Origin of the sequence: Streptomyces sp. NPDC050485, from assembly GCF_044458185.1 — a bacterium.
Taxonomy (GTDB): Bacteria; Actinomycetota; Actinomycetes; order Streptomycetales; family Streptomycetaceae; genus Streptomyces.
Genome location: NZ_JBITHR010000001.1, coordinates 341,340 through 397,694, shown reverse-complemented (window position 1 = coordinate 397,694; position 56,355 = coordinate 341,340). Strand labels below are relative to the sequence as shown.

49 protein-coding genes and 2 tRNA genes (1 of these 51 cut by a window edge) are annotated in these 56,355 nt (G+C 70.4%); 28 read left to right on the top strand and 23 right to left on the bottom strand.

The window, feature by feature from the left end:
- Positions 1–159 precede the first annotated feature (159 nt).
- On the bottom strand, positions 160–378 hold the full coding sequence (locus ACIBK6_RS01775; RefSeq protein ID WP_399047853.1) for a DUF397 domain-containing protein: 219 nt from the start codon (positions 376–378) through the stop codon (positions 160–162).
- Between the two features lie 14 nt (positions 379–392).
- On the opposite strand from ACIBK6_RS01775, the gene ACIBK6_RS01770 reads away from it, so the two are divergent.
- Entirely contained in the window at positions 393–542 is a 150-nt protein-coding gene (locus tag ACIBK6_RS01770) for a hypothetical protein (protein ID WP_399047852.1), read from the top strand.
- Positions 543–681: 139 nt separating this feature from the next.
- On the opposite strand, the gene ACIBK6_RS01765 is transcribed toward ACIBK6_RS01770, so the two are convergent.
- Positions 682–1,743 (bottom strand): mechanosensitive ion channel family protein, encoded by a 1,062-nt coding sequence (locus ACIBK6_RS01765; protein ID WP_399047851.1) that lies wholly within the window; start codon positions 1,741–1,743, stop codon positions 682–684.
- Between the two features lie 252 nt (positions 1,744–1,995).
- Here ACIBK6_RS01765 and ACIBK6_RS01760 point away from each other — a divergent pair, with 252 nt between their 5' ends.
- A complete protein-coding gene (locus ACIBK6_RS01760; protein ID WP_053727372.1) occupies positions 1,996–2,532 on the top strand; it encodes an HNH endonuclease in 537 nt (178 codons plus the stop codon).
- A gap of 7 nt (positions 2,533–2,539) precedes the next feature.
- On the opposite strand, the gene ACIBK6_RS01755 is transcribed toward ACIBK6_RS01760, so the two are convergent.
- Positions 2,540–5,449: a beta-N-acetylglucosaminidase domain-containing protein gene (locus tag ACIBK6_RS01755; protein WP_399048446.1), complete on the bottom strand. Its 2,910-nt coding sequence runs from the start codon at positions 5,447–5,449 to the stop codon at positions 2,540–2,542.
- 198 nt (positions 5,450–5,647) lie between these two features.
- Between ACIBK6_RS01755 and ACIBK6_RS01750 the strand changes: the two genes are divergently transcribed.
- From ACIBK6_RS01750 to ACIBK6_RS01735, 4 genes are all read left to right on the top strand, one after another.
- A complete protein-coding gene (locus ACIBK6_RS01750) occupies positions 5,648–5,791 on the top strand; it encodes a hypothetical protein (RefSeq protein ID WP_399047849.1) in 144 nt (47 codons plus the stop codon).
- 4 nt (positions 5,792–5,795) lie between these two features.
- Positions 5,796–7,901, top strand: a complete 2,106-nt coding sequence (malQ, locus tag ACIBK6_RS01745) for a 4-alpha-glucanotransferase (protein WP_399047848.1) — start codon at positions 5,796–5,798, stop codon at positions 7,899–7,901.
- A gap of 20 nt (positions 7,902–7,921) precedes the next feature.
- Entirely contained in the window at positions 7,922–8,164 is a 243-nt protein-coding gene (locus ACIBK6_RS01740) for a hypothetical protein (protein WP_399047846.1), read from the top strand.
- 329 nt (positions 8,165–8,493) lie between these two features.
- On the top strand, positions 8,494–9,417 hold the full coding sequence (locus ACIBK6_RS01735) for a DMT family transporter (RefSeq protein WP_399047844.1): 924 nt from the start codon (positions 8,494–8,496) through the stop codon (positions 9,415–9,417).
- 85 nt (positions 9,418–9,502) lie between these two features.
- On the opposite strand, the gene ACIBK6_RS01730 is transcribed toward ACIBK6_RS01735, so the two are convergent.
- Positions 9,503–10,702 carry an RNA-guided endonuclease InsQ/TnpB family protein gene (locus ACIBK6_RS01730; RefSeq protein ID WP_399047843.1) on the bottom strand — a complete coding sequence of 400 codons (1,200 nt, stop codon included), beginning with the start codon at positions 10,700–10,702 and terminating at the stop codon, positions 9,503–9,505.
- A 149-nt stretch (positions 10,703–10,851) separates the two neighbouring features.
- On the opposite strand from ACIBK6_RS01730, the gene ACIBK6_RS01725 reads away from it, so the two are divergent.
- Positions 10,852–11,763 carry a LysR family transcriptional regulator gene (locus tag ACIBK6_RS01725; protein ID WP_399047841.1) on the top strand — a complete coding sequence of 304 codons (912 nt, stop codon included), beginning with the start codon at positions 10,852–10,854 and terminating at the stop codon, positions 11,761–11,763.
- On the opposite strand, the gene ACIBK6_RS01720 is transcribed toward ACIBK6_RS01725, so the two are convergent.
- A complete protein-coding gene (locus ACIBK6_RS01720; protein ID WP_399047840.1) occupies positions 11,760–12,686 on the bottom strand; it encodes an aldo/keto reductase in 927 nt (308 codons plus the stop codon). The two genes, ACIBK6_RS01725 and ACIBK6_RS01720, sit on opposite strands and share 4 nt — an antisense overlap.
- 135 nt (positions 12,687–12,821) lie before the next feature.
- On the opposite strand from ACIBK6_RS01720, the gene alc reads away from it, so the two are divergent.
- Entirely contained in the window at positions 12,822–13,973 is a 1,152-nt protein-coding gene (alc, locus tag ACIBK6_RS01715; protein ID WP_399047838.1) for an allantoicase, read from the top strand.
- A gap of 73 nt (positions 13,974–14,046) precedes the next feature.
- Here alc and ACIBK6_RS01710 read toward each other — a convergent pair whose 3' ends face one another.
- Both ACIBK6_RS01710 and ACIBK6_RS01705 read right to left on the bottom strand, forming a co-directional pair.
- Positions 14,047–14,247 carry a DUF397 domain-containing protein gene (locus tag ACIBK6_RS01710; RefSeq protein WP_399047837.1) on the bottom strand — a complete coding sequence of 67 codons (201 nt, stop codon included), beginning with the start codon at positions 14,245–14,247 and terminating at the stop codon, positions 14,047–14,049.
- A gap of 4 nt (positions 14,248–14,251) precedes the next feature.
- Positions 14,252–15,052 (bottom strand): helix-turn-helix domain-containing protein, encoded by an 801-nt coding sequence (locus tag ACIBK6_RS01705; RefSeq protein ID WP_399047835.1) that lies wholly within the window; start codon positions 15,050–15,052, stop codon positions 14,252–14,254.
- 214 nt (positions 15,053–15,266) lie between these two features.
- Between ACIBK6_RS01705 and ACIBK6_RS01700 the strand changes: the two genes are divergently transcribed.
- The gene (locus ACIBK6_RS01700) at positions 15,267–16,142 is read left to right on the top strand and encodes a glycosyltransferase family 2 protein (RefSeq protein WP_399047833.1); all 876 of its coding nucleotides are present in this window, start codon (positions 15,267–15,269) and stop codon (positions 16,140–16,142) included.
- Here ACIBK6_RS01700 and ACIBK6_RS01695 read toward each other — a convergent pair.
- Both ACIBK6_RS01695 and pepN (ACIBK6_RS01690) read right to left on the bottom strand, forming a co-directional pair.
- Complete coding sequence (locus tag ACIBK6_RS01695) at positions 16,135–16,695, bottom strand: GNAT family N-acetyltransferase (RefSeq protein ID WP_399047832.1); 561 nt, start codon at positions 16,693–16,695, stop codon at positions 16,135–16,137. The two genes, ACIBK6_RS01700 and ACIBK6_RS01695, sit on opposite strands and share 8 nt — an antisense overlap.
- Positions 16,696–16,843: 148 nt before the next feature.
- Positions 16,844–19,450, bottom strand: a complete 2,607-nt coding sequence (gene pepN / locus ACIBK6_RS01690; protein ID WP_399047830.1) for an aminopeptidase N — start codon at positions 19,448–19,450, stop codon at positions 16,844–16,846.
- A gap of 100 nt (positions 19,451–19,550) precedes the next feature.
- On the opposite strand from pepN (ACIBK6_RS01690), the gene ACIBK6_RS01685 reads away from it, so the two are divergent.
- Both ACIBK6_RS01685 and ACIBK6_RS01680 read left to right on the top strand, forming a co-directional pair.
- Positions 19,551–19,781, top strand: a complete 231-nt coding sequence (locus ACIBK6_RS01685) for a ribbon-helix-helix domain-containing protein (RefSeq protein ID WP_399047828.1) — start codon at positions 19,551–19,553, stop codon at positions 19,779–19,781.
- On the top strand, positions 19,768–20,115 hold the full coding sequence (locus tag ACIBK6_RS01680; protein ID WP_399047826.1) for a type II toxin-antitoxin system PemK/MazF family toxin: 348 nt from the start codon (positions 19,768–19,770) through the stop codon (positions 20,113–20,115). The genes ACIBK6_RS01685 and ACIBK6_RS01680 overlap by 14 nt, the downstream gene beginning before the upstream one ends.
- Before the next feature lie 156 nt (positions 20,116–20,271).
- On the opposite strand, the gene ACIBK6_RS01675 is transcribed toward ACIBK6_RS01680, so the two are convergent.
- Together ACIBK6_RS01675 and ACIBK6_RS01670 are read right to left on the bottom strand one after the other, a co-directional pair.
- Positions 20,272–21,288 carry an aspartate-semialdehyde dehydrogenase gene (locus ACIBK6_RS01675; protein WP_399047824.1) on the bottom strand — a complete coding sequence of 339 codons (1,017 nt, stop codon included), beginning with the start codon at positions 21,286–21,288 and terminating at the stop codon, positions 20,272–20,274.
- Positions 21,289–21,501: 213 nt separating this feature from the next.
- Complete coding sequence (locus tag ACIBK6_RS01670; RefSeq protein ID WP_399047823.1) at positions 21,502–24,837, bottom strand: S8 family serine peptidase; 3,336 nt, start codon at positions 24,835–24,837, stop codon at positions 21,502–21,504.
- A gap of 280 nt (positions 24,838–25,117) precedes the next feature.
- Here ACIBK6_RS01670 and ACIBK6_RS01665 point away from each other — a divergent pair, with 280 nt between their 5' ends.
- Positions 25,118–25,675 (top strand): CGNR zinc finger domain-containing protein, encoded by a 558-nt coding sequence (locus ACIBK6_RS01665; RefSeq protein ID WP_399047822.1) that lies wholly within the window; start codon positions 25,118–25,120, stop codon positions 25,673–25,675.
- Positions 25,676–25,742: 67 nt separating this feature from the next.
- Entirely contained in the window at positions 25,743–26,213 is a 471-nt protein-coding gene (locus ACIBK6_RS01660) for an NUDIX hydrolase (RefSeq protein WP_399047819.1), read from the top strand.
- A gap of 84 nt (positions 26,214–26,297) precedes the next feature.
- Here the strand turns inward: ACIBK6_RS01660 and ACIBK6_RS01655 are convergent, their stop codons facing one another.
- Positions 26,298–27,341 carry a hypothetical protein gene (locus ACIBK6_RS01655; protein WP_399047818.1) on the bottom strand — a complete coding sequence of 348 codons (1,044 nt, stop codon included), beginning with the start codon at positions 27,339–27,341 and terminating at the stop codon, positions 26,298–26,300.
- Positions 27,342–27,477: 136 nt separating this feature from the next.
- Positions 27,478–30,048 carry an aminopeptidase N gene (pepN, locus tag ACIBK6_RS01650; protein WP_399047817.1) on the bottom strand — a complete coding sequence of 857 codons (2,571 nt, stop codon included), beginning with the start codon at positions 30,046–30,048 and terminating at the stop codon, positions 27,478–27,480.
- 160 nt (positions 30,049–30,208) lie between these two features.
- Here pepN (ACIBK6_RS01650) and ACIBK6_RS01645 point away from each other — a divergent pair, with 160 nt between their 5' ends.
- Complete coding sequence (locus ACIBK6_RS01645) at positions 30,209–30,859, top strand: DsbA family protein (protein ID WP_399047815.1); 651 nt, start codon at positions 30,209–30,211, stop codon at positions 30,857–30,859.
- 123 nt (positions 30,860–30,982) lie between these two features.
- Here ACIBK6_RS01645 and ACIBK6_RS01640 read toward each other — a convergent pair whose 3' ends face one another.
- From ACIBK6_RS01640 to ACIBK6_RS01630, 3 genes are all read right to left on the bottom strand, one after another.
- Entirely contained in the window at positions 30,983–31,624 is a 642-nt protein-coding gene (locus tag ACIBK6_RS01640) for a superoxide dismutase (RefSeq protein WP_399047813.1), read from the bottom strand.
- 170 nt (positions 31,625–31,794) lie between these two features.
- Positions 31,795–33,204 (bottom strand): amino acid permease, encoded by a 1,410-nt coding sequence (locus tag ACIBK6_RS01635; RefSeq protein ID WP_399047812.1) that lies wholly within the window; start codon positions 33,202–33,204, stop codon positions 31,795–31,797.
- 151 nt (positions 33,205–33,355) lie between these two features.
- Entirely contained in the window at positions 33,356–34,723 is a 1,368-nt protein-coding gene (locus ACIBK6_RS01630) for an amino acid permease (protein ID WP_399047811.1), read from the bottom strand.
- Between the two features lie 259 nt (positions 34,724–34,982).
- Between ACIBK6_RS01630 and ACIBK6_RS01625 the strand changes: the two genes are divergently transcribed.
- Positions 34,983–35,570: a biotin transporter BioY gene (locus tag ACIBK6_RS01625; RefSeq protein ID WP_399047810.1), complete on the top strand. Its 588-nt coding sequence runs from the start codon at positions 34,983–34,985 to the stop codon at positions 35,568–35,570.
- A gap of 34 nt (positions 35,571–35,604) precedes the next feature.
- Here the strand turns inward: ACIBK6_RS01625 and ACIBK6_RS01620 are convergent, their stop codons facing one another.
- Both ACIBK6_RS01620 and ACIBK6_RS01615 read right to left on the bottom strand, forming a co-directional pair.
- On the bottom strand, positions 35,605–36,957 hold the full coding sequence (locus tag ACIBK6_RS01620; protein ID WP_399047809.1) for an FAD-binding oxidoreductase: 1,353 nt from the start codon (positions 36,955–36,957) through the stop codon (positions 35,605–35,607).
- A gap of 61 nt (positions 36,958–37,018) precedes the next feature.
- Positions 37,019–37,789 carry an LPXTG cell wall anchor domain-containing protein gene (locus tag ACIBK6_RS01615; protein ID WP_399047808.1) on the bottom strand — a complete coding sequence of 257 codons (771 nt, stop codon included), beginning with the start codon at positions 37,787–37,789 and terminating at the stop codon, positions 37,019–37,021.
- A gap of 135 nt (positions 37,790–37,924) precedes the next feature.
- Between ACIBK6_RS01615 and ACIBK6_RS01610 the strand changes: the two genes are divergently transcribed.
- Positions 37,925–39,508 (top strand): protein kinase, encoded by a 1,584-nt coding sequence (locus tag ACIBK6_RS01610; RefSeq protein WP_399047806.1) that lies wholly within the window; start codon positions 37,925–37,927, stop codon positions 39,506–39,508.
- Here the strand turns inward: ACIBK6_RS01610 and ACIBK6_RS01605 are convergent.
- Positions 39,472–40,947 (bottom strand): amino acid permease, encoded by a 1,476-nt coding sequence (locus tag ACIBK6_RS01605; RefSeq protein ID WP_399047805.1) that lies wholly within the window; start codon positions 40,945–40,947, stop codon positions 39,472–39,474. The two genes, ACIBK6_RS01610 and ACIBK6_RS01605, sit on opposite strands and share 37 nt — an antisense overlap.
- 182 nt (positions 40,948–41,129) lie before the next feature.
- Between ACIBK6_RS01605 and ACIBK6_RS01600 the strand changes: the two genes are divergently transcribed.
- Together ACIBK6_RS01600 and ACIBK6_RS01595 are read left to right on the top strand one after the other, a co-directional pair.
- A complete protein-coding gene (locus ACIBK6_RS01600; protein ID WP_399047803.1) occupies positions 41,130–41,618 on the top strand; it encodes a ribose-5-phosphate isomerase in 489 nt (162 codons plus the stop codon).
- A gap of 9 nt (positions 41,619–41,627) precedes the next feature.
- Positions 41,628–42,437, top strand: coding sequence for an Fpg/Nei family DNA glycosylase (locus tag ACIBK6_RS01595; RefSeq protein ID WP_399047801.1), 810 nt, complete (start codon positions 41,628–41,630; stop codon positions 42,435–42,437).
- A gap of 58 nt (positions 42,438–42,495) precedes the next feature.
- Here ACIBK6_RS01595 and ACIBK6_RS01590 read toward each other — a convergent pair whose 3' ends face one another.
- Entirely contained in the window at positions 42,496–43,725 is a 1,230-nt protein-coding gene (locus tag ACIBK6_RS01590; RefSeq protein WP_399047799.1) for a GNAT family N-acetyltransferase, read from the bottom strand.
- Between the two features lie 118 nt (positions 43,726–43,843).
- Here ACIBK6_RS01590 and ACIBK6_RS01585 point away from each other — a divergent pair, with 118 nt between their 5' ends.
- The 3 genes from ACIBK6_RS01585 (at position 43,844) to ACIBK6_RS01575 (ending at position 45,875) form a co-directional block, all read left to right on the top strand.
- Positions 43,844–44,989 (top strand): PP2C family protein-serine/threonine phosphatase, encoded by a 1,146-nt coding sequence (locus ACIBK6_RS01585; protein ID WP_399047798.1) that lies wholly within the window; start codon positions 43,844–43,846, stop codon positions 44,987–44,989.
- A gap of 87 nt (positions 44,990–45,076) precedes the next feature.
- Positions 45,077–45,550 (top strand): HD domain-containing protein, encoded by a 474-nt coding sequence (locus ACIBK6_RS01580; RefSeq protein WP_399047796.1) that lies wholly within the window; start codon positions 45,077–45,079, stop codon positions 45,548–45,550.
- A gap of 130 nt (positions 45,551–45,680) precedes the next feature.
- Positions 45,681–45,875 (top strand): hypothetical protein, encoded by a 195-nt coding sequence (locus ACIBK6_RS01575; protein ID WP_399047795.1) that lies wholly within the window; start codon positions 45,681–45,683, stop codon positions 45,873–45,875.
- Between the two features lie 97 nt (positions 45,876–45,972).
- Here ACIBK6_RS01575 and ACIBK6_RS01570 read toward each other — a convergent pair.
- Positions 45,973–46,043: transfer RNA gene (locus tag ACIBK6_RS01570), tRNA-Gly, on the bottom strand.
- Between the two features lie 152 nt (positions 46,044–46,195).
- Here ACIBK6_RS01570 and ACIBK6_RS01565 point away from each other — a divergent pair.
- The 5 genes from ACIBK6_RS01565 (at position 46,196) to clpX (ending at position 50,909) form a co-directional block, all read left to right on the top strand.
- A tRNA-Pro gene (locus ACIBK6_RS01565) sits at positions 46,196–46,272 on the top strand.
- Between the two features lie 179 nt (positions 46,273–46,451).
- Positions 46,452–47,849: a trigger factor gene (gene tig, locus ACIBK6_RS01560; protein ID WP_399047793.1), complete on the top strand. Its 1,398-nt coding sequence runs from the start codon at positions 46,452–46,454 to the stop codon at positions 47,847–47,849.
- A 254-nt stretch (positions 47,850–48,103) separates the two neighbouring features.
- Complete coding sequence (locus tag ACIBK6_RS01555; RefSeq protein ID WP_399048444.1) at positions 48,104–48,712, top strand: ATP-dependent Clp protease proteolytic subunit; 609 nt, start codon at positions 48,104–48,106, stop codon at positions 48,710–48,712.
- A 59-nt stretch (positions 48,713–48,771) separates the two neighbouring features.
- Complete coding sequence (locus ACIBK6_RS01550; RefSeq protein ID WP_399047792.1) at positions 48,772–49,440, top strand: ATP-dependent Clp protease proteolytic subunit; 669 nt, start codon at positions 48,772–48,774, stop codon at positions 49,438–49,440.
- A 176-nt stretch (positions 49,441–49,616) separates the two neighbouring features.
- The gene (clpX, locus tag ACIBK6_RS01545; RefSeq protein WP_161254410.1) at positions 49,617–50,909 is read left to right on the top strand and encodes an ATP-dependent Clp protease ATP-binding subunit ClpX; all 1,293 of its coding nucleotides are present in this window, start codon (positions 49,617–49,619) and stop codon (positions 50,907–50,909) included.
- A 71-nt stretch (positions 50,910–50,980) separates the two neighbouring features.
- On the opposite strand, the gene ACIBK6_RS01540 is transcribed toward clpX, so the two are convergent.
- Positions 50,981–51,970: a hypothetical protein gene (locus tag ACIBK6_RS01540; protein WP_399047790.1), complete on the bottom strand. Its 990-nt coding sequence runs from the start codon at positions 51,968–51,970 to the stop codon at positions 50,981–50,983.
- Positions 51,971–52,057: 87 nt separating this feature from the next.
- Entirely contained in the window at positions 52,058–52,654 is a 597-nt protein-coding gene (tnpA, locus tag ACIBK6_RS01535) for an IS200/IS605 family transposase (protein WP_399047789.1), read from the bottom strand.
- A gap of 86 nt (positions 52,655–52,740) precedes the next feature.
- Between tnpA and ACIBK6_RS01530 the strand changes: the two genes are divergently transcribed.
- Together ACIBK6_RS01530 and ACIBK6_RS01525 are read left to right on the top strand one after the other, a co-directional pair.
- Positions 52,741–54,159, top strand: coding sequence for an RNA-guided endonuclease InsQ/TnpB family protein (locus ACIBK6_RS01530; RefSeq protein ID WP_399047787.1), 1,419 nt, complete (start codon positions 52,741–52,743; stop codon positions 54,157–54,159).
- Positions 54,156–56,355: the 5' portion of a valine--tRNA ligase gene (locus ACIBK6_RS01525; RefSeq protein ID WP_399047785.1), read on the top strand. Its footprint extends 425 nt past the window's final position; only the first 2,200 of its 2,625 coding nucleotides appear in the window; the start codon lies at positions 54,156–54,158; the stop codon falls past the right edge of the window. Before ACIBK6_RS01530 ends, ACIBK6_RS01525 begins: the two co-directional genes overlap by 4 nt.

The following is a 56,355-nucleotide window of genomic DNA, read 5'->3' as shown; positions in this document are numbered from 1 at the left end:
GAATCCCCCTGCCCTTCGGCGCCGCTTCTCCACACCACTGTTAGGAAAGTTTCCTATCTGATGAGAGGAACGTAGGGCGCCTGTCGGCAGCACGTCAATGGCCAGGGGCCCGACGGCTACCAAAGCGTTACCTGGCGGTGCCGGGACGGGGCTGGTGGTTCACTGCCCTGCGGCCCGCCCGAGCCCGGCGGTGAAGGCCGCCCAGGCGGAGGGGGTGAGGCGCAGGACCGGTCCTTCGGGGGACTTGGAGCACTTGGAGGGAGCGCGCCGTACAGAGAGGACGACGGGACGGTCATTCCCAGGCCCGAGCTCACCCTCCCCGCTCTCCGGCAGGCCGTCGCCCCGTCCCGGCTGCCCGAGTTCTTCGAGGAGCTTCACGGTGGGGTGTCATCGTGGAGATCGAACGACATCCGGAGACGGCCCGGCGCCTGCACGCTGCCGAGCGGGCCGTGGACAGCCCGGACCCCGACGCGCGGGCCGCCGCGGTTCTGGAAGCGGGCGAGATCGTACGCGCCGCGCATCGTGAGGTGGTCGGTGGCTGAGTGGCACTGGGAGCCAAGGACAACCCTGCTAGGGGCGCGGGGAACTGCGCGAGCAACCACGCACGGTCCGAGGCCGAAGGAGGGGTTAGGGGCGCGGGGGAACTGCGCGAGCGGCCCCCCCGGCGTACCCCTGCTCCGGCTACTTCGACAGATTCGGGTTCGGGATCGGGGCCGTGGCCAGGGACTGGGGGGAGGCAGGGTTGGCCAGGGCGGAGGGTGCGGCCGTCGCGGCCGAGGCGTCCGCGGCGGGCGGCTCCTCCGCGAGCGGCAGGCCGCCCACGATGCGGATGCCCGCCGCGTCCAGGGCCACCTTGATCCGCCAGCGCAGCTCGCGCTCCACGCTCAGCGCCTTGCCCGGCATGGTCTTCGCCGACACGCGCACCACCATCGAATCGAGCAGCACCTCGTCCAGGCCCAGGATCTCCACCGGACCCCACAGCCGCTCGTTCCACGGCTCTTCCTTCGCCATGGACTCGCCCGCCTCGTTGATCACCGTCCGCAGCCGCTCCAGGTCCTCGCTCGCGCGGACCCGGACATCGACCCCGGCGGTCGCCCAGCCCTGGGACAGGTTTCCGATGCGCTTGATCTCACCGTTGCGCACGTACCAGATCTCGCCGTCCGAGCCGCGCAGCTTCGTCACCCGCAGCCCGACCTCGATCACCTCGCCGGAGGCGACCCCCGCGTCGATCGAGTCGCCGACGCCGTACTGGTCCTCCAGGATCATGAACACGCCGGACAGGAAGTCGGTGACCAGGTTGCGCGCGCCGAAACCGATCGCCACGCCCGCCACACCCGCCGAGGCGAGCAGCGGGGCCAGGTCGATGTTCAGGACGCCGAGGACCATCAGGGCGGCCGTGCCCAGGATGAGGAACGACGCCACCGAGCGCAGCACCGAGCCGATGGCCTCCGAGCGCTGGCGGCGGCGCTCCGCGTTGACGAGCAGACCGCCGAGCGCGGTGCCCTGCACGGCCTGGGCGCTGCGGTTCATCCGCTCTATGAGCTTGGTCAGGGCCCGACGGACCAGGACCCGCAGGACCGAGGCGATGACGAGGATCAGGAGGATGCGGACTCCGACGTACAGCCACGTCGACCAGTTCTGCTCCACCCAGCCGGCGGCCTGGGTGGCCGACTTCTGGGCGTCTTGGAGCGTCGCGGGTGTGGGCGGCGGCGATCCGTCGGCCAGGACGGCGGACCAGTTCACGGCAGGAACCTCCAGCGTTGCGGTGCCGGCGAAGACGGCGGCAGACCCACCACACTAACGGGGCAAGAGCTGTGCTCCGTTGACGTGTTCGGGGGAGAGGGCCCGCCAGCCTGGGAAAGAAGGGGGGTGTGGTCGAAAACACTTCGAGCCCGTTACCTGGACGTGGTGGCGCTTCGACCAGCCATGAGGAGAGACTGGAGAGCAGATCGTCCCGGCGCGAGCCACGCGCCGCCGGCGTAATAGGAGGCACCCGTGCCGCACGTCCTGGTCCTCAATGCGTCGTACGAGCCCCTCGGCGTCGTACCGCTCCGCCGCGCGCTCGTCCTCGTCCTCGAAAACAAGGCCGTCAGCCTGGAGGAATCCGGCGCCTTCATGCATAGCGCGACCCGTGCCGTCGCGGCGCCCAGCGTCGTGCGGCTCAAGAGATTCGTACGGGTCCCCTACCGGGGGCCCGTTCCGCTGACCCGCCGTGCCCTGTTCGCGAGGGACGGCGGGCGCTGCATGTACTGCGGTGGCGTCGCAACCAGCGTCGACCACGTCATCCCGCGCAGCCGCGGCGGCCAGCACGCCTGGGAGAACGTCGTCGCCGCGTGCCGCCGCTGCAACCACGTCAAGGCGGACCGCCACCTCATGGAGCTCGGCTGGCGGCTGCGCCACCAGCCCGCCCCGCCCACCGGCCTCGCCTGGCGGATCATCGGCACCGGCCACCGCGATCCGCGCTGGCTGCCCTACCTCCAGCCCTTCGGCGCGGACGACGCCCTGGCCCGCATCGACGGCATCTCCGCGTAGGCCCGGCTCAGCCGTCCCCGGCGACGGCGTACGCCTCCACCGACCACAGCGCGTAGCCCGACCCGGCCGCCCGTTTCATCCCCTGGACCCGGATGAAGCGGGCGTCCTTCTGGTCCATGTGAAGCGCCTCACGGCCGCCCTTGGACCCGCCCACGGTCGCCGCCGTACGCCAGCTGCGCCCGTCGGCCGACACCTGCACCGCATACGCCGCGCCGCCCGGGCTCTGCCACTGGAGCACCACCAGGCCGACCCGGGCGGGCCCGGCGAGCTCGGCCTGCCACCAGGCGCCGTCGTCGGGGGCCGAGACCCAGCGGGTCGCCGGGTCGCCGTCGGCCGCCGCGCGGGCCGGGAAGGCGGGGTCCGCGTCGCCGGACGAGGTCGCCATCGAGCCCGCGATCAGGTCGGGGCCGCCGGTGCGCGGGTAGGCCCGCACGGTCAGCGCGGTCTGCTGCCCCGCGAAGGACAGCGGCACCTGGTACTCGCCCGCAGGGGTGCCCTTGGCCACGCTCACCTCGACCGGCACGTCGGCGCTGGTGCCCCGGGCCACCGTCGTGTCCTGCGGCAGGCGCACCGTGATGCCCTGCGGCGGCTTCGCGGTCAGCGCGCCCCGCACGTCCTCGGGCCCCATCGCGGCCACCGACGCCGTCACGCTCTGCGCCGCGCCGCCGATCTCCGCGTCCGTGTCGGTGCGGGCCAGCGCCAGATGGGCCTGCGGATCGTCGGCGTACCAGGGCACCAGGCGCCGCACGGCGGCCGAGCCGCCGGACACCCGCACCGCGTCGGCCCGCACGCCCCCGGTGTCGAGCTGGGTCCAGCCGGCGGCGGCCAGCGGGGCCAGCGGGCGCCAGCCCTCGCCCGGGATGTGCGCCTGCACTTCGCCGGTGGTGCCCGGCAGCGCCAGCACGGTCAGCGCCTGGACGGGCCGGGTGCGGCCGAGGCGGACGGTGTACGCGTCGGGCGACGCGGTGACATCACCGGCCGGACGGTCGGCGCCCGTCCAGGCGTCGCCGTCGCGCGCCACCCGGTCGAGGAACGCGCCGAGGACGTCCTTGCCGACGGTGACCGGGGCGGCCGCGATCGCCTCGCGCACCGGAGCCAGGGCGAGTGAGGCCCGCCAGGCGCCCGCGCCGTCGCCCGCCGACTGGGCCTGGAGCAGATCGACAGCGAGCTCGCCCGCCTGCCCGTAGCGGGCCAACTGGTCGGTCCACGGCCGCACTTCACCGCTCACGGGCGCGTCGGCGAGCCGCTGCGGGGCCTCGCGCATCACGGTGAAGGCGGCCCGCAGCTCCTTCGCGGCCCGGTCGCGGGCCGCCTTGTCCGGGCCCGTACGCGATGCCCAGAAGGCGTCCATCAGCGGACGCAGATACGCCGACTCGGGGCTGCCGAGCACCGAGGAGGAGTCGTTGCCCGCGAGCGCGGCGAGCGCCTCGCGGGCCTTCGGGTCGCCGCCCGCGAGGTCGTCGACGGCGGCCCGCCAGGACTCCTGGGGCTGGTAGCCGCGCGGGTTCCACGCGTAGTCGGCGGCCGTGAACAGCGGGATGCGGGACGCCGCCGGCTGCTCCATGGCGTTGGCGAGCAGGGCCGCCGAACCGGCCGCGACGGCGGGTTCGCGGCCGGTGTAGGGGCCGAGGAAGATCCGGCCCGGCGCGTAGTCGTTGACCGGGTAGTTGTCCATCGTGACGAGCGGATGCCCGAACGCGGCCCGGGCGTCCGCCAGTTCGGCGCCGGTGATGGTGCGCGGCACGACGCCCACCCCGGTCCAGGCGACCTGGACGCGCGGATCGAGGGCGGCCGCGAGCGCGCCGCGGTACTTGGTGGCGCCGTTCTGGTAGTACTCGGTCGGCATCAGCGACAGCGGCTCGGCGCCCGGGTGGGCCCGGGCGAGGTGCGCGGCGACCGCGTTGGCGACCCGGGCGTGCGCCTTGGCGGCGGCCTTCGGGCCCGAGCCGAACGTTTCAGCGTCCGCGTCGCAGTTCCACTCGCTGTAGGAGACGTCCTGGAACTGGAGCTGGAAGGCGCGCACCCCGAGCGCCCACATCGCGTCCAACTTGCGGTTCAGCTTCGCCACGTCGGCGTCCGACGACAGGCACAGCTCCTGGCCGGGCGCCACCGCCCACGCCAGCGTCACATGGTTGCGGGCCGCCCGGTCGGCGAGCGCCCGGAAGCCGGCCCGCTGGTCGGCCGGGTACGGATCGCGCCAGCGGGCTTGGCGGTACGGGTCGTCGCCCGCCGCGTACAGGTAACGGTTCTGCTTGGTGCGGCCCATGAAGTCCAGCTGGTCCAGGCGCTGTTCAAGACTCCAGGACTGGCCGTAGAAGCCCTCGGTGGTGCCGCGCACGGCCGTCCCCGGCCAGTCGCGTACCACCACGCCGGGAATCCGCCCGTCCCCGCGCCCGTCCCGGCCCACCAGCTGGCGCAGCGTCTGCACCGCGTGGAAGAGGCCGTCGTCGCCGGTCCCGTCGAGTGCCACGGTGTCCCGCCCGTCGACCTGCCCGACGCCGACGCGGTAGCCGCCGGCCGGCAGATCGCCCTGCGCCGGCACCCGCAGCGCCCGCAGGGCATCGGCGGCACCGGCCCCGCCGAGCCTGAACACCGGCCCGCTGCCCGGCAGTTGGCGGTGCACGGTACGCACCCCGGCCGCCTTCAGGATGTCCTCGGCCCCCTGCACGGCGTACGGGTCGGCGCCCGGGTCCGCGATCAGCACGGCCTCGCCGCCGAAGGAGACCGGATGGCCCGCGGGCTTCAGCGACTGCGGCCGCGGCCACACCTCGGGCAGCTGCCCCGCCTCCTGAGCCGGATCGGGGGCGGTGGCGGCGGGACCCGCCGGGGCCGCGAGGGCGCCGGGTGCCGCACCGAGCAGTCCGCCGATCACGGCGACCGCGATGGCCGTCGCCCTCTTCCTGCGACCGAGCTGCACGGCCCACCTCTCACCCGACACTGCGTGAGCCACGAGCCCACCACCCGGCTGCCGAGGGTGTCAATGCGAGTGGTCGATGTGTCTGATATGCCTGGCGAGATGGATGTGGTAGGAGCTTGTGCGCGGCGGAACGTCTGGCGGGCCGTCCGCTGGGTAGGGCACCTCTGTCCCTGCCGCCCACCGAAACCGGAGGCCCCCGTGGTCGCCCCCGCCCCCGAGCAGCCGCTGACCAGCGAGCCCCCCATGGCCGACGCCGAGCCGCTGATCAGCGAACCCCCGATGGCCGAAGCGGCCCCGCTGACCAGCGAGCCGACGCCGGTGGCCGCGGCCGCGGGGTTCTGACGCCATGACCCTGGCCCGGCTCGCCGCCCACCACGGCGTGGCCACCTCGTACTCCCCGTCGGCGGGCGTCACCGTCGAGGTGCCGGACGCCACGGTGGTCGCCGTCCTGGCCGCGCTCGGCGTCGACGCCTCGACGCCGGACGAGGTGTGCCGAGCGCTCGCCGCCGCCGAAGCGGCCGAGGCGGACCGGCTGCTGCCTCCGACGCTGGTGCGCTGGGGCCGGGGCCCGGTGCCGGGCCTGTCCGACGGGCTGACCGTCATCGGCACACCGGTCGACCAACTCCCGCTCGGCGTCCACCAGTTGGAGGCGCGCGACCGGGACGGGCGCACCGCGTACGCGACGCTGATCGTCGCGCCGGACGGCGTGCCGCAGCCGCGGGCCCGCGTCCACGGCTTCCTCGTCCAGCTCTACTCGCTGCTGTCCGCCCGCTCCTGGGGCATGGGCGACCTCGGCGACCTCGCGGAGCTCGCGGGCTGGTCGGGCCGCACGCTCGGCTCCGGATTCGTGCAGGTCAACCCGCTGCACGCGGCCGTCGTCGGCACCCCGACCGACCCGTCCCCCTACCGCCCCTCCTCGCGCCGCTTCCCCGACCCCGTGCACCTGCGGATCGAGGACATCCCCGAGTACGCGTACGCCACCGAGCGGGCCGGGCTTGAGGAGCTGGTCGCGCGCGCCTCGGCGCTGCGCCAATCGGTGCTCGCCAAAGGCGAGTTGATCGACCGGGACGCGGTGTGGGAGCTCAAGCGCGCGGCCCTCGAAATCCTGCACCGGGTGCCGCTCGGGCCCGGCCGCCGGGCCGCGTACTGCGACTTCCTCGCCGGGCAGGGCCAGGCCCTGGAGGACCACGCCACCTGGTGCGCGCTCGCCGAGCGGTACGGCCCGCACTGGCGCGGCTGGCCCCAGGGGCTGCGCGACCCGAGGTCCGCCGAGACCGCGCGGGCCCGCCGCGAACTCATCGAACGCGTCGACTTCCACTCCTGGCTCGCCTGGCTCACCGACACCCAGCTCGCCGCGGCCCAGCACACCGCCCGTGAGGCGGGCATGCCCGTCGGCCTCGTACACGATCTCGCGGTCGGGGCGCATCCCGAGGGCTCCGACGCCTGGGCGCAGCAGGACGCCTTCGCGCCCGGCATGTCGATCGGGGCGCCGCCGGACGCCTTCAACGCCCGCGGCCAGGACTGGGGCCTGCCGCCATGGCGCCCCGACGTGCTCGCCGCCTCCGGTTACGCCCCCTACCGCGGCCTGCTGCGCGGACTGCTGCGCCATGCGGGCGCGCTGCGCATCGACCACGTGATGGGCCTGTTCCGGCTGTGGTGGGTGCCCGAGGGGCGGCCGCCCACCGACGGGACGTACGTCCACTACGACGCGGAGGCCATGCTCGCCGTCCTCGCCCTGGAGGCGCACCGCGCGGGCGCCGTGGTCATAGGGGAGGACCTCGGCACGGTCGAGCCGGGCGTACGCGAGGCGCTCGCCGAGCGGGGTGTGCTCGGCACGTCGGTGCTCTGGTTCGAACGCGACTGGGCCGGCACCGGGCGGCCACTGGCCCCCGAGGACTGGCGGGCCGGCTGCGTCGCCACCGCCACCACCCACGACCTGCCGTCCACCGCGGCCCGCCTCACCGGCGAGCACGTCCAGCTCCGCCACCGCCTCGGCCTGCTCACCAGCCCCCTCGAAGCGGAGCAAAACGCCGCCCGCGCCGAGGTGGCGGAGTGGCTCGGCCACCTCGAACGGCTCGGGCTGCTCCCCGACGCCCCCGGCGACGAGGAGGCCGAGATCCGGGCCGTCTACCGGTTCCTGCTGCGCACCCGGGCCCGGATGGTCGGCGTCTGGCTGCCCGACGCGGTCGGCGACCGCAGGCCGCAGAACCTGCCGGGCACCTGGGACCAGTACCCCAACTGGCGCCTGCCGGTGGCCGGGCCCGACGGGCAGCCGCTCAGCCTGGAGGACATCGTCGCCTCGCCCCGGCTGCACGCCCTGATGCGGGTCTTCCCGCGTACGGATCCGGCCGCCGATTCCGGTACGGATCCCGGTGCCGGGCAGGGTGCGGGACCGGGTGCGGACCCGGGTGCGGATCCTCCTACGGCACCCCCGGGCGCGCGGCCCGCTTAGGGGTTCGCTAACTTTGCACCGTGGACAAGAAGAACGCCCTGCGCGCCGGCGCCGTAGCAGCCGGTACGACGCTGATGATGCTGCTCATGTCGTCCCCCGCGCTTGCGCTCACGCGCGATGACGGTGACGACCCGGGGCCCGGCCTGAGTGTGATCCAGACGATCGGTCTGTTCGTGGTCACGCCCATCGCGCTGTTCGCGGTGATCGCCGGCCTGGTGATGGTCCTGGACAAGTCCCGGAAGGCTCCGGCCGAGAAGGCCTGAGCTTTTCCCTCCGACCCGCCCGCCCGTTCCGCCCCGCGAGGGCCGAGCGACCGGGCGGGTTACAGGCGTTCCCGGGGGCTCCGCCCCCTGCCCGCCGTTCGGCCCCTTTAGGGGCGCGGGGAACTGCGCGACCAGCCACGCACGGTCCGCAGTCAACCGACCACACACCAGCCGCCGGCGCGCAGCCGGACTCTCCTCCCGGCAGCCGCCTCCCCCAATCGTTCAGCTCCACTGAAGATAACGAGCTAAAACTTTCGATGGACGTGACTGGTTCGGCGGTGCGACGGTAGGGGCACATCCCAGCCCCACCGCCCCGAAACGGAGTCATCGTGACCGTCCTGGACCGAGTCCGCAGCACACCGCGCGCCACCGCGGCCAAGAGGGCGGGGCAGGCCTCCGGGCTCGGTCTCGTCCTCGCGGCCGTCGCGACGGTCGTCTGGTCCGGGAGCTTCGTCGCCTCCCGGGCCCTGCACGACTCGGTGCCGCCCGTCCAGGCCGCCTTCTGGCGCTGGCTCATCGCCATCGTCGCCGTCGCCCCCTTCGCCGCCCGCGAGACCTGGCACCAACGTGCCCTGATCCGGCGCCACTTGGGCTTCCTGACGGTCGCCTCGCTGCTCGGCATCACCGTCTACAACACCCTCGTCAACCAGGCCGGCACCTCCACCACGGCCGGCAACATGGGCATGATCATGGCCGCCTCGCCCGTCCTGATGGCCGTCCACGAACGCCTCACCGGCGGTCGGCTCGGTGCCCGCCGCACCCTCGGACTCCTCATCGCCTGCGCCGGAGTGCTGCTCCTGGTCAGCAGGGGCTCACTCGATCCCGCCCTCGCCCCCGGCGACTTCTGGATGGTCGCGGCCGCCGTCAGCTTCGCCTCGTACAGCGTGCTGCTGCGGCGCCGCCCGGCCGAACTCGGCGGGCTCGCCTTCCTGTTCACCACCTTCGTGCTCGGCGCGCTCATGCTGGCTCCCGCGTACGGAGTGAGCCTCGCGGTCCAGGGCGGCTTCGCCGCGACGCCCGCGACCGTCGGCCCCCTCGTCTACGTCGGGGTGCTGTCCTCCGCCGTCGCCTTCTTCGCCTGGAACAAGGCGATCGCCCTGATCGGCGCCGCCCGCGCCGGAGTCGTCTACTACCTCCAGCCGGTCTGCGTGGCCCTGCTCTCCTTCGCCCTGCTCGGCGAGGCCACCGGCCCGACGCAGCTGGTGTGCATGGCGCTGATCCTCGGCGGCGTCGTCCTCGGCTCCCGCAGGTGAACCACGCCCCGGACAGGGCTGGCGCGCGGGCGGGCGCCGGTATGTTGCGTCCCTTGACGCTCCCCTCCTTGAAGGGAGGGGATTCTTACGGCTCGCGCCGTGAGACTTTCTGTTTCATCGCCGACCGCCCGCCCGGAGAACTCCGTTGAGGTCTTACACCAGCTCCGCAGACCGACACCGCCCGTCCGGCGGCCAGAAGGTTCTTCGCTGCGTTCACGTCCCGGTCGTGGGTCGTGCCACAGCTGTCGCACGTCCAGGTGCGGACGTGCAGCGGCATCTTCTCCTGGAGGGTGCCGCAGGTGGAGCACAGCTTGGAGGAGGGGAACCAGCGGTCGACCGCGATCACTTCGCGGCCGTACCACTGGGCCTTGTACTCCAGCATGGAGCGGAACTCGCTCCAGCTCGCGTCCGAGATGGCTCGGGCGAGCGTGTGGTTCTTGACCATGTTCCGCACGGTCAGGTCCTCGATCACGAGCGTTTGGTTCTCACGCACGAGACGAGTCGTCAGCTTGTGCAGCCCATCGCGCCTGCGGTCGGCGATCCGGGCATGGATCTTGGCGACCTTGCGGCGGGCCTTGGCCCGGTTCGCGCCATCACCCCTGGCCTTCTTCGCCAGGCGGCGCTGGGCCTTCGCGAGGGCGGCACGGTCTTGGCGTTCGTGCCGGGGGTTGGCGATCTTCTCCCCGGTCGAGAGGGTCAGCAGGTGGTCCAGACCCACGTCGATACCGACCGCCGAACTGGTGGCGGGGAGCGGCCCCACGGTGGGGTCCTCGCACAGCATGGAGACGAACCAGCGTCCGGCCGCGTCCTGGGAGACGGTCACTGTGGACGGGGACGCCCCCTGGGGCAGCGGCCGGGACCACACGATGTCCAGCGGCTCACTCATCTTCGCGAGGGTGAGCTTGCCATCCCGGAACCGGAACGCGCTGGTGGTGTACTCGGCGGACTTCCGCGACTTCTTCCGCGACTTGAAACGCGGGTACTTGGCCCGCTTGCCGAAGAAGTTGGTGAACGCCACCTGCAAGTGCCGCAAGGCCTGCTGGAGCGGGACGGAGGAGACCTCGTTGAGGTAGGCCAGTTCCTCGGTCCTCTTCCAGACCGTCAGCATCGCGGAGGTCTGGTTGTAGTTGACCCGCTCCTGACGCGTCCACGCCTCCGTACGGGCCGCGAGCGCCAGGTTGTAGACCTTGCGAACACAGCCGAACGTGCGCGACAGCTCGGCTGCCTGCGCATCGGTCGGATGGAAGCGGTACTTGAACGCCCGCTTCACACAGTTCGTGGCCACGCTCACAAACTAGTGTGGCCGCAGGTGAAGTTCACCTGCGGGTCAGAGCACGCTTTTCGCCCAGGGGGCGAAACCCCGCCCCCTGCCCTGCTCCGCAGGAATCCGTTTCCCCTCCGCCCCAAAGGGCGGAGTATCCACGGAGGTTCCCGATGAGCGAGTGGGACATCAAGAAGCTGCACATCCTGCGGACCCTGCGCGAGCAGGGCACCGTGACCGCGACCGCCGAGGTGCTGCTCATGACGCCCTCGGCGGTCTCCCAGCAGTTGTCCAACCTCGCCAAGCAGCTCGGCGTGCCGCTGCTCGAAGCACACGGCCGGCGGGTGCGCCTCACCGACGCCGCCCACCTCGTACTGCGCCACGCCGAGGCCGTCTTCGCCCAACTGGAGCGCGCCGACGCCGAGTTGGCGGGCTACCTCAAGGGCGAGGCGGGCGAGGTGCGGATCGGGGCGTTCTCGACCGCCGTGCCCGCGCTCGTCGTACCGGCCGTACAGCAGCTGCGCCGCACCCATCCCGCCCTTGAGGTACGGGTGCGGGAGGCGGAGGCGGCCGAGGCGTACGAACTGCTCTCGGCCGGGGCGGTCGACCTCGCCCTGTCCCTGGCCGCGCACGCGCCGAGCGCCCGGGACCCCAAGTTCGCGCTCGTCCCGCTGCTCACCGACCCGCTCGACGTGGCCCTGCCCGCGGGTCACCCGCTCGCCGCCGAACCGGGCCTGCGGCTCGCCGACCTCGCGCACGAGCCGTGGATCTTCGGCGGCAGCGGCCCCTGGTCCCAGATCACCACGGCGGCCTGCGAGGCGGCCGGCTTCGTACCGGAGCAGGCGCACAGCGCCGCCGGGTGGACCGCGATCCTGGCCATGGTGGAGGCCGGGATGGGCGTCGCCCTGGTGCCCCGGATGGCGGCGGCGGACCGCCGCGCGGGGGTCGTCATGCGGATACTCAGCGCGGACCAGCCCCGGCGCCACGTGGTGGCCGCGGTGCGGCGCGGGGCGGAGGAGGGCCCGGCCGTGGCCCGGGTCCTCGCGGCCCTGCGCGAGGTCGCGAACGTACGGCCTGCTGGTTAGGAGGCGGTGGCTCCGGTTGTGTGGAGCGCGTCCAGGCGGGCCAGTTCGTCCTCGGTGAGGCGCAGCGCGCCCGCCGCCACGTTGTCGACGAGGTGGTCCGGGTCGCCGGTGCCGGGGATGGCCAGCACGTGCGGGCCGCGGTGCAGCGTCCACGCCAGCCGGACCTGCGCCGCGCTCACCGTGCGGGCCCGCGCGACGTCCAGCACCTCCGCGCTGTCGGCGCCGCTCGCGCCCGCCTCGCGCCCGGCCCCCGCGATCGCGTAGAACGGCACGAACGCGATTCCCCGCTCGCCGCACAGCCGCAGCATCTCCTCCTGCTCCGCGGGCGCGCCGATGCCGTACGGGTTCTGTACGCAGACGACGGGTGCGATGGCCAGCGCCTCGGCGAGGTGGCCCGGGCCGACGTTGGAGAGGCCCAGGTGGCGGATGAGCCCGGCCTCGCGCAGTTCGGCCAGCGCGCCGAACCGCTCGGCGATCGAATCGGTGCCGACGATGCGCAGGTTGACCACGTCGAGGTGGTCGCGGCCGAGCTGGCGCAGGTTCTCCTCGACCTGCCCGCGCAGTGCCTGCGGGGTCCGGGCGTGAGCCGCCCACTCGCCCTCGGGGCCCCGCGCGGGACCGACCTTGGTGGTGATCACGAGATCGTCCGGGTAGGGCGCGAGCGCGCTGTTGATCAGCTCGTTGGCGGAACGCAGCGGCGAGAAGTAGAACGCGGCGGTGTCGATGTGGTTGACGCCGAGCTCAACTGCCCGCCGCAGTACGGCAATTGACTGGCTCCGGTCGCTGGATACGGCGTCGGCGCGCAACGCCGCACCCTGCTGCGGCAGGCGCATCGCGCCGAACCCGATCCGGTTGACGGTCAGGTCGCCGAGCTTCCAGGTGCCCGCGGCAGCCGCGGTGATGGTCTCTGAGGTCGTGGTCATGGCGGGATTCTGGCAGGGGCGGGGTGCATCGCCGGAAGATGGCAACAAGCTGCCAGGAACGTTCAGCATCACTGAACGGACTGTGCGAATACTTTCGATGGACGTGGGGTGTTGGGGCGGGCGAGAGTCGGGGTCATGACTTCCGCCACCGAGAACATCGCCGACCACGCATCCGCAGAGGACCCGCACGCCAACGACGCCGCTCCCTATGGAGGCGGCGACCCGTACGCCGACTACCGCTGCGGTGACTTCGCGTTCACCGAGCTGGTCGACCTCGCGGACCGCAGGCTCGGGGCCGGAGTCATAGCCGCCAACGACGAGTTCTTCGCCGAGCGCGAGAACCTCCTCGTCCGCGAGCGGGCCGTCTTCGACCCGGAGCGCTTCGGGCACAAAGGCAAGATCATGGATGGCTGGGAGACCCGCCGCCGTCGCGGTACGGACGCCGGCCACCCCTTCCCCGCGCCCGAGGACCACGACTGGGCGCTGGTACGCCTCGGCGCGCCCGGCGTGATCAAGGGAATCGTGGTCGACACCGCCCACTTCCGGGGCAACTACCCGCAGCGGGTGTCGGTGCAGGCCACCTCGGTCGAGGGCTCGCCCAGCCCCGAGCAACTGCTCGCCGACGACGTGAAGTGGGACGAGCTCGTCCCGCCGACCCCCGTGCGCGGCCACGCCGAGAACGGCTTCGAGATCACCACGGGCCGCCATTACACGCACGTCCGGCTCTGCCAGCACCCCGACGGCGGCGTGGCCCGCCTGCGCGTGCACGGCGAGGTCGTCCCGGACCCGGAGTGGCTGGACACGCTGGGCACGATCGACCTCGTGGCGGTCGTCAACGGCGGTGCCTACGAGGACGCGTCCGACAAGTTTTACTCCTCGCCCACGCAGATCATCCTGCCCGGCACGTCCCGCAAGATGGACGACGGCTGGGAGAACCGCCGCCGCCGGGTCCGCGACACCAACGACTGGGTGCGGTTCCGCCTGGTCGCCCAGGGCGCGATCCGTGCCGTCGAGATCGACACGGCGTACCTGAAGGGGAATTCGGCGGGGTGGATCGCGCTGAGCGGGCGCAACGGTGAGACGGGGGAGTGGTTCGAGATCATCCCGCGCACGCGTCTGCAGCCCGACACCCTGCACCGCTTCCGCCTCCCCGCGCACGCCGTGGCGACCCACGTCCGCCTGGACGCCTTCCCCGACGGCGGGGTCGCCCGCATGCGCCTGCACGGCGCGCTGACGGCCGAGGGCTCGGCCGAACTCCGCCGCCGCTACTCCGAGTTGACCGGCTGACCAGGCCCCCACAGGTTTCCGCCCGGCGAACGGCTGCGCCTCGACGCCCGTTCGCCGGGCGGTTCTCATTTCCTCAGAGGGAAGCGCCCTTGAGCGCGTCGATGAACGCGCTGAACGACTCGGCCGGGAAGAGCAGGGCCGGGCCGTCGGGGTTCTTGGAGTCCCGCACGGGGACGGCCGCGTGGCCGTCGGCTATCTCTACGCAGCTGCCCTGATCCGAGCCGCTGTAGCTGGACTTGCGCCAGCCCGTCAGCGTGGAAGACCCGGGAATCATGTGCTCAATCGTCATCGTGTCCGTAGCCCTTCGCTGTGGCCCTTAGCAGGGCAAGTGACTCCTTCAGTGGCAACGCGTCGCTCAGCGCAAGATCGTATGTGCCTTGAAAGCATTCCACTAGCGCCGGAGAGTCGTGCACTTTGCCCGTGTGCAGCCCCTCGACGTAGGCGATCGGGGGTTGGTCCTCGAACCACATGAGTGTGGCCATGCTGGGCAACAGTGGGTGCGCGCCGACGCTGAACGGCAGTACGTGCACGCGGATGCGTCCGGCATCCACCAAGTCTGCCAGGTGAATGAGCTGTTCTGCCATGACAGTTGGGCCACCTACTGGATGGCGCAGAACCGCCTCGTCCAGCAAGGCCCATACGATCGGTGTCACCGGGTCGGCGAGGATGCGCGATCGTTCCAGTCGCGTGGCGACGGCCCCATCGCGCTCTTCTGTGCTCAAAGGTGGGTAGGCGACGTCCAGAACGGCGCGGGCGTAGTCCTCAGTCTGCAAAATGCCGGGCACGTATGAAATGGCGAACTCCCGGATCACTGTTGCCTGTTGCTCGAACTGTCGAGCCGCCTCGAAGTGATCCGCCACCGGCTGCGCGTTCTTGTCCGGCAGAAAACTCGCCAGCACATTTCCCGTGTTCAGCGCCCGGTCCAGCCGCTTCGCGTCGTCCTGGGACGGCCAGCGGCGGCCCGCCTCGATGTGGGCGATGTGCGTGCGGCTCATGATGGCCGTTTCGGCCAGCTGCTGTTGGGTGAGACCGGCCTGTTCCCGCTGGTCCTTCAGCCACTCTCCGTACGCCATCGTCATGGCTCAACTCCCTTGTGCCGCAGGCCCGTTTGGCCGTCGCTACCCGTTCGGTGAGGTGGCTATCTCCACAGGGTGTCGCGCAAGGGTGTTCGAATGAGGACGCGGTGGAGAGGTGGACGGTGGGCATGGCCGGGGTTCCTTCGAGGTGAAAGGCAGGTACCCGGGGCCGCTAGCATCGCGAGGTCAAGGAGCCTGCCGAGCAGTGGAGTTGGGTGTGGAGCGACCGCGTATCGGGGTGGCCGTGCTGACCATGGGCAACCGGCCCGCTGAACTGCGATCCCTGCTGGACTCGGTGGCCAAGCAGGACGAGGCGGCGGCCCGGATCGACGTGGTCGGCAACGGAACCCCCCTCCCCGAACTCCCGGACGGCGTAACGGGGGTGGAGCTGGCGGAGAACCTCGGGGTGTCCGGGGGCCGCAACGTCGCCCTGGACCGGTTGCGCGCGTTCGGGGACGTGGACATCCTGGTGGACCTGGACGACGACGGGCTCCTGATCGACGCGGACGTGATCCGCACCATCGCCGACCTGTACGCCGCCGACCCGAAGCTGGGCATCGTCTCCTTCCGCATCGCTGACGAGCACGGCGAGACCCAGCGTCGCCATGTCCCACGGCTGCGGTCGAGGGACCCGATGCGGCGCGGCGAGGTGACCACCTTCCTCGGCGGCGGGCATGCCCTGTCCATGGCGATGCTGGAGCGGATCGGTGGCTGGCCCGAGGAGTTCTTCTTCACCCACGAGGAGACCGATCTCGCCTGGCGTGCCCTGGACGACGGCTGGAGGGTTCTCTACGAGCCCGCGCTGCTGCTCCAGCACCCCAGGACCAGCCCCGCCCGGCACGCGGTCTACTACCGCATGACCGCCCGCAACCGGGTCTGGCTCGCCCGCCGCCACCTCCCGGCACCATTGATCCCGCTCTACCTCGGCACCTGGACCCTGCTCACGCTCGCCCGCACCCGCTCCCTGGGCGGCCTGCGCGCCTGGGCAGGCGGGTTCGCAGAAGGGGTACGCCAGCCGTGCGGGCGGCGTCGGCCGCTGCGCTGGGCGACCGTATGGCGCATGGCGCGCCTGGGCCGCCCGCCGGTCATCTAGTGGCTGCCGAGCTGCGCCTCGTGGCTGAACTGCGTGGAGACCTGTCCGTGGCTGCCTGGCGGCAGGTGAGCACGCGAGTGGTACTGCTGTCGTCCTCGCTGATGTCTCGGACGTGCTCGAAGCCGATTCTGTCCAGCAGGGTCAACGAGGCGCGGTTCGGCACGGCTACGGTGGCGTGCACCTCGGTCAGCCCGAGGGTCCCGAAGCCGTAGCTCACCAGGGCCTGGGCCAACTCCGTCCCCAGGCCCGATCCCCACACCTCCGCGGCCAGCGCGTAGACGATCTCATGGCCCCCGACTACATCGGTCGGCTTGATCTCGGCATGCCCGATCAACACGTCGTCCCTGCGAACGGCCCAGACATCGAACAGGTCTTGGGCATAGATCTTCGTGAAGATCCGCCCGAACAGGGCCCGGTCCTCCTCCTCCGAAGCGGGGCCGTCACCCATCCACTGCGACACCCGCACATCCTGAAACAGGGCCGCGAAGCCCTCTTCGTCCTCGGGGACGTAAGGCTCCAGGAGTAGGCGCTCGGTGCGCAGAGTCGGGGTCATGGACGGCGACGCTACTCACTTGGCGCCTTGCGCAGCAATCCACTTTCACCAGCCCAGCGCTGGAGGGGCTTGATTGTGGGCCGAGGTCGGCTGCGACTTCCGGCGGGGGTGGGGAGGGGGTACCGCAGGGCCCCCTCCCCGAACTCGGCTACGCCGACGCCGCGTCCGCCGCCTGAGCCCGCAGTGCGCGCTCAACACCCGCGCGGGATTCCGAGATCAGGCGGCGCAGGGCCGCGTTCGGCTCGGCTGTGGAGAGCCAGGTGTCCGTGGCGTCCAGGGTGTCCTGGGAGACCAGCAGCGCCGGGTACAGGCCCACCGCGATCTGCTGGGCGATCTCGTGCGAGCGGGACTCCCACACGCCCTTGACCGCCGCGAAGAACTTCGCGGAGTACGGGGTCAGGAGCTCGCGCTGGTCGGACTGGACGAAGCCGCCGATCACCGCTTCCTGGACCGCGTTGGGGAGCGTGTCCCCCTCCACCACGGACGCCCACGCCTCCGCCTTCGCCTCCGGCGTCGGACGGGCCGCCCGCGCGGTCGCCGCGTGGCGCTCGCCCGCAGCCGTCTTGTCGCGGTCCAGCTCTGCCGCGATCTCAGGCTCGTCGAAGACGCCCGTCGCCGCGAGGCGCTCCACGAACGTCCAGCGCAGCTCGGTGTCCACGGCGAGGCCCTCGATGACCTCCGCACCCGTCAACAGGCCCTGGAGCAGGTCCAGTTGCTGCGGGGTGCGGGCGGTCGCCGCGAAGGCGCGGGCCCAGGCCAGCTGGTGGTCGCTGCCCGGCTCGGCGGTGCGCAGGTGCGCCAGCGTCGCGTCCGTCCACTGGGTCAGGCCCGCGTCCCGCCACTCGGGCGCCGCGTACAGGTCGATCGCCAGCTTCACCTGGCGGTGCAGGGACTGGACGACGCCGATGTCCGACTCCTTGGAGATGCCGGAGAGGACGAGCGCCAGGTAGTCGCGCGTGGCCAGTTCGCCGTCGCGGGTCATGTCCCAGGCCGAGGCCCAGCACAGGGCGCGCGGCAGGGACTCCGCGAAGTCACCGAGGTGCTCGGTGACGACCCGCAGCGACTCCTCGTCCAGGCGGACCTTCGCGTAGGAGAGGTCGTCGTCGTTGAGGAGGATCACCGCCGGGCGCTTGGTGCCCTGCGGGAGCGGGACCTCGGTGCGGGCGCCGTCCACGTCCAGCTCGATCCGGTTCGTACGGACCAGTTTGCCCGTCTCGACCAGGTCGTAGAAGCCGATCGCGATGCGGTGCGGGCGCAGGGTCGGCTCGCCCTTGGCGCCGGCCGGCAGCGCCGGGGCCTCCTGGAGGACGGTGAAGGAGGTGATGGTCCCGGCGTCGTCCACGGAGAGCTCGGGGCGCAGCACGTTGATGCCCGCCGTCTCCAGCCACGCCGTCGACCACGTCTTCAGGTCGCGGCCCGACGTCTTCTCCAGCGCGCCAAGGAGGTCGGACAGGCGCGTGTTGCCGTACGCGTGCGCCTTGAAGTAGGCCTGCACGCCCTGGAAGAACTCGTCCATGCCGACGTACGCGACCAGCTGCTTCAGCACCGACGCGCCCTTGGCGTACGTGATGCCGTCGAAGTTGACCAGCACGTCGTCCAGGTCGCGGATGTCCGCCATGATCGGGTGCGTGGACGGGAGCTGGTCCTGGCGGTACGCCCACGTCTTCATGGAGTTGGCGAACGTGGTCCACGAGTGCGGCCACTTCGAACCCTCGGCGTATGCCTGGCAGGCGATCGAGGTGTACGTCGCGAACGACTCGTTCAGCCAGAGGTCGTTCCACCACTCCATCGTCACGAGGTCGCCGAACCACATGTGGGCGAGCTCGTGCAGGATGGTCTCGGCGCGCACCTCGTACGCCGCGTTAGTCACCTTGGAGCGGAAGACGTACTGGTCGCGGATGGTGACCGCGCCCGCGTTCTCCATCGCGCCCGCGTTGAACTCCGGCACGAAGAGCTGGTCGTACTTGGCGAACGGGTAGGCGTAGTCGAACTTCTCCTGGAACCAGTCGAAGCCCTGCCGGGTCACGTCGAAGATCGCGTCCGAGTCGAGGAACTCGGCGAGCGAGGGGCGGCAGTAGATGCCCAGCGGGACGCTCTGCCCGTCCTTCTCGTAGCTGCTGTGCACCGAGTGGTACGGGCCCACGATCAGCGCGGTGATGTACGAGGAGATGCGCGGCGTCGGCTCGAAGACCCAGAGGTCGTCCTTGGGCTCCGGGGACGGCGAGTTGGAGATCACCGACCAGCCGCTCGGCGCCTTCACGGTGAACTGGAAGGCCGCCTTCAGGTCCGGCTGCTCGAACGAGGCGAAGACGCGGCGCGCGTCCGGCACCTCGAACTGCGTATAGAGATAAGCCTGTTGGTCCACCGGGTCGACAAAACGGTGCAGGCCCTCGCCGGTGTTGGTGTACACGCAGTCCGCGACCACCTTGAGCTCGTTCGGGCCCGCTTCGAGCCCGGTCAGGGCGATCCGCGAGTCGGCGAACACGGCGGCCGCGTCCAGCGCGGTGCCGTTCAGGACGACCTCGTGCACGGTCGGTGCGACCAGGTCGATGAAGGTCTCCGCCCCGGCCTCGGCGGAATCGAAGCGCACGGTGGTGACGGACCGGAAGGTCCCTCCCCCATCCTCGAATTCGCTCGGACGGGAGGTGCCCCCACCCTGCGCGCCGCTCAGGTCGAGCTCGATCGCGTACGAGTCAACAGTGAGCAGGGCGGCCCGCCGCTGCGCCTCTTCACGGGTCAGATTCGTGCCAGGCACCCGGTCATCTCCTCGGTATGTGATGTGTCCGGTCATCCTTCCATGCGCCGGTCAGCGCGTGTGGTGGCATTGTTGGTGCTCCCTGGGTAGCATTATCGGTATGAAGATTAGTGTGAGCCTGCCACAGGAGGATGTCGCCTTCGTCGACGAGTACGCCAAGAGAACCGAGGCCGACTCGCGGTCCGCCGTGATACACGCCGCCATCGAGCTGCTGCGCGCCGCTCAGCTGGAGGCGGAGTACACGGAGGCTTTCGAGGAGTGGGACACAAGCGGGGAAGCCGCACTCTGGGAGCGCACGGCCGGGGACGGGATCGCCGATGAGACGTGGTGACATCTTCATGGTCGACCTCGAACCGGCGCGCGGGAGCGAAGCCAGCAAGGTCAGACCGGCCGTGGTGGTGTCCAATGACGGTGCCAACCAGTCGGTCGAGCGCAACGGCCGGGGTGTGGTCACCGTGGTGCCGCTGACCTCGAACACCGCCAGGGTGCTCACGTTCCAGGTGTTCCTGAGCGCCGACGAGACCCGGCTGCCCAAGGATTCCAAAGCTCAGTGCGAGCAGGTGCGCGCAGTCGCACCCGAGCGGGTGTTGCAGCGCGTCGGCGTGGTTCCGCGGCAGCGCATGGCCGAGATCGACATCGCGCTGCGGCGCCACCTGGCCCTCTGATCACGCGGTTTCCGACGGCGACTTCGCGACTGCTCGCGGCCACCCTCCTGCTCATGGCGGCGCTCGGCGGCGACGCGGCCGTCGCGGTGGCGCTGAGAGGGGGCGGGCGCTGCCGAAGCGCCCGCCCCCTCATCCGCGTACCAGCTCAGCCGCGTACTAGCCCTTGAGCTCGGCCGCCACCAGCTCCGCGATCTGGATGGCGTTCAGCGCAGCGCCCTTGCGGAGGTTGTCGTTGGACAGGAACAGCGCGAGGCCGTTGTCCACCGTCTCGTCGCCCCGGATGCGGCCCACGTACGAGGCGTCCTTGCCCGCCGCCTGGAGCGGGGTCGGGATCTCCGAGAGCTCGACGCCCGGGGCGTCCTTGAGCAGCTCGTACGCGCGCTGCACGCTGATCGGGCGCTCGAAGCGGGCGTTGACCTGGAGCGAGTGGCCGGCGAAGACCGGGACGCGCACACAGGTGCCGGAGACCTTCAGGTCCGGGATCTCCAGGATCTTGCGGGACTCGTTGCGGAGCTTCTGCTCCTCGTCGGTCTCGAAGGAGCCGTCGTCCACGATGCTGCCCGCGAGGGGGAGCACATTGAAGGCGATGGGGCGCTTGTAGACGCTGGGCTCGGGGAACTCGACTGCGCCGCCGTCGAAGGTCAGCTGGTCGGCGGCCTCGGCGACCTTGCAGGCCTGGGTGTGCAACTCGGCGACGCCCGCCAGGCCCGAGCCGGACACGGCCTGGTAGGTGGTGGCGACCATCGCGGTCAGCCCGGCCTCGTCGTGCAGGGGGCGAAGCACCGGCATCGCGGCCATCGTGGTGCAGTTCGGGTTGGCGATGATGCCCTTGGGGCGGTCCTTGATCGCGTGCGGGTTGACCTCGGAGACCACGAGCGGGACCTCGGGGTGGCCGCGCCAGGCGGAGGAGTTGTCGATCACGACGGCGCCCTGGGAGGCGACCTTCTCGGCCAGGGCGCGCGAGGTGGCGCCGCCCGCCGAGAACAGCACGATGTCCAGGCCGGTGTAGTCGGCGGTGGCGGCGTCCTCGACCGTCACCCCGTCCAGGACGGTGCCCGCGGAGCGCGGGGAGGCGAACAGGCGCAGCTCGTCCACCGGGAAGGCCCGCTCGACGAGGATCTTGCGCATGACTCCGCCGACCTGTCCGGTGGCTCCGACGATTCCGACCCTCACGGTGACTCCTTAGTGCACATGTACTCCGGCGCACCCATGATGCGTCGGCTCCCGGCGGACTTGTCCAATCCATTGTCCGGGGTGTGGGACGCATGGCCACTTGTGACCAGTCCATGGCATCTGTGTGCATCCGCCTGACCTGCGATTTTCACGATGCACAGCGGGGCGGGTGCTCGTTGTGAGCGCCCGCCCCGCCGTGTTGCGTACAGCGTGTTACTGCGTGACCTTCCCGATGATCACGCTGCCGGTGCCCGCGGCGGTGCCGCGCTCGTTCACCAGCTGCACGGTGCCGAAGAACTGGCGTCCCTCGGGAGCCGCGCCCGCCGCGACGACCTCCGCCGTCACCTGCGCGGAAGCACCGCCCGCGAGCTTGACGGACTTGCTCTCGTCCACCTTGACGGTGCCGAGCGAGGGCGCGAAGTACACGTCCTTGTAGTTGTACGTGGTCGACCCGGCCGGGACCGCGTACCCGGCGACCTGGATCGTGTAGGTGCCCGCGGCCGGCTTGACCAGGCTGACCGACTCCTCGGAGCTGCTGGTCGTGGACTTGGCGACGACCACTCCGTCCTTGAGGACGTACAGGTCGAGGTCCGCCTTGACGTCGGAGGGCCCGCCGATGGCAACGTCGAGCCGCTCGGTGCCCGCCGGGACGGTGACCGTGCTCTCCTTCGTCTCACCGGCCTTGATGGTCGGCTTGGCGACCTTCGCGGAGCCCAGCGAGCCGCCCTTCAGCTTGCCCTCCAGCGCGGCGAAGCCGTTGGTGACGGTCCACTTGACGGGGGCCGGGGTGCCCACCTTGGCCTCGGGCACCGACTGGGTTGCCGGGTCGAAGGCGACGCCCAGGACCGACACGTCGAGCTTGAACGAGTTGTCCAGGTACGGCGACGTACGGCGCGACTCGACCTCGATCTCCCAGACGCCGGGCTGCGGGTTCTCGTACGAACGCAGGTCCGGGCGGCAGGTGTTGGCCGGGTTGTCGTAGTTCGGGTAGCAGTTCGGCGTCGACGTCGTGTCGAGCGCCATGCCGTACGGGTGGAGCGAGATGAACCGGGTCTGGCTGCCGGAGCGCAGCGCGCTCATGCGGACTTCCAGGTTCTTCGCGCCCGCCGGGACGGTCAGGAAGTACGACTTGGTGGAGTTGCGCTGCACCGTCGAGGAGGTGGTGAAGGTGTAGCCGGGGCCCGCGACCGGCGTCGAGACGATGACCGTGGCCATGATCTGCTGGTCGACGCCGACCGTCTTCGGGTCGTCGACCTGGAGGATCGCGCTGTGCACGCCGGCGGACTTCGGCTGCGCCTGCACCTTGATGGTGACGGGCTTGCCGAGCGGCAGGTTCACCTGGTCGCTGCCGAGCACCTTGAACGTGCCGTCGTCGTTCTTGAACGACAGCTTGTGCCGGACGTTCGCGTCCGGGCCCGTGGTGCGGGTGACCGTGACGTCGTACGTCTTCTTCTGGCCGGTCTTCAGGCCGCTCTCGCGGTCGTAGATGCCGGTGCCGACGTTCGGGGTCTTCAGGGCGTAGCTGAGCGCGCTGGAGACCGGGGCCGCCACGGTGTACTCGTGGGCCGGGGCCTGCTTCTTCGCGGTCTGCTTGATCGCGTCCCAGGCGCCCACGATGTTGATCAGGCCGGAGCCCTCCTGGTAGGCCTGAACGCCCTTGATGTGCTTGGCCGTTGAGGTCAGCGCGGTGCGCAGGTCGGCCGGCGGCAGGTCGATGCCCTGCTGCTTGGCGGCGGACAGCAGCAGCGCGGCGGCGCCGGCGGCCTGCGGGGAGGCCATCGAGGTGCCCTGGAGCATCGAGTAGCCGGCCGGCAGGCCGTAGCCCGACTCCTTGACCGGGCTGCCGGGCAGCCAGGTCTGGGTGGAGTTGATGGCCGCGCCCGGGGCGGTGATGGTCGGCGTGAAGCCGCCGTCCTCACGCGGGCCGCGCGAGGAGAACGGCATCATCTGGTAGTCCGTGGACACCCCGGACCCGTAGTTGGCGGCCCAGGTCTCCTTGGAGATGCTCGCGCCGACGGATATGACGTGGTCGGCGAGGCCGGGGTCGCCGATGGTGTTGACGCCCGGGCCGTCGTTTCCGGCCGAGATCACCATCTGGACGCCGTAGGTGTCGATGAGGCGCTTGTACAGCTCGGCGCGCGCGTTGTTGCCGTCGTTGAGCGCCGGCAGGCCGCCGATCGACATGTTGACGATGTCGACGTGGCGGTTGGTGACGAGGTCGATCATGCCCTCGGTCAGCGCGATGTTGGTGCAGCCGCCGTCCCAGTTGCAGGCGCGCGAGGAGACGATCTTCGCGCCGGGCGCGGCCCCGCTCATCTTGCCGCCGAACAGGCCGTTGGCGGAGGTGATGCCCGCGACGTGGGTGCCGTGCTCGGACTCGATCACGCCGATGTTGACGTAGTCCGAAGTGTGCCCGGCCGCGTCGTACTTGACGTTCTTGCGGATCTCGACGGTGAAGGGGACACGCTTGCTGGCCCCCGTGATCGGGTCCGTCTTGTCCTCGCCGAAGTAGCCGACCTGGAAGCCGTCCTTGTACGGCTTCATCGGCACGTCGTCCGAGAAGTCGCCGTTGCCGTTGAGGTCGACCCGGACGGTGTTGTCCGCCGGGTTGTACAGCACGCCCCAGACGTGGTCGGTGCGGCCGTCCCGGTCCAGGTCACCGGCTTCGTCGCCGCCTAGGGTGGCCTTCTCGGCGAACGCGCTGAAGTCGTACGAGCCCGCCGGGGCCTTCCAGGTCTTGCCGCCCGCGGTGAACACCGGACCGGACACGGCGGTGTTCATCTTCAGCCAGGTGCCGTCGTTGTCCTGCACCGGGTCGGTCGAGGTGACCCAGTCGACGATCTTGCGCTCGCCGGTGGTGGTCTTCTGGAGCGCCGGGTGACCGAGGTCGACGCCCGAGTCCAGGATGCCGATGGTGACCCCGCGGCCGTCCGCCTCGGGGTGCTGCTTCACGAAGTCGACCGCACCCGTCTCGAAGTTCGGGTTGTACGGGTTCTTCGCGGGCGTGTCCTTGCCCGGCGCCGGGTAGCTGCCCGAAGTGCGCAGCTGCTTCGCGGACTTGGTGGTGTCACCCGACGGGGTCGGGTCGTCCAGCTGGATGTCCTGCTTGAGGTCGATGCCGTGCACCGAGGGCAGCTTCGCGGCCGCCTTCAGCGCGGCCTCGGCCTGCGCCATGGGCAGGGTGGCGCGGACGTAGCCGAGCTTGTCGTCCTGCTTGCCGACGGTCGCCCCCGCGACCGAGCCGAACTGCTTGCTGACGGCGGCGGTGGCGCCGGGCTGGGTGGCCACCATCACGGTGACGCTCTTCTCGCCCTTGGCCTGCGCCTCGGAGAGCCGCTGCTGGTCGGCCCTGCCGAGCTTGTCCTCGGCGGTCTTGGCCGGAGCGGTCTTCACCGGAGGTACGGTCTGCGTTCCGCCGGGGGTGTCCCCCGTGGCGGCGAAGGCGGGCGCGGCGCCCGCCGTGACGAGCGCGGCCACCAGGCCGGTCGCGGCCGCTATGCGGGCCGTGCGTCTCGCCCCGGGTATGGAGCGCGGGGATTCAGTGGTCATTCAGCATCCCTGTTATGTGGGTAAGGGTCCGGCGGTGCGAAGTCGGTTCGGATTTCGGTGCCGGATGACCGCTGAGCATGGCGTATGTGACTGTTGTTTGTGGAGAGTTGACCGTTACATGATGTGAACATGGCGCATTTCCGCCATCGAGCGGAGCCCGCCAGTCCGGCTCGGGATGCCTGGAGGGGGCGGCACTCGGGGGTGTCAACCAGTGCACGGCTTATCAGTGGTTAGGCTTGAGGGTGCGTACGAGAGCCACGCCTGAGGAAGGACCGGTGCCGTGACCGACCAGGACCCCCGGCCGCTGGCCGGTGAGCCCCTCGCCATCGACCTGCTGAACACCCGCTGGACGGACGGCGCCGATCTGCGGGACCTGCTGGTGAGCACCGAAGGGCTTGCCGGGTGGCTGGCCTCGGACACCGTCGCCCGCGAACTGCGCGGGCACCAGGTGCGGGCCGACCGCGGCACGCTCGACGCCCTGCTCCAGGCCCGCGAGGCGCTGGCCGCCGTCATCGACGAGCCGGGCGACCCGGCCGGGCGGCTCGCCCTCAACGCCGTGCTCGGCCACGGCCGGGTGCGGTTCGCGCTGGGGGCGGACGGGCCCGTGCACGAGGTCGAGACCGACCGCCCGCGGTGGCTGCCCGCCTGGGCCGCCGCCGACAACTACCTGCGGCTGCTCGGCGACCGCCCCGACCGGATCCGCCGCTGCGCCGGCCAGGACTGCGTGCTGCACTTCTACGACACGTCCAAGAACGGTACCCGCCGCTGGTGTTCGATGGCCGGCTGCGGCAACCGCGCCAAGGCGTCGCGGCACTACGCCCGCCACAAGCGGGACTGACGCTTCGGGCTCCCGATTGCCGCGTCGGGGCTCAACGCCCGCGCACCCGGCCCCGTAACCTCACCAAATGAACACGGAGTTGCGGGTGGCGGCCTACGCCGTATGCGTACGGGGAACGGTGGGGGTCCAGGAGATCCTGCTGGCCCGCTGGGTGGCCAGGGACGGCACCAAGCGGTGGACGCTGCCGGGCGGCGGCATGGACCACGGCGAGGATCCGGCCGACACGGTGGTGCGCGAGGCCGACGAGGAGACCGGGTACGCCGTCGAGCCGGTCCGGCTGCTCGGCATCGACTCGATCACCCGCCGCTACCCGCGCAGACTGGGCACGTTCGCCGACTTCCAGGGACTGCGCATCGTGTACGAGGGCCGGATCACCGGCGGCGAACTGCGCCACGAGACCAACGGCTCCACCGACCTGGCCGCCTGGCATCCGCTCGACGCGGTGGGCGCCCTCGACCGGGTCGAACTCGTCGACACCGGCGTGGAGTTGTGGCGCACCCGGCCGCCCGTCGGGCGGGTTTCCGTTCCCAGGGACTGAGAGCCCGTGTCATGAACCCCGTCCCCATCGGGCCGCGGGCGGTGGGCCGTTCCCCTCCTGAAGGCCCGCCGCCCGCGGCCCGGCTCAGCGGGGCAGCACCACCACATAGGCGGCGGGCTCCCGGTCGGTGGACGCCATCAGCGCGGTCCGCACCACGGCCGCCTGCTGCTCCGAGGACACGCGCAGCTTCCTCGGCGTGATGTGGACGACGGTGATCCCGAGCCTCTCAAGCACCTCGCGCTTGCGGGTGTACTCCGACCACAGCGCGGCTTCCTCCTCGTGGCCTTGACGCGGTGCCCGGGTGTCCAGCTCCACCGCCACCGCCTGGTCCGGCCAGTACGCGTCGAGCCCGCCCAGGTGCGGGCCGCCCGGAAGCCGCAGGTCCACATTCCACAGCGGGTCCGGCAGACCGTGCTCGCGCACCATCGTGTACAGCCGCTCCTCGGCGATGGAGCGCCCCTCGGCGAGCAGCGCGTCCACCGCGTCCACGACATGGGCCCGGCTCAGCAGTCTGGCCTGGGTCAACTCCCGTACGATCGCGGCCGGTTCGGTGTGTCCGCAGCGCACCGCCTCGGTGAGCAGGCGGCGTACCGCATGGGCGTCCGAGAGGCCCGCGACCGCGTCGGCGAGCGCCCGCGGCACCGGCGCCACCGGCACCCCGGTGATCATCTCCGCGCCGGGCATCACATGGGCCCGCACCAGCTGGACGCAGCCCGTGGAGCGCAGCCGCCGGGTGCGCGGCACCAGGATCTCGATCCGGTCGAGCGAGAGCAGCGGGGGAGCGGAGGAGAACCGGTGCAGCGCGAGCGCCGCGAGCCCGGTGACGATCGCCTGCGGCGCGGCGGTGGGGGCCTGGCCCTGCGCCGGGACGGCCTTGGCGCGCCCGGCCGCCGGCCACCCCGCGTACATCAGCGCGGCGTGCAGCCGCTCCTCGCTGGTGGCCGGGCCCGGGTGCAGCACGTACACCCCCGGAAGCAGCTGCTGCCAGGGGCCGCCGGGCAGGCACTGGGCGGCGGTCCGCGCGGCCGAAACCCCGTGCGCGCGCAGCTGGTTGGCGGAGAGCACGCGCCGCTGCACGTCGGTGAGGTGGCTCAGGGGGCGGGGGGAGAGCGGGGTGTTGTGGTTCATGTTCCGGGGTTTCCCGCAGCCGGACCGCCCGCTAACCGCTGTTACACGGCCGTCGACAAATCCGGACAACCCCGTCCTAAAGTACGGGCGTTCGACTGCCGATCAGGGGGCCCCGTACGGGCCCCCCGAACGGGCGTCAGCGCGCGGCGGCCGCCGCCGCGTCGCAGGCCTGGCCGCGCAGCGAGCGCGCCAGGTCGTCGCGGGCCTCCAGGACCAGGCGGCGCAGCGCCGGAGCCGCGTCCTGGTGCCCGGTCAGCCACGCGTCGGTCGCGGCCAGCGTCCGCTCGTCGTCCTGCAGCCCGGGGAACAGGCCCCTGACGATGTCCATGGCGATCTGGATCGAACGCTGAGCCCACACCCGCTCGATCACCTCGAAGTACTTCGGGGCGTACGGGGCGGTCAACTCCCGCTGCGAGGGCGGGCCGAAGCCCGCGATGGTCGCTTCGACGAGTGCGTTCGAGAGCGCGTCCGACTCCACGACCTGGGCCCAGGCCTGCGCCTTGACCGCCTCCGACGGGCGCGCGGCCAGGCAGCGCACATGGTGGCGCTTGCCGGACGCCGTGTCGTCGCGGGCCAGTTCGGCGTCGATCGCCGACTCGTCCGCGATGCCGTGCGAGGCCAGCGGTTCGAGCAGCGACCAGCGCAGCTCCTGGTCGACGTCGAGCCCGTCGATCTTCGCCGAGCTCGCGAGCAGCCCCTTCAGGAGCTGGAAGTCGGAGTCGGTGGTGGCCGTCGCCGCGAAGAAGCGGGCCCAGGTGAGCTGGTGCTCGCTGCCCGGTTCGGCGAGCCGCAGCTCGTGCAGGGCGCCCTCGGCGAGCAGCCGGCCGCCCTCCTCGCGCCATGCGGGCGCCGCGTAGTGCACGACCGCCGACTGGGCCCAGGCGTGCAGCATCTGGAGCACGCCGATCTCCTCCTCGCGGCCCGCGTGCGTGAGGACCAGGGCGATGAAGTCGCGGGCGGGCATCAGCGCGTCCCGCGTCAGGCTCCACAGCGCGGACCAGCACAGGGCGCGCGCGAGGGGGTCGGTGATGTCGCCGAGGTGGGCGCGCAGGGTGGCGAGCGAGCCCTCGTCGAAGCGGATCTTGCAGTAGGTCAGGTCGTCGTCGTTGACCAGGATCAGATCCGGCCGCTCGGACCCGGCGAGCCCGGCCACGACGGTGCGCTGCCCCTCGACGTCGACCTCGGCGCGGGCGTACCGCACCAGGGCGCCCGCCTCGCTGCGGTAGAGGCCCACCGCGACGCGGTGCGGGCGGAGTTCGTCGCCCTCCTGGAGCACGGCGAGCTCGGTGACGCGGCCGGCCGCATCGTAAGTGGCCACCGGGGTGAGGGAGTTGAGCCCGGCCGTCTGGAGCCAGGACCGCGACCAGGTCGCCATGTCGCGGCCCGAGACCTCTTCGAGGACCGACAAGAGGTCGCCCAGGCGGGTGTTGCCGTAGGCGTGCCGCTTGAAGTAGCGCCGCGCGCCTTCGAGGAAGGCGTCCCGCCCGACGTACGCGACGAGCTGCTTGAGGACGGAGGCGCCCTTGGCGTACGTGATGCCGTCGAAGTTGAGCTTGGCGTCCTCCAGGTCACGGATGTCGGCCGTGACCGGGTGCGTGGACGGCAGCTGGTCGGCCCGGTAGGCCCACGCCTTGCGGTTGTTGGCGAAGGTCACCCAGCTGTTGGTGAAGCGCGTCGCCTCGGCCAGCGAGAACGAGCCCATGAAGTCGGCGAAGGACTCCTTCAGCCACAGGTCGTCCCACCACACCATGGTGACCAGGTCGCCGAACCACATGTGCGCCATCTCGTGCAGGATGACGTTGGCCCGGCGCTCGTAGGCGGCCTGCGTCACCTTGCCGCGGTAGATGTACTCCTCGCGGAAGGTCACCAGGCCCGGGTTCTCCATCGCGCCCAGGTTGTACTCGGGCACGAACGCCTGGTCGTACTTCCCGAACGGGTACGGGAAGTCGAAGTGGTCGTGGAAGAAGTCCAGGCCCTGCTTGGTGACGAGGAAGACGTCGTCGGAGTCGAAGTGCTTGGCGAGCCCCTTGCGGCACATCGCGCCGAGCGGGATCTCCAGCTTGCTGCCGTCGTCGAAGGTGCGGGTGTAGAAGTCCGTGACGTAGTGGTACGGGCCCGCGACCACGCAGGTGATGTACGTCGAGATCGGCTCGGTCGCGGCAAAACGCCACGTCCCGTCGGCCTCCTGGCCGCCCGCGCCGTTGGACCACACCGTCCAGCCCTCGGGGGCCAGCGCCTCGAAGACGAAGCGGGCCTTGAGGTCGGGCTGCTCGAAGTTGGCGAAGACGCGGCGCGAGTCGGCGGGCTCGTACTGCGTGTAGAGGTAGACCTCGCCGTCCTCCGGGTCGACGAAGCGGTGCATGCCCTCGCCGGTCCTGCTGTACGCGCACTGGGCGTCGACCACCAGCACGTTCTCCTCGGCCAGCCCGTCCAGCGCGATGCGGCTGCCGTCGAACACGGCGGCCACGTCGAGCGCGCGGCCGTTCAGCGTCACCGCGGTCACCGACGGGGCGATCAGATCGGCGAACGTCGAGGCGCCGGGCCGCGCCGAGCGGAACCGGATGGTCGTAAGCGAGCGGAACGTGCGGGGCCCGTCCGGGGCGTCCCCGACCGCGGACCGCAGATCGAGGGCCACTTCATAGCCCTCGACGGTCAGCAGCTCGGCCCGCTCGCGGGCCTCGTCGCGGGAGAGATTCTCACCGGGCACGGGCACTCCTTCGTGTCGCGTTCGAATGGCCTCGATCCTCCCATGCCGCCCGGACACCAGGGCGGTGGGTGCTCGGCGGAATGCTTTCGGCCACCGCCGGTGTTCGCTCGTACAGAAGACCTACAGAAGACTTGCTGCCCGATGTTGCCCGAGGAGAGACATGTCCGAGTCCGTCAAGACCCCCGTCGACTTCTGGTTCGATCCGCTGTGCCCGTGGGCCTGGATGACCTCGCGCTGGATGCTGGAGGTCGAGAAGGTCCGCGACGTGGAGGTCCGCTGGCACGTGATGAGCCTCGCGGTGCTGAACGAGAACCGGCTGGACGAGCTGCCCGAGGAGTACGCCGAGAACATGCGGCCCGGCGGCAAGGCCTGGGGCCCGGTGCGCGTGGTCATCGCCGCCCAGGAGCTGCACGGTGACGAGGCCGTCGGCAAGCTGTACACCGCGCTCGGCACCCGCTTCCACAACGAGGGCCTGGGCGTGAACCGCGAGTCCATCGCCGCCGCCCTCAAGGACGTGGGCCTGCCCGCCGAGCTCATCGACTTCGCCGACCGGGACACCTACGACGTCCAGCTGCGGGCCTCCCACAAGGAGGGCATCGACAAGGTCGGCCAGGACGTCGGCACCCCGGTCATCGCGGTGCCGGGCGCCGACGGCGAGCAGATCGCCTTCTTCGGTCCGGTCGTCACCCCCGCCCCGCAGGGCGAGGCCGCGGCGAAGCTGTGGGACGGCACCCTCCTGGTCGCCGCCACCCCCGGCTTCTACGAGATCAAGCGCAGCCGCACGGTGGGCCCGGACTTCAGCAACCTCTGAGAGCCTGTCGCTCCGGCACGGAAAGGCCCCCGCGAGTCACGTCCTCGCGGGGGCCTTTCCTCCATCCGCCTGCCGTCATGAAGGCTGAGAAGACGATCACGGGGCAGGACGTTCGCACGGGCCCTACGGGGCCAGCAGCAGGTTGTTGCCCGCCTGCTTCGCGGCGGTGTAACGCCTCGCCACGTCCTGCCAGTTGACGACCCGCCACATGGCCTCGATGAAGTCGACCTTCTGGTTCTTGTACTGGAGGTAGAAGGCGTGCTCCCAGGCGTCGAAGACCAGGATCGGGGTCGAGCCCTGGCCGACGTTGCCCTGGTGGTCGTAGATCTGCTCGACCAGGAGGCGGCCGCTGACCGGCTCGTGGGCGAGGACGCCCCAGCCCGAACCCTGCGTCGTCGCCGAGGCCTTGGTCAGCTGGGCCTTGAACTTGGCGAAGGAGCCGAAGGATTCGGCGATGGCGTCGGCCAACTCGCCCACCCCGTCCTTGTCCAGGGGCTCGCCGCCGCCGTCACCCGCCATGTTGTGCCAGTAGATCGAGTGCAGGATGTGGCCGGAGAGGTGGAACGCGAGGTTCTTCTCCAGGCCGTTGACCGAGCCCCAGGCATCCTTGTCGCGGGCCTCCGCCAGCTGCTCCAGGGTGTCGTTCGCGCCCTTCACGTACGCCGCGTGGTGCTTGTCGTGGTGCAGCTCGATGATCTCCGGGCTGATGACCGGTTCGAGCGCCGCGTAGTCGTACGGAAGTTCAGGAAGCGTGTAAATGGCCATGTCCGAGCCCTCCGGCAGATCACTGCAAGTTCTTATTGCAACCCATGTGCAAGTGCACGCTATCAGCAGCAATACGGTTCGCGGCGGAGGGTGGGCTCAGCAAAAAGTCCTGCGTCCCGGGGCCTAGGGCCTTGGGACGCAGGACTGTTGAGCGGGGTTGGGGGCAGAGGTCAGGCTTCCAGCGGGGTCCGGGTCGACGTCCGCTGGCGGATGTAGCCGATCACCGCCAGCACGACGGTGAGGCCGCCCGTGTAGTAGAGCTGCACCCGGGTGCCGTCCTCGCGGGCCATCAGCACGAAGATCACCGCCATGCCGAGCAGTGCCACCCACGTCAGCCACGGGTACAGCCACATCTTCACGACGAGCTTCTCCGGCGCCTCGCGCTCGATGCGGCGGCGCAGCAGCAACTGCGAGGCGGCGATGAAGAACCAGACGACCAGGATGATCGCGCCGATGGTGTTCAGGAGCCACTGGAAGATGTCGTCCGGGCGCCAGTAGCTCAGCAGCACGCACACGAAGCCGAACGCCGACGAGGTGAGCACCGCGACCCGCGGCACCCCGCCGGAGATCTTCCCGAGCACCTTGGGGCCCTGGCCGCGCGAGACGAGTGAACCGGCCATGCGGGAGGCGCCGTAGATGTTCGCGTTCATCGCCGAGAGCAGCGCCACGAGCACCACGATGTTCATGATCTGACCGGCGGCGGGGATGCCGAGGTGGTCGAGCGTGGCGACGTAGGGGCCCTTGGTGGCGATGTCCTTGGCGGTCCACGGCAGCAGCGTCACGACGATGGCCATCGAGCCGACGTAGAAGATCGCGATCCGCCACATCGCGGTGCGCACGGCCTTCGCGACGCCCTGGACGGGGTGTTCGGACTCCGCCGCGGCGATCGTGACCGTCTCCAGACCGCCGTACGCGAAGACGGAGGCGAGCAGTCCGACGATCAGGCCCTCGCTGCCGTTGGGCATGAAACCGCCCTGGCCGGTGAGGTTGGCCAGGCCCGGCGCGCTGGTGTCGGGCAGCACGCCGAGGATCGCCAGGACGCCGATGACCAGGAACAGCGCGATCGCGCCGATCTTCAGCGCGGCGAACCAGAACTCGAACTCGCCGAAGTTCTTCACGGCCGCCAGGTTGGTGCCGCAGAACAGCGCCATGAACACGGCCACCAGCGCCCACTCCGGGACGCCCGGCAGCCAGCCGTGCACGATGCCCGCGGCGCCGATGCCCTCCAGGCCGACGGCCACGCACAGCAGGAACCAGAACGCCCAGCCCGCGGTGAACCCGGCCCACGGCCCGATCGCCCGCTCGGCGTGCACCGAGAACGAGCCCGACGCGGGGTTGGCGGCGGACATCTCGCCCAGCATGCGCATGACGAGCATGACCAGGGCGCCGGATATCGCGTACGCGAGGATGATCGAGGGGCCGGCCGCGGCGATCGCGGTGCCGGATCCGACGAAGAGCCCGGCGCCGATGACCCCGCCCAGGGCGATCATCGAAAGATGGCGCTGCTTGAGACCATGCGTGAGCGGTGAGTCGGTCTTCGGCCGGCTGTCGTTCGGCGCGGGCGCGGTTGTCCGAGACATGGGCATGCCCTGTTCAGTAGCTGATCCACCGGGTCGGCGGCGCGGAGCCCACAGTCTCTGTGCGGCTCCGCTCAGAGGGAACACCCGACCGCTATGCGGACACCCGACTCACACAGGGTGAAGACTCCGGTGCGTTTTGTTTACGTGAACTTCACACGCGGCGCGTGCGCAACTCCCGTACCCCTGCCACCAGAAGCACCACCGCCGTCGCCCCCGCCGACCACAGCACCTGCGGCCGGGCGATGTCGTCGAACAGCATCAGCACAAGGACCGCCGCCATCGCGGCGAGCGCCGTCCAGGTGAGATAGGGGAACGCCCACATCTTCAGGGTCAGCCGCTCCGGCGCCTCCCGCTCGATCCGGCGGCGCAGCCGCAGCTGCGAGACGGCGATCAGCGCCCACACGAACAGCAGCACCGCGCCCACCGCGTTGAGCATGTAGAGGAACACCGAGTCCGGCCACTTCAGGTTCAGCAGCACCGAGACGAACCCGAAGGCCACCGACGCGAGCACCGCCCGGCGCGGCACCCCGCCACCCGACACCTTCAGCAGCCCCTTCGGCGCCTCGCCCCGCTCGGCCAGCGAGAACACCATGCGCGATGACCCGTACAGATTGGCGTTCAGGGCGGAGAGCAGCGCCACGAACACCACGATGTTCATGATCTGGCCGGCCGACGGGATGCCGATCGAGTCGAGCACCGCGACGTACGGGCTCTGGCCCGGCTTCATCGACGTCCACGGCAGCAGCGTCACGATGACCAGCATCGAGCCGACGTAGAAGAAGAGGATCCGCCACACCGCGCTGCGCACCGCGCGGCCGACCGCGCGCGCCGGGTCGTCCGACTCGGCGGCGGCGATCGTGACGACCTCAAGTCCGCCGAACGCGAAGATCACCGCGAGCACCCCGGAGACCACGCCGCTCCACCCGGCGGGCAGGAAGCCGCCCCGCCCGGTCAGATTGGACAGGCCGACCGCCGAGGTGTCGGGCAGCACCCCGAAGACCGCGAGCAGTCCGAGCACCAGGAACGTGACGATCGCGAAGACCTTCAGGGCGGCGAACCAGAACTCGAACTCGCCGAAGTTCTTGACCGCGGCCAGGTTGGCGCCGGTGAACACCACCATGAAGATCAGCACCCAGGCCCACTGCGGCACCCCCGGCGCCCACCCGTTCGCGATCTTCGCGGCGCCGGTCGCCTCCACGGCGAGCACGACCACCAGCAGGAACCAGTACAGCCAGCCCACGCTGAACCCGGCCCAGCGCCCGAGCGCCCGCTCGGCGTGCACCGAGAACGAGCCCGACGCGGGCATCGCCGACGACATCTCGCCCAGCATCCGCATGATCAGCATCGCGATCGCGCCCGCGATCAGATACGAGACGACGATGCCAGGACCCGCCACCGCGATCCCGGCGCCCGACCCCACGAAGAGTCCCGCGCCGATCACCCCGCCGAGGCCGAGCATGGTCAGATGGCGCTGCTTCAGCCCGTGCGAGAGGGGCTCCGCGGGCAAGGAGTCGTGCATGGCGCTCGTAACTTTCGATTTATGGGGAACCTACAGTCTCCCCGAGTCACGGCCCCCGGCGCAAAAGGGGCACTCAACACCATCACCGCAGTGACGAGGGTCACGCCGAGCCGCGTATGAAGCCCGGCCTTTGTGCAGACCCCACCAAGCCTTCAACGCCCGCTTTGTGGACGGCTGCTGGTGATCCAGCGAGATTCGGTGGGCTAACGTCACGGTGTCCCAGCACGTCCCGCCGCCCTTTACCCGCCGGAGAGTTCCGATGAGCACTGCGTCCGCCGCCGCCCCCCGCACCGGATCGGTACTCGCCGACCTGCTGCCAGCCTCCCGCACCAAGGACATCGCGCTCGTCGTCGGCGGCGCCGCCCTCACCGGCATCGCCGCCCAGATCGCCGTTCACATTCCGGGCACGCCCGTGCCGGTCACCGGGCAGACCTTCGCCGCGCTGCTCGTCGGCGCGGGCCTCGGCGCCGGGCGAGGCTTCCTCTCGCTCGCGCTGTACGCCCTGGTCGGCATGGCCGGCGTGCCGTGGTTCGCGGGCGCCACCTCCGGCGCGGGCGGCGCCTCGTTCGGCTACGTCCTCGGCATGCTGCTCGCCTCGACGGTCGTCGGCGCGCTGGCCCGCCGGGGAGCCGACCGTTCCGTGCTGCGCACCGCGGGAACGATGGTGCTGGGGTCGGCCATCATTTACGCGGTGGGCGTGCCGTACCTCGCGGCGTCGACCGGGATGTCGCTGAGCGCCGCGGTTGCCGCGGGTCTTACCCCGTTCTTGCTGGGCGATGCGCTGAAGGCCGCGCTGGCGATGGGGCTGCTTCCCGGGGCGTGGAAGCTGATCGGCCGCCGGGGCTGAGGCACTCGGGGGCTTGCCGAGGTCCTGAACTGGGCTACGCCGGATCCACGTTGTAGTTGTTCCTGAAGAGGTTCGCCGGGTCGTACTCCGACTTCAGCGCGGCGAGCCTCTTCTCGTTCTCCTCGCCGTACAGGCCCTCGGTGCCGCCGAACTCCGCGTCACCGAACGTGAAGTTGAGGGAGCGGCCAAGCGCCCACGGCTTCAGCGCGGTGCGGACCTCCGTGTGGAGGGCGCGTACGGCGGGGAGCTGATCCTCCCCGAACGGGGTCAGGACGCGCAGCAGGAAGTCCGCCTCGCGGTGCGGCACCGCGTTCGGCGCGGGCTTCGCCAGCGCGCCGCCCAGGTGGTTGAGCTGCACCACGCACATCGCGGGCGCCCCGGGGCCGGTCAGCGCCAGCGCCCGGGACAGCGCCGCCGGAGCCGCGTCGCGCAGCATCACGCCGTTGCCGTAATAGGGGTGCGCGTGCTCCGGGTCGCGGTGGATGGACGGCGACTCGGTGTACGCCATCTCCCGCAGGTCGTCCGTGATCGCGGGCCCGATCGCCCGCAGCGGAGCCACCAGGCGCTCGCCCTCCTCGGCGCTCCCGGTGAACGCCACCCGCACGGTCACCACGTACCGCCCCCGCACCGGCGCGGGCGCCCACTCCGCGTCCGGCCACTGGATGGCCTGGAGCGAGGAGGTCACGGTGTCGGGGACCGTCCTGGTCCAGCGCAGGTACTCCTCCAGTACGCGCTCACCGAGCCGTTCCCCGTCGAAGCCGAGCTGGCCCCCGTACAGCCGGGCCACCGGGAACAGGCCGGTCTCAAGGGCGGTCACCACGCCGAGGTTGGCCCCGCCGCCGAGCAGTCCCCAGAAGAGGTCGGGGTCGCTGACCGCCGTCACCTCGCGCAGTGCGCCGTCCGCCGTGACGACTTCCAGGGCCCGCACGTGGTCGGCCGCGTACCCGAACTCCCTTGCCAGGATGCCGAGTCCGCCGCCCAGCGTGTAGCCGACCGCGCCGACGCTGGGCGCCGAGCCGTTCAGCGGGGCGAGCCCGTGCGGGGCCGCGGCCGCGACGACCTGCCCCCATGACACGCCCGCGCCGAGGCGTACCGTGCGGCGTCCGGCATCGATGGTGAGGGAGTCCATCCGGCGGGTGGTGACGAGCACCCCGCCCTCGGTGCTGCCCGCGAGCCCGTGCCCGGTGGCGTGCACCCCGACGGGGAGCCCGTGCCCGGCCGCGTACCGCACGGCCGTCTGCACGTCCGCGGCGCTCTCGGCCGCGAAGACGACGGCGGGGCGCTGGGTGAACCCGAGTTGGTATCCGGCCAGTTCGGTGTCGTAGCCGCTGTCGCCGGGGTGGAACGTCTGCACGGGAAGCCCTCCGTCTGTCTGCTTGCTGGACATGGGGAGAGCTTCCCGCGAAAACCTGACACCTGCCGTCAGGTTTTCTGAACGGGCGTGTTCGTCAGATCCGGGACGTCCGCCTGCGGCCCCGGGTCGTCCACCACAGCCCCGTGCCCCCGGCGATCAGGAACAGCACGCCGGCCGCGGCGAGCGGCAGCACGCCGTCGTTGACGCCGGTCCTGGGGAGCTGCGGGGGAGGGGTCGGGCTCGTCGGGGACGGCGACGGCGAGGCCGTGCCCGACGGCGGGGCGGCCGGCACGTTGTCGGTGCCGAGCAGCAGCGGGGTGTCCGGCGCGTTCGGCGTCGGCTTGGTCGTGCCGAACGGCACCGGGCCCTGCTGCCACAGCACCTGGTCGCCGGTTCCCGCGGTCACCGGCAAGCAGATCTTGCCGGTCTTCGACAGGTCGTACGTCGCCGAGACGGTGTACGAGCGCTCCTTGCCGGGCGCCAGATCAGAAATCGCGCAGGCGAACCCGCTGTTGGTGATCGGCTGCAGCTTGTTCTTCGGCACCGGCGCGCAACCGCTCACGCCGGTGATCCTCATGCCGTCCAGGCCGAGGACGGTCAGAGTGATCCGGCCGGTGTCCTTGGTCCCGTGGTTGACGACCTTCGCGGTGAGGGTGGTGCGGCCCGTGGCGTTGTGCACCTTGATCGTTGACGGCAGTTCGGTGGAGATCCTCAGGTCCGGCGGCGCGCTCGGTCCCGGTGTTCCGCCCTGGCTGCTGCCGGGGGTCGGCCCGGCGGCCGTGGCCGCGCCCGCCCCGAACGGAAATATCAATAGTGCCGCGAATGCGGAGGCGAAAAGAGATCCTTTGGTTTTTCGAACGTGCATTTCCCCATCCCCTCACCCGTAGTGGGTGCGTCTCTGCGGAGAAGAGTCCCACAAGATTTCCGCCAATTATGCTGTGATGGTGTCACCGTGGTGAATCAGTACAGGTCCCAGGCGGTTCTGAGGGGGTGGGTGGGCATGCCGGGAACTCGGGGACTATTGGTCGCCGGACGCTACCGCCTATGCGAAACAATTGGCCAGGGGGGAATGGGGCGGGTGTGGCGGGCGGCGGACGAGATACTCGACCGGCAGGTCGCCGTAAAAGAAATGCGCATCGATGAACTCGACGCGGAGGACAGCCGGGTGCGGCGCGAGCGCAGCCTGCGCGAGGCCCGCGCCACCGCCCGCATCGACCACCCCAACGTGGTCCGGGTCTACGACGTGGTGGCCGAGGAGAGCGACCGGCTCTGGATCGTCATGGAGCTGGTCGAGTCCCGCTCGCTGGAGAGGCTGCTGGCCGAGGACGGGCCCGTCGAGCCGCGCGAGGCCGCCCGCATCGGGGTCGGCCTCGCGGCCGCGCTGGTCGAGGTGCACGCGGTGGGCGTACTGCACCGCGACATCAAGCCGGGCAACGTCCTGCTCACCCCGGGCGGCCGGGTCGTGCTCACCGACTTCGGGATCGCTGCCATCCAGGACGCCGCGGCGCTCACGATGGTCGGCATGCTGGTCGGCTCCCCGGACTACATGGCGCCCGAGCGGGTCAGCGGCAAGCCGCAGGGCCCGGCCTCCGACCTGTGGTCGCTCGGCGCCACCCTGTGCGCGGCGGTCGGCGGGCGCTCCCCGTTCGCCCGCGCGAGCACCCTCGCCACCCTGCACGCCGTGCTCTACGAGGAGCCCGAACTCCCGGCGGCGGCAGGCCCGTTGACCAGGGTCCTCGCCGCGCTCCTGGTCAAGGACCCGGAGCGGCGCCCGGGCCTGGCCGAGCTCACCACCCGCCTGATGCCGATCGCCGCGCCCCCGACGGTGCTCGCCGTGGGCCCGGTCGCGGCGCCGCATCCGCCCACCCTGGCGGTGTCCGGCGAGGCGCCGCCCCGGCCGGTTCCGGTCGTACGCGGTGAACCGCCGCCCCCGCCAAGGGAGTTGCCCGGTCCTTCCGAACCCGTACGGCCGGAGCCCGGGCCGGCTGCCGGGCATCGGCGGCGCAACCGGATCCTGGCCGCGGCGGTCGTCGTGGCGGCGGCCGTGACCGCGGTCCTCATCGCCACCACCGCCGACCGGCACGGCGGCGGCACCGCGAGCGGCTCCAATAGCTCGGCGCCGCCGACCGTGGCCGGCACCTCGCGCGCGCCCTCGGCGACCCCGCCGCCCGGCTCCCTCGACGAGACCGGCTTCGCCTGGATACCGCCCAAGGGCTGGACCCGTACCGCCAAGAGCCCCTCCAACGTCCACTACCACGCACCGGGCGGAGAACAGGAGATCGCCGCCTCGTACGCACTCGTACGCGGCGGCGATCTCATGACCCAGTGGCAGGAGGCCGAGGCGGCCTCACACGACGTGCCGGGCTACCGGAAGATCCGGCTCGACCGGACGACCTTCCACCATCAGCCCGCCGTCGTCTGGGACTACTACTTCACCCAGAACGGCGTGCCCTGGAAGGCCCGTCAGACCGGCTTCGACGAGGGCGGCAAGTCGTACCAGGTCAACATCTGGTACCAGGCCGACACCGAGCCCGCCGCCCGCACGGCCTATGACGCGGTGACCTCTTCGTTCACGCCGCTCTGAGCCCGGCCCGCGAGGACCTTCTCCTTCACCACCGCGATCACGATGACGATCGCCGCGACAAGCAGCGACAGGAGCACCTGCTCGCGCCCGGACTTGTCGAACAGCATGTAGACGAGGACGAAGGTGATCATCCCCGCCGTCAGCCAGGTGAGATAGGGGAAGCCCCACATCCGTACGGTCAGCTTCTCCGGCGACTCGCGCAGGATGATCCCGCGCATCCGCAGCTGGGTGAAGCAGATCACCAGCCACACGAACAGAGCCACCGCGCCGGAGGAGTTGAGCAGGAAGGCGAAGACGGTGTCCGGCCACTTGTAGTTGAAGAAGACCGCGACGAAGCCGAACACGACCGAGCCCAGGATCGCCGCCCGCGGCACGCCCCGCCCGCTGGTGCGCGCGAAGGCGCGCGGCGCGTCCCCGCGCTGACCCAGCGAGAACGCCATCCGGGAGGCCGTGTACAGACCGGAGTTGAGGCAGGAGAGCACCGCCGTCAGCACGATCACGTTCATGATCTGGTCGGCGTGCGGGATGCCGATCGTCTTGAGCGCGGCCACGTAGGAGCCGTCGCTGACGATCGAGGGGTCGTTCCACTTCAGCAGGGTCAGCACGATGAAGATCGAACCGAGGTAGAAGACCGCGATCCGCCAGATCACGCTGTTGGTGGCCTTGGTCACGGCGCGGCGCGGGTCCTCGGACTCACCGGCGGCCAGCGTCACGATCTCGCTGCCCATGAAGGAGAACACGACCATCAGCACACCGGTGAGGATCGCCCCGTACCCCTTGGGGAAGAATCCGCCGGCGTCCGTGAGGTGCGCGAAGCCCGCGCCCGGGTTGTTCGAGCCCGGCAGCACGCCGAACACCGCGAGCATCCCGATGATCACGAAGCCGCCGATCGCGACGACCTTGATCCCGGCGAACCAGAACTCGAACTCACCGTACGAGGACACCGAGGCGAGGTTGGTGGCGGTCAGCACGACCATCACGATCAGCGCCCAGCCCCACTGCGGGACCCCCGGCACCCAGGTGTGCAGGATCTTCGCGCCGGCCGTCGCCTCGACCGCGAGCACCACGACCCAGAAGAACCAGTACAGCCAGCCGATCGAGAACCCGGCCCAGCGGCCGAGCGCACGGTCCGCGTACGCCGAGAACGAGCCCGACGACGGGCGGGCGGCGGCCATCTCGCCGAGCATCCGCATCACGAAGACGACCATCACGCCGACAAGTGCGTACGAGAGCAGAATGGCGGGGCCGGCCGCGGCGATTCCGGAACCGGAACCCACGAAGAGGCCGGCGCCGATCACGCCACCGATGGCGATCATGGACAGATGGCGGTTCTTGAGACCCGCCTGGAGGCCGTTGTGGGGGCCGCCGGGAGCGGGCGATGCGGAACCGGGGTCGCCGGGGAGGCTGTCTTCCTTGGCGAGGGTCGGCTGGGAGGTCATGGACGCTTCCTTACGTCTTCGGAGCACTCGGGTTACGAGCCCGTGCATTGAAACCCGGACCGGTTCGGGACGGAAGACCTGAATCCGGATCGTTGTACGAGGGCGAACGGCCCCCGGCACGGGGACCGAAGTCCCGCACCCACTTCCCCCTGCCCGGCCCCGCGCATGCCACACTCGGGGGCATGCGCGTGTACCTCGGCTCCGACCATGCCGGCTTCGAACTCAAGAACCACCTCGTCGAGTGGCTCACGGCCCACGGCCACGAGCCCGTGGACTGCGGTCCGCACATCTACGACGCCCAGGACGACTACCCGCCGTTCTGCCTGCGCGCCGCCGAGCGGACGGCCGCCGACCCGGACTCGCTCGGCATCGTGATCGGCGGCTCCGGCAACGGCGAGCAGATCGCCGCGAACAAGGTCAAGGGCGTCCGCGCCGCGCTGGCCTGGAGCGAGCAGACCGCGGCGCTGGGCCGCGAGCACAACAACGCCAACGTCGTCTCCATCGGCGGCCGGATGCACACCGAGGAGGAGGCGACCAAGTTCGTCGAGATCTTCCTCGCCACCCCGTACTCGGGCGAGGCGCGCCACACCCGCCGCATCGAGATGCTGTCGGAGTACGAGAACACCGGCAAGCTCCCCGAGATCCCGGCCCACCACCCGCAGCAGGGCTGATCACCGCTCATGCCTGAGGGGCACACGATCCACCGGCTGGCCGCCGACCACGACCTCGCGTTCGGCGGCCGGCCGCTGCGTGCCACCAGCCCCCAGGGCAAGTTCTCGGACGGCGCGGCCCTGGTCGACGGCCAGGTCCTCGACAGCGCCGAGGCCCACGGCAAGCATCTGTTCCTCGGCTTCGGACCGTCCGGCTGGATCCACATCCACCTCGGCCTGTTCGGCAAGTACGGCTTCGGCGATGCCCCGGCCCCGCCCGCCACCGACACCGTACGGCTGCGCCTGGTCAACGACGCGGCGTACGCGGACCTGCGCGGCCCGACGACCTGCGCGCTGATCACCGACGGCGAGAAGCGGGCGATACACGACCGGCTCGGCCCGGACCCGCTGCGCGCGGCGGACACCGGCGAGCGGGCCTGGCAGCGGATCTCCCGCAGCCGCACCACCGTCGCCGCCCTGCTCATGGACCAGAAGATCGTCGCGGGCGTCGGCAACGTCTACCGCGCCGAAGTCCTCTTCCGGCACGGCATCGACCCCTACCGGCTCGGCAAGGACCTCGGCCGCGCCGAGTGGGACGCCATCTGGGCGGACCTCGTGGAGCTGATGAGCGAGGGCGTCCGGCTCAACCGGATCGACACCGTCCGCCCCGAGCACACCCCCGAGGCGATGGGCCGCCCGCCGCGCGTGGACGACCACGGCGGCGAGGTGTACGTCTACCGCCGCGCCCACCAGCCCTGCCACATCTGTGGCGGCGAGATCCGCACCGCCGATCTCGCCGCCCGCAATCTGTTCTGGTGCCCCGGCTGCCAGCAGCCGTGACGCGGGCGCCGGTTCCTCGGGCGCCCGCCGCTCAGAGGGTGCTTCCGGTGCCCGCTGCTCAGAAGCCGTGCGGCAGCCAGGGCGCGAGCTCGCTGCCGAACGCCGTCGAGGCTTCGGCGAGCGCCCCCTGCCGCAGCTCGCGCACCCTGCCCGCGCCCGCGAATGAGGCGAGCGTGACCCCGCCGAGGTAGGCGGCGCCCAACTCCCGTACGGACAGCGCCAGTTCGGGTGTGCCGTCGGTCCGCACGCAGGACGCGCCCTTGGTGTCGCCGGTGAGTCGCCAGCGGCCCGCGTTCCACGGGCAGAAGGCGTCCTCGACCTCCAGGACCACATCGACGGGCGCCGCGTACGTACGCGCCTCCAGCGCCGCACCGAGCTCCACGAGCCGTACGTGCAGTGAATCCCGCAGCCGCACCCCGCACCGGCGGACATCGGAGACCAGGTGCTGGAACGCGTCATCGGCCGGCCGGCCCTTCACCCGCAGCGTTGACGTCAGGTCGAGGTCGAAGAGGTACTGCCACAGCGCCCCATACGCCGCCGGGTCCGCCGCCTCCAGATCCGCCAGCGACACCGTGCCGGCCACCCCCGTCGGCTCGGCGGTCAGCGCGACGCGGTAGCGCGCGTAGCCGACCAGCTCCCCGTCCCGCTCCGCGAGCACGCACTGGAGCGGCGAGCCGCCGCCGCGCTGGGACTCCGGGTCGAGCGTCACCATCCGGTCCCAGCCCGGCAGCCTGGCGAGCCTGCCCGGCCGCCCCGGGACCAGGCGCGCGTACAGCGCTTCGCACTCCGCCAGTGCCTCGTCCACCTTCGCGTACCGCAGCCGCACCTCGTCCGTGCCCGGCGGAAGGGCGAGCCGGACCCGGGCCGTGTCTATCTCGGCGGACAGCGCGAGCGTGGCGATGCCGTACCCGAACCGCCCGTAGATGGCGGGCTCGGAAGCCGTCAGGACCGCGAGCGCCTCGCCGCGTTCCCGTACGTCGTCAAGCTGGCGCCGCATCATCGACGTGAGGATCCCGCGGCGGCGATGGGTCCCCATCACGCCGACCCCGGTGACCCCCGCGGCCGGCACCACGGCCCCGCCCGGCACGCTGATCCGGAACGGAAAGGTGCTGGTGGCCGCCACGCAGACCGCGCCGTCCCACACCGCGATCGACCGCTCCGGATCGATCAGCTCGCGCCACAGCTCCACTTCCTCCGGGGCGTCCGGCACGCCGCCGAACGCCGCCACGATGGCCGCGTACCAGTCGTCCCACTCGGCCGGGTCCAGGGCCCGCAACTCCGTTGTCATATGCCCATGCCTACCAGGGCGGCGCCCCGGCGGGCGACCCGATTTCTACCGCCCTGCCCGGCTCCGTCCACGGGGGTCACCTGCGCGCGGCACCACGGGCTGGATAGGGTCCTCGGCAATGGCACGTGCGACGGGACCGGACTCGTTCACCGCCCGGTGGCGCAAGGCGCTGCACCGGGTCCGCATCGCGGTGCGCAAATCCGGCGTCGACTACTTCCGCGGTGACGGCTCCGACTGGATCGCCCTGGCCGGCCTGCTCCTCACCGTCCCCGTCATCACCTGCGCCACCCTCCTCGCCCCCACCTGGTGCGCGCCCGCCGCCCTGGTCCTGCCGATCGTGGCCGGCGGGCTGCTGCTGCGCCCCGCCAACCTCCTCGGCCTGTACGCGGCGGCCGCGACCGCGCTGATCGTGGAGTCGGTGGAGCTCGGCCCGTACACGGCGGGAGCGGACCGGGTCACCCCGGGCACCGTCCTGGTGGTGGCCGCCTGCGGGCTCTTCGGCCTGCTCATCGCCCAGTTCCGGGCCCGGGTCGGGGTGCCCTGGCGGCGCGGCGGCACCATGCTCTTCGACCTGCGCGAACGCATCCGCGTCCAGAGCGCGCTGCCCCGCCTCCCCAGGGGCTGGCACCGCGAGATGGCGCTGCGCCCCGCGGGCGGCCAGTCCTTCTCCGGTGACTTCGTGGTCGCCGCCCGCACCGGCGGCGGCCGCACCCTGGAAATCGTCCTCACCGACGTCTCCGGCAAGGGCATGGACGCCGGCTCCCGCGCGCTGCTGCTCTCCGGCGCCTTCGGCGGCCTCCTCGGCTCCCTGCCGCCGCACGCCTTCCTCCCCGCGGCCAACGGCTACCTGCTGCGCCAGGACTGGGACGAGGGCTTCGCCACCGCCATCCACCTGGTCCTGGACCTCGACTCGGGGGACTACCAGCTCCTCTCGGCCGGCCACCCCCCGGCCCTCCAGCTCCACGCGGGCTCGGGCCGCTGGCACGAACAGAACGCCGAAGGCCCGCTGCTCGGCGTCTACGACGGTGCCGAATTCCATCCCGCCAAGGGCTCACTGGCCCCCGGCGACGTCCTGATGCTCTTCACGGACGGCCTGGTGGAAACCTCCGAACGCGATATCAGCGAGGGCATCGACCGGCTGACCGGCGAGGCCGACCGCTACGTCGCGACGGGCTTCGACGGCGCGGCGTGGCACCTGATCGAGGCGGTCGCGAAGGACGTCAACGACGACAGGGCGCTGCTGCTGATCCGCCGAGAGGCGTAGCCGCCCCCCCCGGGCGCCCACCCGCGGGGGCGCACACCGGCCGGGACGTACGGGGCCACCGCCTGCCCCCGTCGTACAGTCGACGCCATGCCGAACCTCAGCCTTCCCGAAGTCGAAGCGATCGCCCGCGCGGCCCACGAGGGCCAGTCCGACAAGGCGGGCCGGCCGTACGCCGAGCACCTCGCGGCGGTGGCCGAGGGCGTCCGGCTGCGGGGCGGCAGCGACGACCAGATCAAAGCGGCGTGGCTGCACGACGCGATCGAGGACGACGCGCTGTCTCTTCAGTGGCTGGATTCCGCCGAACTCCCGTACTCCGTCAAGGCGTTGGTGCTCACCCTGACCAAACGCCCGGGCGAGGAACCGGAGTCCTACACCCGGCGGATCCTGGCCACCGAAGGTGCGCTCCTGATCAAGGAGTCCGACCTGGCGCACAACGCCGATCCGGCCCGGCTGGCCGTCCTCGACGAGCCGACCCGGACCCGCCTGACAGCCAAGTACACAGAGGTACGCCGCATGCTCGGCCTTCTCGAACCGCCTGAGCCCGACTCGCGGTTGGCCTGATCCTTACCTGGGCGATTCGCCACCGGGGAACAACCACAGGGGTGTTGGTGGCACGATAGAGCTCGCGGGGGTGTGCGCGACATGCTCCCGGGCCGGCAAGGGCGGACCGACCAAGGGTGTGTGATCAGTTGTGGCCATTTCGCTGTCAGTGGTGCTGATGTTGGCGATCATCCTCGTGGTGCTGATCAGAGGTGGCTCCATCAAGGCCGGCCCAGCCATCGTCGCCATGCTTTTCGGCTTCTTCCTGGCCTCGACGGGCATGGCTCCCTCGATCCAGCGCTTCCTGAACTCGATAGCGGACTCGATCAACCAGATCAAGTTCTGACCGTTGAGCGGCAGGGGCCCCGGCGAACACCGCCCCGGAAACGGAACCGGGGCCAGTTCAAAGGTTCTCCCTCTGACCTGGCCCCGAGTCGTCACAGAGCGGGCGACGGGAATCGAACCCGCGTAGCTAGTTTGGAAGACTAGGGCTCTACCATTGAGCTACGCCCGCAAGCATCGCGCCGCAGGTCATCGCGACCGCGGCACGTAGAGCATCGTAGCGGGTCGCACCCCGGACGCGCACACCGCATCCCGGCGACGGCACCCGGGAAACAAAGCGGCCGACGTACTCCCCGCGGGCATGTACCCTACGTGTCGCACCGACGGGGTGTGGCGCAGCTTGGTAGCGCGTCCGCTTTGGGAGCGGAAGGCCGTGGGTTCAAATCCCGCCACCCCGACCAGCGTCACCGACGTGCGATCTCCGCGTACAAGATCACATTGTGGGCGGCATCCAGCATGCGGCTACTATGCAAGCTGCGTGCCCGTGTGTCTGATGAATCCGATGTACCGGGCCCGATCCGCCGGAGACCGTCGGTCTTAGGCAGAACCCCCAAGAAGTCAGCCACAAGGAGACCGAACCGTGAAGAGCGCCGTGGAGACCCTGAACCCGACTCGGGTTCGGCTCACTGTCGAGGTGCCCTTCGAGGAGCTCAAGGACAGCCTCGACGCGGCGTACAAGAAGATCAACCAGCAGGTCACGGTCAAGGGCTTCCGCAAGGGCAAGATCCCGGCCCGAGTGATCGACCAGCGGTTCGGTCGTGGCGCCGTGCTGGAGGAGGCTGTCAATGACGCGCTTCCGAAGTTCTACACCGAGGCGATCAACGAGGCGGAGCTGAACCCGCTGGGTCAGCCCGAGGTCGACATCACCGAGCTGAAGGACGGCGAGACGCTGAACTTCACCGCCGAGGTCGACATCCGCCCGACCATCGAGATCCCGGACTACTCCGGCATCGAGGTCACCGTGGACGCCGTCGAGGTCAGCGACGAGGACGTCGAGAAGTCGGTGGAGCAGCTCCGCGAGCGCTTCGCCTCGACCTCCCCCGTCGAGCGTGCCGCCGAGGACGGCGACGTCCTGACGATCGACCTGCAGGCCAAGGTCGACGGCGAGATCCTTGAGGACGGCGTGGCCGAGGGTGTCTCGTACACCATCGGTTCCGGCGAGCTCCTCGAAGGCATCGACGAGGCCGTCAAGGGCCTGGAGGCCGGTGGCGAGGCCACCTTCACCTCCGAGCTCAAGGGCGGCTCGGCCGAGGGCAAGGAGGCCGAGGTCACCGTCAAGGTCACCCAGGTCGCCGCCCGTGAACTGCCCGCCCTGGACGACGACTTCGCGCAGCTCGCGTCGGAGTTCGACACCCTGGACGAGCTCAAGGCCGACAGCCGCAAGCGCCTTGAGAACATGAAGCAGTACGACCAGGCCACCCAGGCCCAGGAGCGCGTCCTGGACGAGCTCCTGAAGCTGGCCGAGGTCCCGATCCCCGAGAAGCTCCTCGCGGACGAGATCCAGACCCGCAAGCACAACCTCGAGCACCACCAGCTCGGCCAGATGGGCATCGACCTCGCCAAGTACCTGGAGATCCAGGGCAAGACCGAGGAAGAGTTCACCGCCGAGACCGAGGAGCAGGCGGTCAAGGGCATCAAGACCCAGTTCATCCTTGACGAGCTCGTCAACAAGGAGAAGCTGAACGTCAACCAGGAGGAGCTCACCGAGCACCTCATGCGGCGTGCGGCCTCCTCCGGCATGAGCCCGGACCAGTTCGCCCAGGCCGTTGTCGAGGGCGGCCAGGTGCCGATGCTCGTCGGCGAGGTCGCCCGCGGCAAGGCGCTCGCCGTCGTGGTCGAGGCCGCCAAGGTCACCGACACCAACGGTGAGGTCGTCGACCTGGAGGACGACGAGGAAGAGGTCGCCGAGGCCGTCGTCGCCGCCGCCGAGGGCGAGCCCGTCGAGGTCGTCGAGGCCGCGGAGAAGACCGAGGCCTGAGCCTCACCCTGATCCACTGGGGAGGGCCCGTACGCAGCCGCGTACGGGCCCTTCTTCGTATGTAATTCCGGTTCAACCACCTTGCGCTCCGAGCGAACAGTTCGGGAACCGGGATGGCGTTGTCCCACCTGCGCGTTAGGGTCCATGAATACGAGGGTGGTGGAGTCTCCGAGCCGGAGCCCGCGCCCCCGGAACGAAGACGCTGAGACGGCCGAAGCCGTCAGAGACGAGCAGGTGGATACGTGACGAATCTGATGCCTTACGCCGCCGGTGAGCCGTCCCTCGGTGGTGGCCTCGGTGACCAGGTCTACAGCCGACTGCTCAACGACCGCATCATCTTCCTCGGCCAGCAGGTCGACGACGAGATCGCCAACAAGATCACTGCCCAGATGCTCCTCCTGGCCGCTGCCGACCAGGACAAGGACATCTACCTCTACATCAACAGCCCCGGCGGCTCGGTGACGGCCGGCATGGCGGTCTACGACACCATGCAGTACATCCAGAACGACGTGGTCACCATCGGCATGGGCATGGCGGCCTCGATGGGCCAGTTCCTGCTGACCGGCGGCACCGCGGGCAAGCGCTTCGCGCTCCCCAACACCGACATCCTGATGCACCAGGGCTCCGCCGGCATCGGTGGCACCGCCTCCGACATCAAGATCCAGGCCGAGTACCTGATCCGTACGAAGAGGCGCATGGCCGAGATCACCGCCGCGCACTCCGGCCAGACCGTCGAGACGATCATCCGCGACGGCGACCGCGACCGCTGGTACACGGCGGAGGAGGCCAAGGAGTACGGCCTCATCGACGAGATCATCTCCGCTGCCTCGGGCGTTCCGGGCGGCGGCGGCACCGGGGCCTGAGCCCCGACCCGCACCGCTTCCCCTGCCCACTTGAACGCCACCAGGATGGTGAACACCCCATGAGCAACTTCACCCCGGCCAACGCGAGCGGCCTCTACACGGGCCCGCAGGTCGACAACCGCTACATCGTTCCGCGCTTCGTCGAGCGCACCTCGCAGGGCGTGCGCGAGTACGACCCGTACGCGAAGCTCTTCGAGGAGCGCGTGATCTTCCTCGGCGTGCAGATCGACGACGCGTCCGCCAACGACGTGATGGCGCAGCTGCTGTGCCTGGAGTCGATGGACCCGGACCGCGACATCTCCATCTACATCAACAGCCCGGGTGGTTCCTTCACCGCCCTCACGGCGATCTACGACACCATGCAGTTCGTGAAGCCCGACATCCAGACGGTCTGCATGGGCCAGGCCGCCTCGGCCGCCGCGGTCCTGCTTGCCGCCGGTACGCCGGGCAAGCGCATGGCGCTGCCGAACGCGCGGGTGCTGATCCACCAGCCGTCCGGCGGCACCGGCCGCGAGCAGCTCTCCGACCTGGAGATCGCGGCCAACGAGATCCTCCGGATGCGTACGCAGCTTGAGGACATGCTGGCCAAGCACTCGACCACGCCGATCGAGAAGATCCGCGACGACATCGAGCGCGACAAGATCCTCACGGCCGAGGACGCGCTGGCGTACGGCCTGGTCGACCAGATCGTCGCGACCCGCAAGACGACGACCGCCGCGGCGGCCTGAGCCGCATCGGCGGCCCTGGCGCGGTCCACGGAGAAGTGAACCGCGCCAAGGGGGGCCCGAACGAGGGGCTCGGCAAGGTACCGTCGGTAGGGGGTCTGGGGGTGTACCCCCGGAAAACGCAGTAGGCACCAGGAGGCGGCGCACATGGCGTCTCCCAGGCGAAGGGGAAGCACCTCGTGGCACGCATCGGTGACGGCGGCGACCTGCTCAAGTGCTCGTTCTGCGGAAAGAGCCAGAAGCAGGTGAAGAAGCTCATCGCAGGCCCCGGTGTGTACATCTGCGACGAGTGCATCGACCTCTGCAACGAGATCATCGAGGAGGAGCTCGCCGAGTCCTCCGAGGTGCGGTGGGAGGAACTTCCCAAGCCGCGCGAGATCTACGAGTTCCTCGAGGGGTACGTCGTCGGGCAGGAGCCCGCCAAGAAGGCCCTCTCGGTGGCGGTCTACAACCACTACAAGCGGGTCCAGGCCGGCGAGAACGGCGGCGGCACGGGCCGTGACGACGCGATCGAGCTCGCCAAGTCCAACATCCTGCTGCTCGGCCCCACGGGCTCCGGCAAGACGCTGCTCGCCCAGACCCTGGCGCGCATGCTCAACGTCCCGTTCGCCATCGCCGACGCCACGGCGCTCACGGAGGCCGGCTACGTCGGCGAGGACGTCGAGAACATCCTCCTCAAGCTGATCCAGGCCGCCGACTACGACGTCAAGAAGGCCGAGACCGGCATCATCTACATCGACGAGATCGACAAGGTGGCTCGCAAGAGCGAAAACCCGTCGATCACGCGGGATGTGAGCGGCGAAGGCGTCCAGCAGGCCCTGTTGAAGATCCTTGAGGGCACCACGGCCTCGGTCCCTCCCCAGGGCGGCCGCAAGCACCCCCACCAGGAGTTCATCCAGATCGACACGACGAACGTCCTGTTCATCGTGGGCGGCGCCTTCGCGGGACTGGAGAAGATCATCGAATCGCGGGCCGGTGCCAAGGGCATCGGCTTCGGCGCGACCATCCGCTCCAAGCGGGAGATCGAGGCCAGCGACCAGTTCCAGGAGGTCATGCCGGAGGACCTGGTGAAGTTCGGGATGATCCCGGAGTTCATCGGCCGCCTGCCCGTCCTCACCTCGGTCCACAACCTGGACCGCGAGGCGCTCCTCCAGATCCTGGTCGAGCCGCGCAACGCGCTCGTCAAGCAGTACCAGCGCCTGTTCGAACTCGACGGCGTGGAGCTGGACTTCGACCGCCCGGCCCTGGAGGCCATCGCCGACCAGGCCATCCTGCGCGGCACCGGCGCGCGCGGCCTGCGCGCCATCATGGAGGAGGTCCTCCAGTCGGTGATGTACGAGGTCCCGTCCCGCAAGGACGTGGCCCGCGTCGTCATCACCGCCGACGTCGTCCGCAACAACGTCAACCCGACGCTGGTTCCGCGCGAGCCGCGCATCGTGAAGAACGACGGGCGGCACGAGAAGAGCGCGTAGCGCTCGCGTACGTACGGCAAAGGGGCGCCCGGTCAAGGAAGTTGACCGGGCGCCCCTTTGCCGCCCTGCAGTTAGGCCTTCTGGCGGGCCGTGTTGTACAGATCGGCCGTCAGCTTGGCGGCGTCGTCCTGGCTCGCGCCGCCACCAAGAGCGACCTTGCCCAGGTCCATCATGATCACAACGCCGTAAGTGCTGTAGTCGGCCCACACGCACACCGGGGCTGTGAACTCCTTGGGCCCCTTCTCCGCCGACCCGTCGCTGCCGGAGTTGGTGAACTTCATGTCCTGGCACTTCATCAGCGCGCCCGAGAAACCGGCCGGCTTGACGAGCTTGGCCGTGCCGACGAGCTGCGCTTTGACGGCCGTGTTCTTCTTGGTGTTCTCCGTGGCGTTCTGGAACGACGCGTCGATCACCTTCGCGGGGTCGCTGATCTCGCCCCAGACGGCCTGGACCTGAACAGCCTTGCTGGTCAGAGGGTTCTTGGTGTCGCCCGAGTCGTACTCGGTGGCGACCTGCTGCGGGTTCTTGACGCCGAGGCCCTCGGCCTTCTGCTTCTGCGTGTCGGTCATGGGCGTCGTCTTGTCGCCCACGGAGGACTTCTTGTAGTCCTCGACCGTGGCGGGCAGGACGACCTTGTAGCCCTTCGTGCTGGCCGACACGTCGCTGTTGCTCGCGCCGCCGCCCTTCGTCAGGAACCACACGCCGCCGCCGATGACCGCGACCGCCACGACGACGGCCGTGATGATCACGCCGGTCTTCTTCTTCGGCGAGGCTGGCGGCATGGGCTGCATCGGGCCGCCGTACGGCGGCTGCTGGCCGTACGGGGGCTGCTGGGGCGGCTGGCCGTAGGGCTGCTGCTGCGGGTAGCCGTACGGCTGCTGGGGCGCGGGCTGGCCGTACGGAGGCTGCTGCGGCGGGACGCCCTGCGGCGCCTGCTGCGGGTAGCCGTAGCCGGGCTGCGGCGGACCGGGCTGCCCGTACGGCTGCTGCGGCGGCTGCTGGCCGTACGGACCGGGCTGCTGAGGCTGGCCACCGTACGGGCCCGGCTGGTTGTAGCTCATTGCTGGGTTCCCCCTAGGGATGCTTATCCGATCCCAACATCCTGACCGAAAGGGGGGTGGCCCGCAGCACCCGGGGTCGGTCTATGTCTAGCTGTTGACGACTTGTTCCTGTTCCTGCACGTACTCGTCGATCCGGCCGGAGGGATCGCTTCCGACGGAGGCCACGAAGTACGAGCGGGCCCAGACCTGTGAGGTTCCGCTCTGCCGCAGGGCCCGTTCAGAAGCAACTTTGAGCTTCCTGGCCAGATCGGAGGCGGAGAGGCCGGCTGGATAGCGGACCACGGCGCGTACATGGTCGGGCATTCCCGCGAAGTCCTCGATGTCGGCATCGGCACCTTGAGCGGCCGCCCGCATGGTGCGCTCCGTCAGACGCAGCATCTCGGTGGTGAGCAGCGCCCGGCGTCGCTCGGTGGCGAAAGCAACATGGGCCCGCAGGTCGTGGAACGACGTGTCGGCTCGCGACCGCGTTGCGCCAGCACGGCGCCGAGAACGCGAACCGGGCTTCTTCGCGGGATGCTCCGCCCGCCAGGTGTCGAGTTCGGACGGCAGCCAGGTGGGTGTCCTTCCGATGCGCTCGGGCTCGGGGAATCCGTTCTGCGGACGGGAGTTGAGTACGTACACCGCTTGGACCGAAACACCCAGGTGGTCGGCGGCCTGTGTTGGCGTGAGCCGTGCTTCTGGCATGGTTCTCACCATATGACAGACAAGTTGAAGTTATCTATGTGGCGTGAGTCCTGCCGGTTGGCGGCTGAGATTGGGAGGCGACGGCCATGGGGCGCAGGTCTGCAGGTGCTGCGGATTCGGGTCGTAAGTACCGCCTTTACCCGACTCCGCCGCAGGCCGGTCGCTTGCAGCGTTGGGGCCACACGTGCCGTGCCGTGTGGAACCTTGCGCTGGAACAGCGGATCTACGTCTACCGACAACGGCGCAAGTGCTTGCGGGCTGATGAACAGTGCCAGTACCTGACACAGGCCCGCGGCGACATCGAATGGATCGGGGAGCTCCCCTCGCAGACGCCGCAGCAGATCCTTCGGCGTCTCGACAGGGCGTACGACAACTTCTGGAACAAAGGGCATCCGGCCGGCTTCCCCCGTTTCAAGAAGCGATCCGCACGGCTCTCCATACCCCTGCCCGGCCAGGCCGTCCGCGTGACCCGGTTGAACCGGAAGTGGGCCGTCGTGCGCATTCCGAAGCTCGGCGAGGTCAAGTTCCGGCTGTCCCGCGCTCTCGGCGGCGAAGTCAAGAATGCAACGGTTCGCACTGATGCTTCCGGGCGCTGGTACATCAGCTTCGCCGTATTCGAGGGCAAGGTGGCCGCCCCCGCGAGTGGACTGCCCCCGGTCGGCGTCGACTTCGGCGTCAAGCAGTCCGCCTACCTCTCGGGCGAGGCACAGGCACGGCTGATGCCTCGGTCGATGACTGAGGGGGAGAGACGGCGGCTGGAAGGGCTGGAGCGGCGGAAGGCGCGGCAGATGCGCCACGCGCGCAGACACCGAGGCGGCAGGTACGGCACACGTCTGCGGCGTACCCTGCGCGAGATCGCGCGGATCAAGGCCCGGCAGGCCTGTCGGCGGCTGGACTTCACGCACAAGCTCACCGCCGACTTGGCCAAGAGCCACGGTCTGGTCGCGGTCGAGGATCTGCGGGTGAAGGCCATGACGAAGAGGGCCAAGGGCAGTGCCGAGACCCCCGCGCGCGGTGTTTCGTCGAAAGCGGGGCTCAACCGCGGCATACTCGACAACCTCCCGGGGGAGCGTCGGCGTCAGCTCGCCTACAAATGCCCGATGTACGGGTCGGTGCTCGTCGCCGTCGCACCCGCGGGTACGTCGCAGACGTGCCGGGTCTGCCATCACCGCGACCCGGCGTCCCGAATCAACCGGGACACCTTCCGCTGCACCAACTGCGGACACGTGGACGACGCCGACCACAACGCAGCCGGAGTGACACTCACTCGCGCCCTCCGGACGCCCGTGGGCTCCCTCTTTGCCGCAGGGTATTGCGGTGAGCAGCACGCACCGACCGGCCGCACCAGGCCGGTCATGCCCGACAGCAGAACCGGGCGCACGCGTGAACTCCTTGCCCCGCTCCCAAGCGGCGGCCAGGAATCCTCGCAGGCCACTGCGGGGAGGATGCCAACAAACATTCCCGTTTCATTGCAGGCTGCCACCGCCCCTAAACTGACCCCGTGACCGAGAACACTCAGCAGCAGAATCCAGCGCCCACCACCGAACTGCCGACCCAGTACGCGCCGGCCGAGGTAGAGGGGCCGCTGTATGAGCGTTGGGTAGAGCGCGGTTACTTCGAGGTTGATGCGAAGAGCGAGAAGCCTGCGTACACGATCGTCATCCCGCCGCCGAACGTCACGGGTTCGCTGCACCTGGGCCATGCCTTCGAGCACACGCTGATCGACGCCCTCACCCGCCGCAAGCGGATGCAGGGTTTCGAGACGCTGTGGCAGCCGGGCATGGACCACGCCGGTATCGCCACGCAGAACGTTGTCGAGCGGGAGCTCGCCAAGGAGGGCAAGTCCCGCCACGACCTCGGGCGTGAGGCGTTCGTCGAGCGCGTCTGGCAGTGGAAGGCGGAGTCCGGCGGGCAGATCGCCGGGCAGATGCGGCGCCTCGGCGACGGTGTCGCCTGGAGCCGGGACCGCTTCACCATGGACGAAGGCCTGTCCAAGGCCGTCCAGACCGTCTTCAAGAAGATGTTCGACGACGAGCTGATCTACCGTGCCGAGCGCATCATCAACTGGTGCCCGCGCTGTCTGACGGCCATCTCCGACATCGAGGTGGACTACCAGGACGACGACGGCGAGCTCGTCTCGATGAAGTACGGCGAGGGCGACAGCACCCTGGTCGTCGCGACCACCCGCGCCGAGACGATGCTGGGCGACACCGCGATCGCCGTCCACCCGGACGACGAGCGGTACCAGCATCTGATCGGCACGCTCATCAAGCTGCCGCTGACCAACCGTTCGATCCCGGTCGTCGCGGACACCCATGTCGACCCGGAGTTCGGCACCGGCTGCGTCAAGGTGACCCCGGCGCACGACCCGAACGACTTCGCCATCGGCCAGCGCCACAACCTTGAGTCGATCGAGGTTCTGGACCAGCGCGGCGTCATCACGGTGCACGGCCCCTTCGAAGGCCTGGACCGCTTCGAGGCGCGCTCCGCGATCGTCGCGGCGATGCGGGCCGAGGGCCGGATCGTCGCGGAGAAGCGTCCTTACGTCCACTCGGTGGGGCACTGCTCGCGGTGCAAGACCACCCTTGAGCCCCGGCTGTCCCTGCAGTGGTGGGTCAAGGTCGAGACCCTGGCCAAGGCCGCCGGTGACGCGGTCCGTGACGGGCGCGTCAACATCCACCCCGCCGACATGACGCAGCGTTACTTCGACTGGGTCGACAACCTCAACGACTGGTGCATCTCGCGCCAGCTGTGGTGGGGCCACCGGATCCCGGTCTGGCACGGCCCGGACGGCGAGATGGTCTGCGTCGGACCGGACGAGCAGCCGCCGAGCGGCGAGGGCTGGACCCAGGACACCGACGTCCTCGACACCTGGTTCTCGTCCGGGCTGTGGCCGTTCTCGACCATGGGCTGGCCGGAGCAGACCGAGGACCTGGCGAAGTTCTATCCGAACTCGGTCATGGTCACCGGCTACGACCTGATGTTCTTCTGGGTCGCCCGGATGATGATGTTCGGTCTGTACGTCATGGACGACGTGCCGCCGTTCCACACCATCGCGTTCCACGGCATGGTCCGCGACGAGTTCGGCAAGAAGATGTCGAAGTCGTTCGGCAACACCGTCAACCCGCTGGACTGGATGGACAAGTACGGCTCGGACGCCGTCCGCTTCACCCTGGCCAAGGGCGCCAACCCCGGTACCGACGTCCCGATCGGCGAGGACTGGGTCCAGGCGTCCCGCAACTTCGCCAACAAGATCTGGAACGCGACCCGCTTCGCTCTGATGAACGGCGCCACCGTCGAGGGTGAACTCCCGCCCGTGGAGCGGCTGTCGGCGACCGACCGCTGGATCCTGTCCCGGCTGAACAAGACCGTGGCCGAGGTCGACGCGTACTACGAGGACTACCAGTTCGCGAAGTTGAGCGAGTCGCTCTACCACTTCGCCTGGGACGAGGTCTTCGACTGGTACGTCGAGCTGTCGAAGACGACGTTCTTCGCGGGCGGCGAGCAGGCCGAGGTCTCCGGCCGGGTCCTCGGTGAGGTCCTCGACGTGATGCTGCGGGTGCTGCACCCGATCGTCCCGTTCGTCACCGAGACGCTCTGGACCACGCTCACCGGCGGCGAGACCCTGGTCACCGCCGACTGGCCCAAGGACAGTGGCTTCCGCGACGAGGCGGCCGAGCGTGAGATCGAGCTGGTCCAGC

Excerpts from the sequence above, each read along its gene's own strand:
- malQ (WP_399047848.1), top strand. The coding sequence starts at position 5,796 with ATGACCCTGGCCCGGCTCGCCGCCCACCACGGCGTGGCCACCTCGTAC.
- ACIBK6_RS01725 (WP_399047841.1), top strand. The coding sequence starts at position 10,852 with ATGAGCGAGTGGGACATCAAGAAGCTGCACATCCTGCGGACCCTGCGC.
- ACIBK6_RS01720 (WP_399047840.1), bottom strand. The coding sequence starts at position 12,686 with ATGACCACGACCTCAGAGACCATCACCGCGGCTGCCGCGGGCACCTGG.
- alc (WP_399047838.1), top strand. The coding sequence starts at position 12,822 with ATGACTTCCGCCACCGAGAACATCGCCGACCACGCATCCGCAGAGGAC.
- ACIBK6_RS01710 (WP_399047837.1), bottom strand. The coding sequence starts at position 14,247 with ATGATTCCCGGGTCTTCCACGCTGACGGGCTGGCGCAAGTCCAGCTAC.
- ACIBK6_RS01705 (WP_399047835.1), bottom strand. The coding sequence starts at position 15,052 with ATGACGATGGCGTACGGAGAGTGGCTGAAGGACCAGCGGGAACAGGCC.
- ACIBK6_RS01695 (WP_399047832.1), bottom strand. The coding sequence starts at position 16,695 with ATGACCCCGACTCTGCGCACCGAGCGCCTACTCCTGGAGCCTTACGTC.
- ACIBK6_RS01685 (WP_399047828.1), top strand. The coding sequence starts at position 19,551 with ATGAAGATTAGTGTGAGCCTGCCACAGGAGGATGTCGCCTTCGTCGAC.
- ACIBK6_RS01680 (WP_399047826.1), top strand. The coding sequence starts at position 19,768 with ATGAGACGTGGTGACATCTTCATGGTCGACCTCGAACCGGCGCGCGGG.
- ACIBK6_RS01670 (WP_399047823.1), bottom strand. The coding sequence starts at position 24,837 with ATGACCACTGAATCCCCGCGCTCCATACCCGGGGCGAGACGCACGGCC.
- ACIBK6_RS01660 (WP_399047819.1), top strand. The coding sequence starts at position 25,743 with ATGAACACGGAGTTGCGGGTGGCGGCCTACGCCGTATGCGTACGGGGA.
- ACIBK6_RS01655 (WP_399047818.1), bottom strand. The coding sequence starts at position 27,341 with ATGAACCACAACACCCCGCTCTCCCCCCGCCCCCTGAGCCACCTCACC.
- ACIBK6_RS01645 (WP_399047815.1), top strand. The coding sequence starts at position 30,209 with ATGTCCGAGTCCGTCAAGACCCCCGTCGACTTCTGGTTCGATCCGCTG.
- ACIBK6_RS01640 (WP_399047813.1), bottom strand. The coding sequence starts at position 31,624 with ATGGCCATTTACACGCTTCCTGAACTTCCGTACGACTACGCGGCGCTC.
- ACIBK6_RS01635 (WP_399047812.1), bottom strand. The coding sequence starts at position 33,204 with ATGTCTCGGACAACCGCGCCCGCGCCGAACGACAGCCGGCCGAAGACC.
- ACIBK6_RS01630 (WP_399047811.1), bottom strand. The coding sequence starts at position 34,723 with ATGCACGACTCCTTGCCCGCGGAGCCCCTCTCGCACGGGCTGAAGCAG.
- ACIBK6_RS01625 (WP_399047810.1), top strand. The coding sequence starts at position 34,983 with ATGAGCACTGCGTCCGCCGCCGCCCCCCGCACCGGATCGGTACTCGCC.
- ACIBK6_RS01620 (WP_399047809.1), bottom strand. The coding sequence starts at position 36,957 with ATGTCCAGCAAGCAGACAGACGGAGGGCTTCCCGTGCAGACGTTCCAC.
- ACIBK6_RS01615 (WP_399047808.1), bottom strand. The coding sequence starts at position 37,789 with ATGCACGTTCGAAAAACCAAAGGATCTCTTTTCGCCTCCGCATTCGCG.
- ACIBK6_RS01610 (WP_399047806.1), top strand. The coding sequence starts at position 37,925 with ATGCCGGGAACTCGGGGACTATTGGTCGCCGGACGCTACCGCCTATGC.
- ACIBK6_RS01605 (WP_399047805.1), bottom strand. The coding sequence starts at position 40,947 with ATGACCTCCCAGCCGACCCTCGCCAAGGAAGACAGCCTCCCCGGCGAC.
- ACIBK6_RS01600 (WP_399047803.1), top strand. The coding sequence starts at position 41,130 with ATGCGCGTGTACCTCGGCTCCGACCATGCCGGCTTCGAACTCAAGAAC.
- ACIBK6_RS01595 (WP_399047801.1), top strand. The coding sequence starts at position 41,628 with ATGCCTGAGGGGCACACGATCCACCGGCTGGCCGCCGACCACGACCTC.
- ACIBK6_RS01590 (WP_399047799.1), bottom strand. The coding sequence starts at position 43,725 with ATGACAACGGAGTTGCGGGCCCTGGACCCGGCCGAGTGGGACGACTGG.
- ACIBK6_RS01585 (WP_399047798.1), top strand. The coding sequence starts at position 43,844 with ATGGCACGTGCGACGGGACCGGACTCGTTCACCGCCCGGTGGCGCAAG.
- ACIBK6_RS01580 (WP_399047796.1), top strand. The coding sequence starts at position 45,077 with ATGCCGAACCTCAGCCTTCCCGAAGTCGAAGCGATCGCCCGCGCGGCC.
- ACIBK6_RS01555 (WP_399048444.1), top strand. The coding sequence starts at position 48,104 with ATGCCTTACGCCGCCGGTGAGCCGTCCCTCGGTGGTGGCCTCGGTGAC.
- ACIBK6_RS01550 (WP_399047792.1), top strand. The coding sequence starts at position 48,772 with ATGAGCAACTTCACCCCGGCCAACGCGAGCGGCCTCTACACGGGCCCG.
- ACIBK6_RS01540 (WP_399047790.1), bottom strand. The coding sequence starts at position 51,970 with ATGAGCTACAACCAGCCGGGCCCGTACGGTGGCCAGCCTCAGCAGCCC.
- tnpA (WP_399047789.1), bottom strand. The coding sequence starts at position 52,654 with ATGCCAGAAGCACGGCTCACGCCAACACAGGCCGCCGACCACCTGGGT.
- ACIBK6_RS01530 (WP_399047787.1), top strand. The coding sequence starts at position 52,741 with ATGGGGCGCAGGTCTGCAGGTGCTGCGGATTCGGGTCGTAAGTACCGC.